Raw genomic sequence first — 57,671 nt, forward strand, 5'->3', positions numbered from 1 at the left:
TGTTAAAAGTGAGATTGTTGATGATGAATTCTCCTTACTTGTTTAATGTAGAAGCAACAGCTTTAGCATCGATTAGAGTGGAAAATACCATGCTCACTGTATTTAAAAAATTGTTTGATTTCATTTTGTTCATCATATGAATCCACTCCTTTTCGAATAGTTGTTGTTTCTTTCTGACTTAATTGTATGAAATATTGCAAGAAGTAACTATCGAATTAGCTTACAAGAAAATTACACTTTTGTAAGAATTGAAATGTACAATTAATACTCAATTTTATTACCAACTCCTAAAACTTAGTGTTATAATTGTTGTAAGAGAATGATTATAATTCGGATGTTCAGAAAGGAACGAAACAAATGTATAAACCAATTACATTTTTGTTGAAATATATATTTAAAACAGCTGGGAAAGTAGAAGTGCAAGGAAGAGAAAAGTTACCAGAAGGTGGCCCATATGTTGTTGCATGTACACATACAAGTTTTATGGATGTATTAATGTTAGCTACAGGGATGTATCCGACCCAAATTCATTACATGGCTAAAAAAGAATTATTTGAAGGGAAATTCAAAAACTGGTTCTTTAAAAATGTGAATGCATTCCCTGTAGATCGTGCGAATCCAGGACCGAGTACACTCAAAATTCCGTCACGCCTATTAAAAGAAGGGAAAGTAGTAGGGATTTTTCCGAGTGGGACACGATCAACAGAAGATGTTTCATTAAAAGCTGGGGCTGTTACGATTGCGCTACGTTCTAATGTCCCGTTAGTACCGGCAGCTTATGTTGGTCCATCGAGTGTAAAAGAATTAATAAAAGGGAAAAAGGCGCAATTGATTTTTGGAGACCCAATTCAAATTGATGCTGAAGAAAAAATAGATCGAAAAATAGCGATGAAAATGATGACAGATCAATTAAATGAGAAGTTTGATGAGCTAAAGGAAACTTTGCAATCAAATCAAAAATAAGAAAAGACGACCGGGCATAGACGGTCGTCTTTTCTATTACTATTTATAATAAAGGGGAAAGGGGACACGAAATTTATACAAGCGTAGCGGCGTAAATAAAAGCAGTAAGAAGAACTGATCCGCTAGCTAGTCCTAAAAAATCTAATTTGTTAAAAGTGATATTGTTCATAATGAATTCTCCTTACTTGTTTAATGTAAAAGCAACAGCTTTAGCATCGATTAGAGCAGAAAATATCATGCCCATTGTATTTAAAAAATTGTTTGATTTCATTTTGTTCATCATATGAATCTGCTCCTTTTCGAAGAGTTGTTGCCTTGTTTCTGACTTAATTGTATGAAATATTGCGGGGAGTCACTATCGAATTAGCTTACAGGAAAATTACACTTTTGTAAGAAAAACGAATGAAGGTGTAATGATAAGAAGATTTGACATATGTTTATAGGATTTATTAAGTTAAAAGTAGAGGTGAGTGTATGGCTAATATTAAAGATATTGCAAAGATGGCGGGAGTTTCAGTTACGACTGTTTCGAGAGTATTGAATGATCATCCATATGTAAGTGAAGAAAAAAGGAAAGCGGTTATAGAGATAGTTGAGAAGTTGAATTACTCGCAAAACGCAAATGCTGTTCATTTATCAAAAGGGAAGACGAATATTGTTGGTGTGATTTTACCGTATATTAATCATCCGTGTTTTGATGCGATGGTGGGCGGGATGATGGAGGTGGCGTTAGCTCATAATTACAGAGTGCTACTTTGCCAAACGAATTATAATAAAAAAGAAGAAATGAAAAGTTTACATATGTTAAAAACAAAACAATTGGATGGTCTCATTATTTGTTCTCGTGCGAATGATTGGGAAACGATAGAGCCATATGCTTCCTATGGGGCAATTGTTGCTTGTGAAGATAATGATATTTCAAATATCTCGAGTGTATATACGAATCATTCAGCAGCTTTTCAATTAGGAATGGATTATTTGATTGAGAAAAGTTATAAAAAAATTGGTTATTGCACGGGAAGGAAATTAGGACCGAGTAGTCAAAAGCGTTTTGATGTTTACAAACAGCAATTGCAATCTATAGATGAAGAAGTTAATGAAGAATGGATTTTCACAGAATGTTTTACATTAGAAGATGGTGTGAGAGTGGCTCATAAACTAAAGGGGATGCAGCACCTTCCTGAAGCATTAATAGTAGCAGGAGATGAAGTTGCGATTGGGGTGATGACAGAAGCTGAAAAATTAGGTATTCAAGTTCCTAAGGATTTAGCGATTATTGGCTTTGATAATCAACCTATTTCGCAAGTATTACAACTTACAACCATTGATCAAAATTTAAAGGAAATAGGTAAAAAGGCCTTTGAAATGTTTTATAGACAAATAAGTGATGAAAGTTCTAAACAAGAAAAGGTGGAAATTCCATACGAACTTGTGGAACGCTCTACTGTTTAGTTTTAATCCGTTATGTGTAACTTGCATAACGGATTATTTTTTTTGAAATATCTTTGACAGGAAACGCGTTTCATACTTTATAAAGGAGTTAAACCGGTCTGTAATAATCCATGGATTCTTTTCGAGAATAGTATTTGGAGGGATATGCATGAATGAACTTTTATTGAGTATGAAAAAGCATATAGAGGATGATGAAAAAATTTTGGCTTTTGTAGTAGGAATATTTGAGAAGGATAATTTTACACTATCGTATCAACAAGGGATTTTTGCTGCTACTACTAGACGTCTCCTCTTTTACGGAAAATTTCCATACTATCCTGCAACATTTAAAGAGTATTCATATTTGCATATAGATAGCATAGATTTTCGTCCGCATTTCGAATGTACTTGTAATCATGAAACCATTCGAGCTAAGTATATTCAGAAGGGGAATGTGGAGCGATTTGTCCGTACAGTTAGAGCGAATATGAATAATTAATCACCCCTTTGTTTAAACATAATATCTCGATCTTTAAGACTAAAAATGCGCAATAAAAACAACTTCTAAACCTCTGGGAGATAGTGATACAATGTCAAATGGGGGGAGGTATGAACTATGGTTAATCAACGTATAAAGGAAATAACACTAATTACAATTGGTTCATTATTATTCGCAATTGGTATTAATTACTTTGCAATTCCAAACCGTTTATCGGAAGGTGGAATTATTGGTGTAACGGTTGTTACGTACTATTTATTTGATTGGTCGCCGGGGATTGTAAACTTTGCTATAAATGCAATCTTACTAGCTATTGGTTATAAATTTTTTGATAAGAAAACGATGGTTTATACAATTTTAGGGATTGTAGAAACATCCTTGTTTTTATATGTTACGGAACATATTGAGTATCATGTAAATAGTGATACGTTATTAGCGGCTCTATTCGCTGGCTTATTTGTCGGTGTCGGATTAGGCTGTATGTTCAAAGCTGGAGGTACATCAGGAGGATCGGCAATTTTAGCTCAGTTAGCAAATCAATATTTAGGGTGGAGCGTTGGTAAAGGCGTACTTATTATTGATATTGTTGTAATTGCTGGCTCCGTATTTATAATAGGACAAGAAAAAGCAATGTACACACTTGTTGCAGTATTCATCGGAGCGAAAGTGATTGATTTCATTGTAGAAGGAATGGATACAAAAACAGCTGTTACAATCATTTCAAATCAACCAGATTTAATACGTGAAACTATTACGAAAAACATGACACGCGGTGTCACTGTATTAGAAGGACGCGGCGGATATACTGGTAAAAATAAAGAAGTTTTATATATTGTTATTAATAAACAAGAGCTTGTTAAGTTAAAGCAAGTTATTAGTCGAGTAGATGAAGATGCTTTCGTTGTTATCCATGATGTACGTGATGTACTTGGTGGTGGTTTTAAAGCGAGTTAAAAGGTGAACGAGTAAATTCGTTCGCCTTTTTTAATTCTTACAAAAATGTAAGTGTAATGTAATGAGATTCAATAGTAGATTTTATTCCTTCTTTTTAAAATGGATGTATATATATCCTGCAGAGGAGGAAAATTGATTATGAAGAAAAAAATGATCACTACTATAATAGCGATGATAGTGATAGTAGTAATGTTACTGCCTACGAAACTTGGACCGGTTATTGATAAATATAATCCACTTTATAAGACGAAAGAATATTATACGGTTGTGAATACAATTGGTCAGCCTATTGGTGATGAGTGGTATGAATATGAATTTATTGCATTTGACGAACGTGGAAGAGAACAAAAAATAAAGAAGACTGTTAAGCATATGTTAAAGAGAGATGAAGCATTAAAGGTGTACGCAAAAGGACGCTATGGCGAGGCGATTGAAGAAATTGAAGCTGTAAATATTCCTATTAATGCGAAGAGTAAACTTTTAGCGATGAGATAGATGATTATACCCCCACCTATTTTTTGTCGAAAATAAAAATACTAGGTAGGGGTATTTTGGAGTTCGTGAAAGAGCCTTAGACCATATGGGCTAAGGCTCTTTTTATTATATAAAGGGGAAGGGGGTACATTGTAGTAGCATGAGTGAAAGGTATAAGAAGAGTAGGCTACTAGCAATGTGATTTGGTTATGTGAGTGTTCTTCTTATTTGGCTTACTTTCTAACTTTATTGTACGAGATGTAGGTAAGAGAAACTATCGAATTACATTACACACAGCTTACAAACATGTAAGCCTTCTGTAATGTAATTCGATGGTTAAAAGCTAGTGAATTTCATATAGTGTAATTAGAAAGTCACTGTATTACTTTCTGTTTGTCATGTTAATGAAGAATGAAAAACCAACTACTTTTTAATAGCCCTCATCTGTATGTAGATGAGGCCCTTTTTTTAAACCTTACAACATTGTAAGGTTTACGTAAGTTAATTCGATAGTAAAATTGTCATATTTTTTGCATAATAGATACAAGTAGATAAAAATAATTAGGGATATAGTAAGAAGGGAGAAGAATGGGATGTTTAAAGAAGAAGTAGTGAAGTTTCCAATTAAAGATTTCTGTAGCTACTTTACTGTTGCCGTAGTATGTATTGGATTATTTGATATCATAACAAATTTAATTGTTAAATAATATAGATGATAAAACAAGAAGGGGATTCCTTTCTTGTTTTTTTTATGGAGGAATAAAGATGAAATGGATTGATAGTCATATACATGTGGATCAATATAAAGATGAAGAAAAAAATAGATTACTTAAAGATGTGGAAAATAGTAAAGAGATAAAGGGGCTTATTGCGGTATCTATGAATTATCAATCATGTAAAGAAACTTTATCTTTAGCAAAGCGATATCCTTTTGTACATCCAGCAATAGGTTTTCATCCGGAGCAACCGATTCATAAAGAAGAATGTGAGCAAATTTATAAATTAATTGAAGATCATGTAGAGGATATAGTAGCGATTGGTGAAGTAGGCTTGCCGTATTATTTAAGAAAAGAAGATGAGCGCATTGCTGTCGATTCATATATATCAGTGTTGCAACAGTTTGTCGAACTAGCTAGTCAATATGATTTACCAATTATATTGCATGCAGTGTATGAAGATGCGGATATTGTATGTGATTTACTGGAGAAATATAAAGTTTCACGTGCACATTTTCATTGGTTTAAAGGAAGTGAAACAACAATGAAACGGATGATGAGGAACGGTTATTATATTTCTATCACGCCAGATATTTTACATAAGGAGAAAATTAGAAAAATTGTTTCGTATTATCCACTTGAATATATGATGGTAGAAACAGATGGACCGTGGGAATTTCACGAGGATGTTATGACGCATCCGAGGATGATTCGAGAGGTATTAAAGGAAATTAGTGTTATAAAAAACATATCTATTGATAAGGTTGCAGAAACAATATATGAAAATACGATTCAATTTTACCCTGTATTAATGGGTGGTAAGACTTCCACTGATTAAAGTTTCACTTTATTTGAAAGGATAGGAGAGTTACTCTTATCCTTTTCGTTATGGATATTTTTTTCTAATATTTTCTATAATTTATGATGTGTTTAATTTGATGAAGGAAGTTATGAAAATAATCAATGGGTTATTAATAACATGCCACGTTTTGGTTTAAGTTAAAAAAACCACCAAGCATTTTGCTTGGTGGTTTTATATTAGGATTCTAATTTTTTCGCACGTCTTAATAACAATAGAAACACAATGATGAAGAAGCCAAGTATAAGGAAGAATCCATATTGTTTTACATAATCCATTACGTCGCTTGCGCTTGTTGGTTTTTTAACGTGAATACCGTCTTTATTAGTAGTAATATGAATATCTTTCATTTTCACTTCATTTGTTTCTTTTTGTAAATCAATCCATTCTATATTTGGAATGCTTTCTAGATCCTTTAATACTTCTTTTAATGGTTTCACACCTAAGTAAGGATGATAGAATGCACCAATAACTCCATCGGATAATTTAGCAACAGATACAGCACGTTCTTTCATTTTAGCAATAGCATGTGGCTTATCTTCTTCAATAAAACCGACTGTTTCAGGCATTAATTTCATCCCGTGTAAAAATGATGGGGTACTTGTATAAAATGGTGAGTGCATCGATTTCCAAGTTGTATCACTTAACTGTAGTTGTCCTACATAAGTTGAAAAGTACCTTGATAATATTTCATACCCTTTTTGAGACATCGTGTAATGAGGTGCTTCAAATGCGACAGGATATAGTTTGGCATCTACAAGTTCTTGAATGCCCTTTTCAATATGCTCAGTTGTATATTTTTCTTCAAATTCTTCCCCTTTTTTTACGTATGCATTATATGCTTCTATATTAGGAAAGTCATCTTTTGTTTTTGGTTGTTCATGATTCGGTTGACGAATCGGTTGATTTGTTTTTACGTCCCAAAATTCAAAACCTTCCCCAGTTTCACTGTCATAAAATTGGTGCGTATAACCATGCATAATAATTGCTGCGCCATCATCTTGCATAGAGCGTAAAAGGTCGACTAGTTCAGGTTTATCTTTTAAATGTACTGTTTTTCCTGTATCCGGATCTTTATATACCGGGATGACCGTAATCATGTAAGGGATTTTTTTCTCTTTTAGTAATTCAGCAATTTCTTTTAATTGATTTGTATCTGCGGCTGGATGAACGTCCTCAAGACGTAAATAAGCTTCTACTTTATTTGTCGTTGGCTTTTGTCCGAAGTAAGAAAATAACATTTCACCGACGTAATGAGACATCCAGTCAAAGAGATTTGGCGTTGCAACGTAGTAAGATGTTTCATGCTGAACGATTAGTGGGTTCGTGTTATTTGAGCTTAAAGCGTTAGCAAGAACAGTTCCGTTTGTATCAAAAGATTGAATCAATCGTTCCTCTTCTAAAGTGTTTTTTAGTTTATGACTTGGATATTCGATTTTATTAACTCGTATATCATCAGCCTTTAGGGTAATGAAAGAAAAGCGATTAGATAATTGTTCAACATTTTGTCCTAAAACTAATATTGGGCCTGAGAAATTTTCTAGAAGTTTCTTTGTTTCAATAGGAAACTCTTCTTTTTGTTCACCGATATAAACAATATGTGTATAAGAAGATGAATTAGTAATTTCATTAGCCTTTTTTAAACTTTTCGTAGTTATATCGTTTGTAAAATGTCCTAATTGGGTATTAAGGATTTGAATATTATTTGTAATTTGATCGTCTTGTGTACTGTATAAAACAAGTACTTTTGGTTTTGATGATGTTTGTGCAGAGGTGTGGATAGGGATAAGTAGTAAAATGCTGAACAAGAGTATTATGCACTTTTTCATTTGGTCTGCTCCTATTCTAATATGTAGAGTTCAATTTACAATTATATACAAGAAATACGTTGTAGTCTATGAAAGTTACATTTTTGTACGTATTTACCAGCTGTTTTTTCACAAAATCGGTCTAAAGCATGATGATAATATATATAGTTATTTGCTATGATAAAAGGGTAAGAGAATGATAGAATGTGGGTAATTGTAAAGGGAAGAAGGCTGAAAGGGGACAAATTTCAGCGGAGAAAGAGGTAGTGGTAGTGAAGAAATTCTTTGTAGGATTTTTAGTTGTTCTTGGGGTGTACTTATATTTCCAAGGAAAGTCTGAAGGAATGGGCAAGTTAGTGAATGAGACAAGCTATGTTGACTCAGAAGAAGCAAAACAAATGAAACAAATTATTATAGAGGAAGCAAAGAAAGTCAATCTTCCGGAATGGATACCTCTTACAATTGCCGAACATGAAAGCCGGTTAAATCCAAGAAGTGTTGGAGATAACGGAACTTCATTCGGATTGTTTCAATTGCACCGTGGCGGTGGGCTTGCACCAGATCATTTAACTGATGAAGAGTTGAAAGATCCGCGCACAAATGCGCAAATTGCAATGCCGCATTTAATGAAAGGGTATAAGCGCGGGGTGCAAAAAGGTTTGACGGATTTTGCATTACTAAAATATGTAGCAAATACATCTGGATGGCCAGGTAATCTGGGGCCAGAGTGGACGGATAATAACATGAAGTATAACGTCGGATTAGAAGATGTGTACTATCGAAATAAAGGTGTAATAAAAGAGTAGGTTTTTGATACCTACTCTATTTTTTGTGGTTAATCGCGTCGTCTTGTTTTGTGAAATACGCCGCTAGTTGTATTTTCACGTCTTCTAGTTTTGTAGAAACTTGCGGTATTTTATATCCTACATATAATGGTGAAACGACAAACCTAGGAACAACTTTACAAATGATTTTTCCGTTTAAGTGATAGAAAAATAAGTTATAACTACTACATCCTTTATGGAAATCTGTCAGTATGTAACGTACAGTTTGTTGAATATAATTTGCCAGTTCATCTATGCATCTAACATCTTCAATAATGATATTAAATTCAGTAAAACCGATAATAGGACGATCTGAAATGTTGAGTTCAATGTGTTCGTTTTTTTGTACAATGACCCCTTGGAAGTTCTCCGTTTCTACGTTATCGAGATAGTCTACATATTTCATTCCGATAATCTGCATGTGTGCATGATGCAAACTCCCGCCTGAGAATGGACCGTGATTTTTGTATAAAATCACAGATGTAAATTCTTCATTTTTCTGTAAGTCTAACCAAGATTTAATGGAGAAACGAATTAGCGATTTCATATGTTCTTCTGTATATGTCGCAATATGGTCTTCACAATTATCTGTTTCGATTAGCACCGTTTGAAATGTATCTTTTAATGTAGGGAATTTGTTTTTTAGCCAAATAATTGAGCCCTCAGTTGCTAAAATATCCGTTAAATTTTCTCTGTCACAAAAAGGACATGTGGCGCTTCTATTCCGAATGCTTTCTGGTTTTTGTTTGCCAATATCGTTTAAAAAGTATAGTTGTTGTGTATCCATTTGTATGTATGCCCCTTTAAAATATGTGTAAAAATCCCGCTTAATACATTCGGGAAAGAGAGAGGGAAATCCTTTAAAAGGAATAGGAAAAATAAAAGACAAGATATCCTCATTACAACAGGGTACCTTGTCTTTTATTTTTTCTTTAATAATGTGTATGGATAATATAAATCATTTTTATTATGTTTCTTTTTTCTATTTTTTATTGTGTATAAGGCAATTGCTGTACTTGCGATTATAATAATGGCTTTCTTCATATTCATTTACCCCTTTTTTATTGTTGGTTTAATTCTTGGCTAACCGCTTTTGCGTCAACTAGAGCATGTAAAATCATTTTTACCATATTCATCATGTTCCTTCACTCCTTTTTATAGTTCGTTTAGTTTTTTTACAACTGCTTGTCCGTTCACTAATACTTCAAAGATTGCTTTTACGATTTCTTTCATCATGATTGTTTCCTCCTTTTGTTGTCTCTCTTGTTTACATCTTTATTGTATAGGGAGGCATCTTTTCGTACTATCGCTTTCCATTACGTGAACATAACAGTCTTGTAAGATTTGATGTCACTTATTGAAATGTTTAGTCTATCTTCATTATTTTCAGAAAAATGACTATTCAAACATGAAATGGGAAAGTATAATAAAGAAGTAAGTATTAAATTCCGTACGAAAGAGGTGAATGAGATGAAACGTTCTTTAGCTGCACGTGCCAAATTTTTAGAATATATCTATTTTTGTCGTGCGATTTTTCATGATGTAGTTGTTAACGGGATACGTCTGTCCTTTTTTAACAATTGCATAGTAGCTATTGAACGATAGAAATCTCTTCACCCATTTTTAATAAACGTGTGAAAAGGGAGCTATTTAGCTTCCTTTTTCTATGTCGAAAACCATGGGGAATGTTTCTTTCCCATGGTTTTTTATATTGAAAGGAGTACGGAAAATGACAATTTGTAGTGTAAATAATATAACGAAATCTTTTGGTGGAAACATCATATTTGAAAATATATCGCTTGAAATAAAGAACGGTGAACGTGTTGGATTAGTTGGTCGTAACGGTAGTGGGAAGACAACAATCTTTCAGCTTCTAACTGGAATGGAAAGTTTGGATGCAGGAGCCATTCATATGAAGAAAGGTACACGTATTGGTCATGTGGCACAAATTCCGAAATTTGATGAGGGTATGACTGTATATAATGTATTGAGTTCTGCTTTTAAAGCAGAAAAGGAATTAGAAAGAGAAATGCATACTTTAGAAAAAAATATGGCGGAAGAACGAGAACCGTCTGCTTTACAAAAATTAATGGAGAGATACGGAGTAATCCAAGAAAAGTTTGCGTTCCTTGGTGGTTATGAAATTGAAGCGAATTTGATGAAGGTAGCAAATGGTCTACAGGTGACAGAACTATTCCCTCGATCCTTTCTGGAGTTAAGTGGTGGGGAGCAAACAAAAGTAAGCCTTGCATACATGCTATTGCAGAAACCAGATTTACTTTTATTAGATGAACCGACAAATCATTTGGATTTATTTGCAGTCGAATGGTTAGAGCAATTTTTAAAAGAATACAATGGAACGGTTATGGTCATTTCACATGATCGCTATTTCCTTGATGAAGTTGTAACGAAGATTTTTGATTTAGAGGATGGAGAGATTCACGTGTATCATACAAACTATTCTCAGTTTGTTGAGGAAAAGGAAGAACGTTTGCTTCAGGAGTTCCAGGCTTATCAAGAACAGCAAAAGAAAATAAAGAAAATGAAAGAAGCAATTAAGCGACTGCGTGAATGGGCAAATCAGGCGAATCCTCCGAATGAAGGATTGCATAAGAGAGCGAGAAGTATGGAACGTGCACTGGAACGTATGGAGAAATTAAAGAAACCTATTTTAGAACGAAAACAAATGGGACTTCAGTTTGAAGGGCAAGAGAGAAGTGGGAAAGATGTTGTTGTAATGAAAGAAGTGAGTAAAGGATTTGCTGGCCATCCTTTATTTAACGAAGCGAATTTACATGTTCGTTTTCAAGAGCGTGCGGCTATCGTCGGTCGTAATGGTACAGGAAAGACAACGTTACTAAAGCTATTATTAGAAGAAATAGAACCAGACGCTGGTGAAATTCGGATTGGTAGTAGTGTGAAAATCGGTTATTTATCACAGCATGCGTACGGAAATATGAAGAATAATGTATTAGAGGCTTTCAGGGAATATGTAGCTGTAACAGAGGGAGAAGCGAGACATATATTAGCTAAGTTTTTATTTTATGGTCCAGCGGTGTTTAAGAAAGTAACACAACTGAGCGGTGGAGAAAAAATGAGGTTAAGACTTGCGCAACTTATGTATCAAGACATCAATTTTTTAATTTTAGATGAGCCGACAAACCATCTCGACATTGAATCAAGGGAAGTTTTAGAAGAAGCACTTGAGCAATATAATGGGACGATTTTAGCTGTTTCACATGATCGTTATTTTTTAAATAAGTTATTTGAAAAGACGTATTGGATTGATGATCGTAAATTATTTGAGTTTGCAGGGAACTATGCATGGGCTCGTCAAAAGTGGGAAGAAAAACTTGAGACACAAGTAATAAAGCAGCAACGCCAAGGAAGAAAAAGGCTTGAAACAGCCCCTGTAAAAAAGAAAGAGGCTAGGAATGTTGAGGAGATTGAAACCGAGTTAATGCATGTAGAAGAAGATATATATACGCTTGAGTGTAAAATGGAACATGTAGTTGATGTTGAAATGCTTGAACAATTGTATGAAGAAAAAGCGAAGAAAGAGCTGTTACGAGCGGAGTTATATAATGAGTTAGAGAATATCGTGGAGTAAAAAGTAGCAAGCGAATTCCTTTCAGTTTTGCTGAAGGGAATTCGCTTTTTTATACTGATATTTTACTTTAAGAGAAAAATAAAAATTGTGTTTCACGTGAAACAGTAAATTTGATAAATCTTTGTTCCGTAATTTGCATAGATTGTAAAACATAAATGGTATTAGGAGATTTTTGGATTGATTAATTATTTCCCGAGACATAAGTATGTGAAACGGCGATTTAAGATTGAAAATAAAAAAACAGAGTTACAGCTTTACACGCTGAACTCTGTTTTCTTTTTGTGTCGTATCTTCTCTTGTTGAAATGATAATAGCGATCCCGAGCATAATAAAAAAAGCTAAAAAGAGGACGAACTTTGGGAAGAATGGGAATAGTAATAGAGCCCCGACTATCATAATTGTTAATAATACGTAGTGCAGGACGTATTGGAATAGGTTGTCCATGTTTTCGCCCCCTTTTTGGTAATTGGTTATTAATATTCTATGTTTCATACGGAACAAATAGAAGTGGATTTTTAATTTTTTTCATACGAAATAAAAGGGAATGATTGACATGTTTAAAGGAAAGGAATAATCTTGAAATTAATTCATACTATTTTTATAGGAAAAATAAAGATAATTACAGAGAGGGGGTCCATGTTTCTACATTATTAAACATTAGGAGAGCAAAGGTGATTGAACGATGAAAAATGCTTTTAAAGGAGTACTTGCTACGTTTTTTAGTGTTTCAGTATTACTAGCCGGATGTGGTCAAGAGGAAGCAAGTACAAATGAAGCCGGGAACGTACCAAAAGTAAAAGATGAATTTATTAAAGCAAGCGACAAAGCAAAAAGTCCTACAAAAGTAAAAGAAAGAAAAGATACTTTCGTAGTTGGCATGCCGAGTCCTGGAGGGATATTCCTTCCGCACTTTATGGAGAATGGATGGGATGGTAATATAACGCAAGCGATCTTTGCACCTCTTGTTGGACTTGATAAGGAAGGAAAACCAATTCCAATTTTGGCGAAGAAATGGGATATTTCGGCGGATCAGCTTACATATACGTTCCATTTGAAAGATGATGTAAAGTTTAGTGATGGTTCACCGTTAACGGCAGATGATGTAGCATTTACATTAACGTTATTACACGATCCAACTTATAGTGGTGCGACTGATATAAGCCAAACTGCAATAAAAGGTGGGCAAGCATATAAAGAAGGAAAGGCAACCTCTATTGAAGGAATTCAAGTCATTGATCCGAAAACAATTACGATTACGACTGAAAAGGTAAATGCTCAAACACTATCATTAATCGGTGGAGAAGTTATATCTAAAGCTTATTATGGGAAAGAGTATAAGCAAGGACACCTGGAGTATTTAAAAGAATTGTATGGGAAGCCGCTGGGAGCAGGAGCTTATAAATTGGATAAATATATTCCTGGTCAAGAAGTTCGATTTGTAGCAAATGAAAATTATTTTGAAGGAAAGCCGAAGATTGAGCATTTTATTTATAAAATTACAAAAGGTGATACGAAGCTACAACAATTTCAAGCCGGGGAAGTAGATTATGATGGTTTTACGACAAACGCGGAGACGATTGAACAGCTAAAGGATTTAGGTTTTGCTAATATTAATGTATATACAGGAAGCTCTTACGGCTACATTAAAATGAATTATAAGAAGCCATACTTTAAAGATAAACGTGTCCGCCAGGCATTTATTTACGGATTAGAGCGTCAAAAGGTTATTGATACGTATTTCCAAGGATATGCGTCACTCGTTAATGTACCGATTACGCCAGTTTCTTGGGCGTATACAGAAGAGGGCATTAATAAATATGAGTATAATTTAGAGAAGGCGAAGAAATTACTGGATGAGGCTGGATGGAAAGCTGGTTCGGATGGAATTCGTGAAAAGGACGGACAAAAACTGAAAATAAGTTATTTTGCTTCTTCTGCAAGTAAAATAAATGATGTGATGATTCCAGTAATGAAAGAGGATTATAAAAAGCTTGGTGTAGAGTTTAACCCAGAATATATGGACTTTAATACGATGATTTCAAAAGTGATAAAAGGTGATTATGATTTGGCGATGGTGTCTACGCCAATGATTGATGATCCGAGTGGAACGATTGAGGAGTTTGTTTCAACAAGTAAACGAAATTATGATGGATACTATAATCCAAAAGTAGATGAATTAGCTAAGCAAGCATTAGAAACGTTGGATATTGAAAAGCGAAAAGACATTTATAAAAAGTTATATCAAGAGTTAAGCGAAGACCCGCCTGTAATCTTCTTGAATAATAGCAAAGTTGTGTCCGCACATAATGCGCGAATTCAAGGGTTACAAGAAGATAACTATAACGGTATTTTATTAAGTTTACCTAAATTAAAGATAGAACAATAATTTCGAAAAAATTATCAAAATATTTATTTAGAAAGAATTGACAAAATATAACTGACGATATAAGCTAATAACCATAAAGTCTACCGGAAAGGTCGGAATAGGATTGTTACCCCTCAAAAACATCTATTTTTTTACGATTAAAACCGACTTTTCCGATTGGCTATAAATATGCTGTGGGAGGCATACATAAGCTAGTAAGTTCAAAGGGTATAACTATTAAACAGTTAGGGTGGGGACAATGAAGACAAAGACAAAAAAATGGGCTGGTGTATTTTCGGTATTACTGAGTAGTTCGCTTGTGTTATCTGCTTGTGGGGGACAGGAAGAGACGGCTTCTACAGAACCGGTAAAAAAACAGGATTTAAAAGACTCTAAGATTGAATCAATTCCAGCTACAGATAAAAAGAAAAGTCCAGAGAAAGCAAATCAGCGAAAAGATACTTTTATTACGGCTATTTCTAAGCCAGGGGGAGTTTTCCTTCCGTATTTCCAAGATAATGGTTGGGATGGAAATGTAACGTCTGTTATCTTTGCGTCACTAGTAACAACAGACAAACAAAGTAAACCTGTTCCGGATCTTGCAGAAAAATGGGATATTTCTGCTGACCAGTTAACATATACATTCCACTTACGTAAAAATTTAAAATTTAGTGATGGGTCGCCTTTAACAGCGGATGACGTAGCATTTACACTAACACTACTTCATGATAAAGCGTATGAAGGTGGATTGGATATTGCTCAGTATGCTGTTAAAGGTGGGAAAGAATATAAAGAAGGAAAAGCAACTTCTATTGAGGGAATTCAAGTTGTTGATCCACAGACAATTAAAATTACAACTGAAAAAGTTAATTCACAGGCGCTAACTAATTTAGGTGGCCCAGTGCTATCAAAAGCTTATTATGGAAAAGATTATAAACAAAATACAAGCTTAGACTATTTAAAAGCATTATATGGGCAACCAATTGCAGCGGGTCCATATAAATTTGAAAAATATGTTCCAGGTCAAGAAGTACGCTTTGTTGCTAACGAAAATTATTATGCAGGTAAACCAAAAATTAAAAACTTTATTTATAAAATCACATCAGGTGATACAGGATTCCAATTATTCCAAACAGGTGAACTGGACTATAGTGGATTTAGAGCGAACCCTGAAAATATAGACCAATTAAAAGGATTAGAGTTTGCAAATATTAATCTTGAATCATCAAGTGATATTGCTTATATCTATGTAAATAATAAGAAGTCGTATTTGAAAGATAAAAAGGTACGCCAAGCACTTACTTACGGATTAGACCGTAAGAAGTATGTGGATACAGCTTTACAAGGATATGGCTCTGTTGCTAATGTACCAATTGCTCCAGTTTCATGGGCATATACAGAAGAAGGTATTAATAAATATCCGCACGACGTAGAAAAGGCTAAAAAATTATTGGATGAGGCTGGTTGGAAAGTAGGTTCTGACGGGGTTCGTGAAAAAGATGGTCAAAAATTAAAATTAACATACTACGCATCAAATACAGGTAAAACAAATGATATCTTTATTCCGATTGCAAAAGAAAGTTACAAAGAAATTGGTGTTGAATTAAATCCAGAGTTGATGGACTTTAATACGATGCTTTCAAAAGTAGGAAAAGGTGACTACGATTTAGCAGCAGTTTCAACACCAGGAATTAGTGATCCAAGTGAAGTTGTAAGTGAGTACTTATCAACTAATCCAAAAAGTGATACGGGTTATAATAATCCGAAAGTAGATGATTTGATTGTAAAAGGTATAGGAACGACAGATATTGAAAAACGTAAAGCGATTTATAAAGAGTTGTATAAAGAGCTAAGTGATGATCCACCAGTTATTTTATTAAACTATCGTAAACTACTTTATGCTCATAATGCACGTATAAAAGGAATTGATCCAGAAAAGTACGATAGTATCAGTTCCAACTTACCAGTGTTATCTATTGAACAATAAGGATTGACCTAAATAATAGAAGACGTTTTTTCACACAGCAAAGGAATAGTAGCTGTTTTGAAAAAATGCTCTTCTATTTTTAAGTAAATAGGATTGGGGAGACAAAAGGTGAAAACATATATCATTCGTAGGTTCCTTCAAATGATCCCTACATTGTTTGGTACATCTATTATTATTTTTTTCTTATTTGCACTTTTGCCGGGAGATTATATTGATTCAAATCCGAAGTTAACACCAGAGAGAGCTCAAGAGCTAAGGGAATTATACGGCTTAAATAAACCAATTATTGAAAGGTATTTTCACTGGCTAGCTAATGCTTTACATGGTGATTTTGGATTTTCTTTACAGTACCAAGAACCGGTAACTTCATTACTTAATAAATTTATTTGGAATACATTTATCGTTGCTGTTGCAGCTTTATTTTTCACTTGGATTATTGCTCTTATTATTGGGGTTATTTCTGCAACAAAGCAGCACTCTTGGTTTGATAGATTGGTGACAATTGGTGTATTTGCAGCAATGTCATTTCCATCATTCTTTATCGGATTATTTTTGATTAAATTATTAGCGGTTGATTTAAAATTATTACCCATTGGTGGCATGATTGATATTGGAAGTAACTCAACAGGGGTAGCGTACATATTAGAAGTATTACGTCATATGATTCTACCTGTGTTTATTTTAACGCTTCTTGGTGTAGGATCATTAACACGATATTTTAGAACGGGCATGTTGGATGTTATTAGGCAAGATTATATTCGTACTGCTCGTGCAAAAGGCTTAAAAGAAAGAACCGTTATTTATAAACATGCATTGAAAAATGCAATTTTACCAGCAATTACATTACTCGCTTTTGAATTACCGGGTTTATTTTCAGGAGCTATTATTATTGAACAAATTTTTAACTGGCCAGGAATCGGGAGCATTCAATTAGAAGCATTAAACTTCCGTGATTATACGGTATTAATGGCCTTTACAATGTTTCTTTCGTGTTTAACAATTATGGCTAATTTCTTAGCAGACATTGTATATGCGTTTGTTGATCCAAGAATTCGATTGAAGTAAGGGGGGGAAAGATATGGAGACTGTTACACCAATAATAGAGAAAAAGGAAGAACGGAAAAAGAGAAACGAATCATCACCATGGCGCCAAGCGTATAAAAAAATTAAGAAAAATAAGATGGCATTGTATGGTTTATACGTTTTAATATTTATGTTTTTATTTAGTTTTATCGGTCCAATCCTTTCGCCATATGCCGATGGAAAAGTACAAGTAACACAAATTAATAAACCACCTAGCTTGTCACATTGGCTTGGAACAGACCAGTTGGGACGAGATATTTTAACTAGACTTATGCAAGCAGGACGTATTTCATTAACAATTGGTTTAGCGTCGATGCTACTATCCGTTATACTAGGTGCTTTATTAGGAGCAATTGCTGGTTTTTATCGAGGGGTGGTTGATCATTTAATTATGCGTGTTGCGGATGTGTTAATGTCCATTCCGGGATTACCGCTACTTATTATAATGGGAGCAATTTTATCAGAATGGAAATTGCCATCCGAATACCGTTTATATGTTGTAATGATTATTTTAAGTTTAGTAGGATGGCCAGGACTTGCACGTCTTGTAAGGGGACAAATTTTAACACTCAGGGAGCAAGCCTTTATGCAAGCGGCAGATGTATTAGGATTAAAGGATTCTCGGAAAATTATTCATCATCTAATTCCGAACGTCCTTCCGTTGCTTATTGTTGTAGCAACTTTGGGTGTGGCAGGGTCTATTTTAAGTGAATCCGCACTAAGTTATCTAGGGCTTGGCGTCGTTCCACCTACACCATCATGGGGGAATATGATTAGCGCAGCTAACTCATTACTTGATTTCCAAAAGCGTCCGTGGTTATGGATTCCGCCTGGTTTTGCAATTTTTATAACAGTTGTATCCATTAATTTACTTGGTGATGCACTTCGTGATGCGTTAGATCCAAAGATGAGACGGTAGGTGAGAAGGTATGAGTAAAGCGGTAGTAGAGCTGAAAGACTTACAAACACACTTTCAGACAGAAGAAGGGACAGTCAAGGCTGTCAATCATGTTAGTTTTGCTGTTCGAGAAGGTGAAACGGTTTGTGTAGTAGGTGAATCGGGTTGCGGGAAAAGTGTAACAGCTTTATCTATTATGGGGCTTATTGCTGAATCAGGTAGTGTAGTAGGTGGAGATATTTTATATGAAGGAAAAAGTCTTTTAGGAATGAAAGAGAAAGAACTTCGTAGTTTACGAGGGAATGATATTGCGATGATTTTCCAAGAACCGATGACATCGCTGAATCCGGTCTTCACTGTAGGAGAGCAAATTGTAGAAACGTTAAGGGAACATGAATTACTTAGTAAGAATGAAGCGTATAAGAAGGCAATTGAATTAATTCGTAAAGTCGGCATTGCTCGTGCGGATGAAATTGTCCATTCTTATCCGCACGAACTGAGCGGTGGCATGTTACAACGTATTATGATTGCTGTTGCACTTAGTTGTAATCCTAAGTTATTAATTGCTGATGAACCGACAACGGCTCTTGATGTTACAATTCAAGCTCAAATATTAGACTTATTAAGGCAAATAAAAGAAGAATTTAAAACATCTATTTTATTAATTACACATGATTTAGGTGTTGTAGCAGAAATGGCTGATTACGTTGTCGTTATGTATGGCGGGAAGGTTATTGAAGAAGCACCGGTACTAGAAATATTCCAAAATCCGAAACACCCGTATACGAAAGGGTTGTTGAAATCAAAACCAGTGATGGGAAAACGAATAGACAAACTATATTCTATTCCAGGTCAAGTTCCTAATTTAGTCGGTTTGGATGAATTTTGCTACTTTAGCGGTCGTTGTGAGCATTGTATGGAAATATGTAAAGAAGAAGCACCGAATCTAAATGTACATGATGAGAATCATAAAGTAGCTTGCTGGTTATATGAGGAGCGTGCGGAACAATGAGTGAACCATTATTAGAAGTAAAAAACTTAAAAACATATTTTCCGATTAAAGGTGGCATATTTAGTAGAACGGTTGGACATGTAAAAGCAGTTGATGGAGTAAGTTTTACTATTAATAAAGGCGAAGTGTTCGGTCTCGTTGGTGAATCAGGAAGCGGAAAAACGACGATAGGAAAAACAATTTTACGTCTCGTTCAAAAAACGGAGGGAGAAGTGAAGTTTAAAGGACACGATGTTCATTCTCTATCAAAAGAGGAATTGAGAAAACATCGTCCTAATATGCAGCTTGTGTTTCAAGACCCATTTAGCTCATTAAATCCGAGAATGAGAATTGGAGAAGCACTTGGCGAGCCAATGTTGGCTCACGGACTAGCGACGAAAGAAAATGTTCGTGAAAAAGTGATAGAAGTATTAGAGTTATGTGGCTTAGCCCCATATCATATTGACCGGTACCCTCATGAGTTTTCTGGTGGACAACGTCAGCGTATCGTTATCGCAAGAGCTATGGTATTAAATCCGGAATTTATTGTAGCTGACGAACCTGTTGCAGCACTAGATGTATCTATTCAAGCACAGATCATTAATTTATTTAGTGAGTTACAGGAGAAAAAGGGACTATCTTATTTGTTCATTTCACATGATTTAAGCGTAGTCGAACATTTATGTACGAAAATCGGGATTATGTATTTAGGAACGATCGTGGAAACAGCGCCGCGTGATGAGTTATTTACGAACCCACTGCATCCGTATACAAAAGCATTGTTATCAGCTGTGCCAATACCAGATCCAACAGTGAAGCGAGAGCGGATTATACTAGAGGGTGATATTCCAAGTCCAGTAAATCCACCTTCGGGTTGTCGCTTTCATACACGTTGCCCGTTTGCAACAGATATTTGTAAACAAACGGTACCAGAATTTCGTAATGTTGGTGAAGAGCATTTTGTTGCTTGTCATCATGTATAAAAGAAAAGGACCCTTTCAAATCGAAAGAGTCCTTTTTTTATTTACTAGATGAAGTTTGTTTCAATACAAATTTCTCGATTGCGTGAGCAACACCATGCTCATTATTTGTTAATGTTACGACATCACATAGTTTTTTTACATCTTCTTCAGCATTTCCCATTGCAACTGATAAGCCAGCTACTTGTAACATTGGCACATCATTAAAGTTGTCCCCGATCGCAATAGTATCTTCAATTGGTATATTGAAATAAGCAGCCATTTCTTGTAGACCGTTCCCTTTATGACCATGCTTATCCATAATTTCTACATTAGTAGGAGCTGATGCCGTAACTGAAATATCAGTGTCTTCTTGTAACATGCTTAATAGCTGTGCACGATGCGCTGCATTAAATGTCAAAATGAAGAATTTAGATATTTCTAATTCTGGATTATTTACAACATCTTCGATTTTTTGGAAATCAGTAATTAAGTTTGATTTCTTTTGTTTTTCTGTAATTCTTTCAAGTTCTTCAAGTGTAACATCTAGTGCATGCTTGTTTTCTTCGAACGCTTGCATGACTTGATCTTGCCATGTATATGGAGAATAAACTCCTTTATTCGTATATAGCTTATAAGGAAAACCTTCAGATTCTAGTAATTTTGCAAGCTTGTATACTTTATCGTTTTGTAAACAACGCGAGTTAATTACTTTTCCATCCACATAAACAATTGCCCCATTGCTCGCTCCAACTGGAAGAGATAGTTTATATTCTTCCAATAATTTTAAAGCATCCTCTTTTGCGCGACCAGAACAAATCATGACAATATGACCAGCCTCTTTTGCAGTTTGGATAGCTTGTAAGTTCTCTTTGGAGATCTCAAGATTAGAAGATAGTAGTGTACCATCCATATCTAATGCGATTAATTTCAAAATGACCACCTCTTTGCTTTTATTATACATAGTTATATAGAGGAAACATATAAACTTATCTTGGAAAGATTGTATTTTACCTCGCGTGAACCGTCAGTAAAAATTTGATAGGCGCCATCTTATTACTTTGAATATGCACTTTAATTTGTAACAAAAATAGAGGTAGGTATGAGGGTGTTTCGTTATATGACTGTAATATTACAATAACATTACAAGCGTCAACTTAGTAGAAAGTGCATTAAAACAGGGTTTTTAAGGGTGTTTATAAAAAAACGTAAAAAAAGTGTAATAAAATTTACGTAATTATATTGCAACGTAACAATAGTTATGTTACATTAATGTTACAAACGTTACGTTAATAACTTTAATGTAACGCTAACATAAAAACTATGAAATAAACATTTCTTAGAAATTACATATAGATAACTTATTAAAAAGGAGGATACATAAAATGAAAGAGCAAGTATTACAAGTAACAAAAGGTGACTTCGTAGGATCAGCAAGTGGGGCGGTAGTATTAACAGCATTAATCGTATTTCTATCAAGCGTATTAGTATAATAGAAGTTTTGTAACAAAAGAAAATAGAAGGGAGAATGAAAGATATGAAAGAGCAAGTATTACAAGTAACAAAAGGTGACTTCGTAGGATCAGCAAGTGGAGCAGTAGTATTAACGGCATTAATCGTATTTCTATCAAGCGTATTAGTATAATAGAAGTTTTGTAATAAAAGAAAAAAGAGAGGAGAATGCAAAATGAAAGAGCAAGTATTACAAGTAACAAAAGGTGACTTCGTAGGATCAGCAAGTGGAGCAGTAGTATTAACAGCATTAATCGTATTTCTATCAAGCGTATTAGTATAATAGAAGTTTTGTAATAAAAGAAAAAGAGAGGAGAATGCAAAATGAAAGAGCAAGTATTACAAGTAACAAAAGGTGACTTCGTAGGATCAGCAAGTGGAGCAGTAGTATTAACAGCATTAATCGTATTTCTATCAAGCGTATTAGTATAATAGAAGTTTTGTAATAAAAGAAAAAGAGAGGAGAATGCAAAATGAAAGAGCAAGTATTACAAGTAACAAAAGGTGACTTCGTAGGATCAGCAAGTGGAGCAGTAGTATTAACGGCATTAATCGTATTTCTATCAAGTGTATTAGTATAATAGAAGTTTTAAATCATACAAAATGAAAGGAGAATGAGGAATATGAACAGTGAACAAGTGTTACAAGTAACAAAAACAGATTTATTAGGATCATTAGGTGGAGCGGTAGTATTAACATCATTTATTTTATTCCTTGCAAATGTATTAGTATGAGACATATAAATACAATCATTCAAAAAAAATAAAGACTCTAGCATATTAGTAAGTAGTTAATATGTTGGGGTCTTTTTTGTTTTCCTCTCCTATATACCTTCAAGTATTAATATTCCCTCCGTAATGTAAAGAGAAAAAAGTCGAATTTTATATGTAAGAAAAAAAGAGGAATTTGACAGAAAAGATAGAAAATTTTAAAAGTCAGGAATTGTTAGCTTGCTAACTAATTTCTATTAATTGATGTTGGAAGCGTTTTCGGTTGGTTTTAAGTATGGACCATTTAATCTATTTACAGGGGGATGAGGATTTTATGAAACAAAAATCTATGGATACGCTAGCTGCACAAATGGAGGACTTTTTTCCGGTACGTGATGTAGATCATTTGGAATTTTACGTAGGAAATGCAAAGCAATCAAGTTATTACCTTGCGAGAGCATTCGGTTTCAAAATTGTGGCTTACTCTGGATTAGAAACTGGTAACCGTGAAAAGGTATCTTATGTTCTTGTGCAAAAAAATATGCGTTTTGTTGTGTCTGGAGCTTTAAGTAGCGATAATCGTATCGCAGAATTTGTAAAGACACATGGTGATGGTGTAAAAGATGTTGCTTTACTTGTTGACGATGTTGATAAAGCATACTCGGAAGCTGTGAAACGTGGTGCCGTCGCGATTGCTCCACCTGTGGAATTGACAGACGAGAACGGTACACTGAAAAAAGCGGTTATTGGTACGTATGGTGATACAATTCACACGCTTGTAGAGCGTAAAAATTATAAAGGAACATTTATGCCAGGATTCCAACAGGTGGAGTTTAATATTCCATTTGAAGAGTCAGGTTTAATTGCTGTAGACCACGTAGTTGGTAATGTTGAAAAGATGGAAGAGTGGGTTAGTTATTACGAGAACGTTATGGGCTTTAAACAAATGATCCATTTTGATGATGACGATATTAGTACAGAGTATTCTGCATTAATGTCGAAAGTTATGACAAATGGAAGTCGTATTAAGTTCCCTATTAATGAGCCAGCAGATGGAAAGAGAAAATCGCAAATTCAAGAATATCTAGAATTCTATAATGGAGCAGGTGTACAACATCTTGCTTTATTAACAAGCGATATCGTTAAAACAGTGGAAGCGCTTCGTGAAAATGGCGTGGAGTTTTTAGATACACCTGATACTTATTATGATGAGTTAAGTGCACGAGTTGGAAAAATTGATGAGGAAATTGATAGGCTAAAAGAATTAAAGATTTTAGTAGATCGCGATGAGGAAGGATACTTACTACAAATCTTTACGAAACCAATTGTAGATCGTCCAACTTTATTTATTGAAATCATTCAACGTAAAGGTTCTCGCGGATTTGGAGAAGGGAACTTTAAAGCATTATTTGAATCAATTGAAAGAGAACAGGAACGTCGCGGAAACTTATAAGATTTGTATCCACCAGCAAAAGTCTCTTTGCTGGTGGAAATTTCATTTTTATAGGGAGGAATCATGATGAAATTTGTTACATTTCGTCTTCCTTCGAAAGAAATGCGAGCTGGATGGCTTGAAGGTGACAAAGTAATTGATATGAATCTTGCTAGTGATGGGGAATTACCTTCTTCTATGTTCGCCTTTTTAGAGAAAGCGGATGAGTATGTAGAAGTATTGCGTAATATGGAAAGTCCGGAAAAGGGTATATATTCCTTAGAGGAAGTGCAATTAGCGGCAGCAATTCCTAATCCGAGTAGTATTCGGGATTTTTACGCGTTTGAACAGCATGTAAAAACGGCCCGCGGCCGGAGAGGGCTAGAAGTTGTACCTGAATGGTACGATATCCCGGTTTTTTATTTTACGAACCATCGTGCTGTAATTGGTCCAGGTGATTTTGTAATTGGTCCGAAGAAATCTAAAAAGCTTGATTATGAGTTAGAAATCGCTTGTGTAATTGGGAAAGAAGGAAGAAATATTTCTCGTGAGCAAGCAGAGGAATACATTTTTGGTTATTGTATTATGAACGACTGGAGTGCAAGGGACCTACAAGCAACAGAAATGAAGGTAGGACTTGGTCCAGCAAAAGGAAAAGATTTTGCAACTTCATTAGGAGCGCACCTTGTTACGAAAGATGAATTAGATGTTTATCGTAACGGTGACCGTTATGAGTTAGAGATGACTGCTCATGTAAATGGAAAGCTACTATCAAAGGGGAACTTCCAAGATATTTACTATACATTTGCTGAAATGATTGAACGTGCTTCGGAAGACGTTACGTTATATCCAGGCGATGTGATTGGTTCTGGGACAGTAGGGACAGGTTGTGTTTTAGAGCTGGGTACGGAAGAGTGGCTGCAAGATGGGGATGTTGTAGAACTTACGATTACTGGTTTAGGTACGTTACGTAATACGGTCAAAAAAGAAATGGAAGCAGGTGATGGGCATGTTTTATCGTCACATGGGGGAGCTACCTCATAAACGACATGTACAATTCCGTAAAAAAGATGGTTCGCTTTATCGCGAACAGGTAATGGGAACAAAAGGTTTTTCGGGTACGCAATCTATTTTGTACCATCATTATATGCCAACGGAAGTAGGTCATGCGGCATTATCTCATTCTTGTCAGTTGCAGTATGAAGAAGATGTTGCTCTTGCTCATCGTCATTTTCGCACAAAAGAAAATAAAAAAACTGGTGATGCAGTAAGCGGAAGGAATTTTATGCTTGGGAATGAGGATTTATTAATTGGAGTAGTGGCTCCAACAGAAAAAATGGACTATTTCTACCGTAATGGTGATGGTGATGAAATGTTATTTGTTCATTACGGAACAGGGAAAATTGAAACGATGTTTGGAACGATTCACTATCGAAAAGGTGATTATGTAACAATCCCAATTGGAACGATTTATCGTGTTATTCCAGATGAAGGAGAGACTAAATTTCTTGTTGTAGAGGCAAATAGTCAAATCACAACGCCGCATCGCTATCGGAATGAATATGGACAATTGTTAGAGCATAGTCCGTTTTGTGAGAGAGATATTCGTGGTCCTGAAAAATTAGAGACGTATGATGAAAAAGGTGAGTTTGTCGTAATGACAAAGTCACGAGGGTATATGCACAAACATGTTTTAGGGCACCATCCGTTAGATGTTGTTGGTTGGGATGGCTATTTATATCCGTGGGTCTTTAATGTAGAGGACTTTGAACCAATCACAGGTCGTATTCATCAGCCACCTCCAGTACATCAAACGTTCGAAGGTCACAATTTTGTTATTTGCTCTTTCGTACCACGTTTATACGACTATCATCCAGAATCTATTCCGGCACCATATTATCATAGTAACGTGAATAGTGATGAAGTACTGTACTATGTAGAAGGAAACTTTATGAGCCGGAAAGGTGTGGAAGAAGGTTCTATTACACTTCATCCGAGCGGAATTCCTCATGGGCCGCATCCTGGGAAAACAGAGGGAAGTATAGGGAAGAAAGAAACACTTGAACTAGCTGTTATGATAGACACATTCCGTCCGCTTCGTATTGTAAAGCAAGCACATGAAACAGAAGATGAAAAATATATGTATAGCTGGATTGAAGAAGGTTCACATACTGTGAAATAGGTAAAAAGAGGCATGCTCAATAAGGGAGCATGCCTCTTTTATGGAATCGACATGTATAATAATACCAAAAAAAAATACGGAAAGATATATATAAACAACGATAAGGATATTGTATGTTCCGAAAGATTTCTACTTATTTCGACAAAAGTATTGACTAGGAAAAGTGCAATGAGTAAAATAAAAAAGCGAATTAAAAATTTTCAGAAAATTTAAAACTTGGAGGAGCATGCTATGAAGCAAATTTTTCAAAAGAAGCCTATTGCAAAGTTGATGCAAGAGAGTAAGCAAAAGACGTTAGCCAGAACATTGGGCGCACTGGATTTAACTATGCTTGGAATCGGGGCAATTGTTGGAACAGGTATTTTTGTTCTAACGGGCGTGGTAGCAGCAAAACATTCTGGACCAGCTATTATATTATCATTTGCGATAGCCGCGTTAGCCTGTGCCTTTGCTGCATTTTGTTATGCTGAATTCGCTTCTTCAGTTCCTGTCTCAGGCAGTGTGTATACGTACACATATGCGACGATGGGAGAGGTATTCGCATTTTTAATTGGATGGGACTTAATGCTTGAGTATTTACTCGCTACATCTGCTGTAGCAAACGGTTGGTCCGCTTATTTTCAATCTTTATTAAAGGGATTTGGGATCCATATTCCTACCATTCTCTCCTCGGCCCCTGGTACAGGAAAGGGTGGAATAATTGATTTGCCTGCGGTTCTAATTATTTTAGTGATGACAGTTCTTTTATCTAGAGGTGTTCGTGAAAGTGCACGAATAAACAACATTATGGTGTTTATTAAATTAGCGGTTGTTCTCATATTTATTTTTGCTGGTTTTAATTATGTAAAACCTGAAAATTGGACACCTTTTATGCCGTTTGGCTTAGATGGTGTAATGGCTGGAGCTGCTACAGTGTTTTTTGCATTCATAGGATTTGATGCGGTTTCAACGGCAGCAGAAGAAGTGAAACGTCCACAACGTGATTTACCAATTGGCATTATTGCATCTTTATTAATTTGTACGGTTCTTTATATTGTTGTTTCACTTATTTTGACAGGAATTGTTCCATACGGACAGTTAAATATATCAGATCCAGTTGCTTTTGCACTTCAATTTATTGGACAAGATAGTTTAGCGGGAGTAATTTCAGTAGGAGCAATTACAGGAATCACAACAGTAATGTTAGTTATGATGTATGGGCAAGTACGTGTTTCGTATGCAATGAGTAGAGATGGATTATTGCCGAAGCGCCTTGCTAAAGTCCATCCAAAATTTAAAACACCATTTTTAAATACATGGACAACAGGAATTATTGCGGCACTTATTTCAGGATTAATAGATTTAAATGTGTTAGCGCATCTTGTAAATATGGGGACTTTATCAGCCTTTGCACTTGTAGCTGTTGCTGTTATTGTAATGAGAAGAACTCATCCTGATTTACCAAGAGCATTTAAGGCACCGCTTGTACCATTTTTACCAGCATTAACGGTGATTTTTTGTTTATATTTAATGCTTCAGTTATCCGGAACTGCTTGGATTAGTTTTGGAGTGTGGATGGTTATCGGTATTGCGGTTTACTTCTTATATAGCCGAAAACATAGTGCTTTAAATAATAGTAAAGACGAAGAAGATGCAGCAAATTTATAAGTCGAAAAATCCATTCTAATTTTGTTAGGATGGATTTTTTAATCTGAAAATTTACATTTTTCTGATTCTATATATAATATAATTGTTGGGTAACTGAGGGGGGGAATGTATGAAAAATACGTGGCGTGAGTTAAGGGCGATGGACCGAAACATATGGATTCGGTTTATTGGCGAAACGTTAAATGGAATTGCAATGATGATGTTGATGCCTTTTTTTGCACTATATTTAAAAGATAAGGTGGATTCGTTATTGGAAGTAGGGGTTATTATGGCACTTTCTCCAATTGCCGCAAGTTTCGGTTCGCTTCTTGGTGGGAGGATTGCTGATATATATGGAAGAAAGCCGATAATGATCTTTTCAATGGTGAGTAATGCTTTGTTCATGCTAGGTTTTTTATTTATAGAAGGATTTATTTCTTATGCTATTTTATCTATTTTTTTAGGGCTCAGTAATTCATTATTCCATCCCGCTGCATCAGCAATGGTTGCGGATGTAACAGCACCGGAAAAAAGAACCGAGGCATACGGTTTATTGCGGATGGGATATAATATTGGCGCCGCGATTGGGCCGATAATGGGGGCAGCGGTAGTGGTGCTTTCAAAAAATATTGTGTTTATTATTGCTTCATCTACAATGCTGTTTTATGCGCTAATTGTGTTATTTCTTATTCAAGAAACGATGCCGAAAGTGACGGATGAAAATCCAGAGAATAAAGGTGAAAAAACAGTAGCAATTTGGAAAATTGTATTTCGAGACAAAGTGTTAATGATTTATTTATTAGCAGGTATCATTATTTCGATGGGATTTTCTCAAACAGAAGGCATGTTGCCGCTGCACTTTGATAATGAAATGAAAGGCATTTTTGGAACTAACAATCCATATCCATATTTAATGGCTTTAAATGGACTATTAGTTGTGTTGTTCCAATTTCCAATTTCAAAATGGGCCACAGATAAACCTGTCGGAAAGACGATGTTATATGGTGCATGTTTGTTCGGGATTGGTTTGTTCTTTATCGGATGGTTACCGAAGTGGTTTGGAGATTTTGATGCAAATGCCACGATTATTTTAATAACGTTGCTGTTCGTTTATGCCATATATACGCTAGGTGAGATGATTATGTCGCCTGTACAGATGACGTTTGTAGCGAATTTGGTTCCTGAGCATTTGAGAGGGACTTATATGGGAGCTGCAAGTTTGCAGTGGATTACAGGAGGTGCACTAGGTCCACTTCTTGGAGGTTTTTTATTAGATCGATTACTTGGCCACTTTTTATTTACAATTTTAGCAGTAGGATGTGTAGTTGCAGGTATTGTATATGTTTCTTTAGATCGTCTCGTTGAACAAAGGCAAAAGGGCACGCTGACCAAACAATCTTCTTAATAAGTAGATGACATACACAAAAAGGGGATTTCTACATATTTTAGGTACATAACTAGATTGGGTTGCAATTTTATCCCGCTATTTGTGAACAGTAAGACTTCCACCTTAAAATTCGGCGGAGATAACTGTCAGATTGGTGCGGGCTGATAATTAGTGGGGGTGGCCTCTCGTTAATTAAAGTTTCACTTTATTTTAGAATTTAATTTTGTATATTTATGAAGAAAGTTAAGTAGAAAAAGTATAGAAAACCAATAAGTGGTGTCATTTAATTATTTGTGGAAGTTACATTTTATTTCAAATAGGAACTACCTATTTTTATAAAAAGTGCTAAAATAGAAAAATGAAAACAATTGGTTAGGGTGATTTCAGTGACAAAAATTAAATTAGGTTTATTATATGGTGGAAAATCAGCTGAGCATCAAGTTTCGCTACAAACGGCTCTTGCTGCTATTAAAGCATTAAATCAAGATAAATTCGAGATTCATCCAATTTATATTACAGAACAAGGTCAATGGGTGCGCGGTGAGCGTATTGAAGGTGAAGTAACAGATGTTGAAGTTCTAAAAATGAGCGGCGCAGAAAATGCGATTTCTCCGTTATCATTAAGCACAGAAATCATTCCATCTGCAGCTTCTGAGGAAAATGCTATCGACGTTATTTTCCCATTATTACATGGACCAAATGGTGAAGATGGAACGGTTCAAGGATTATTAGAATTAATGAACATTCCTTATGTAGGAAATGGTGTTCTAGCATCAGCTGCTGGTATGGATAAAGTTGTTATGAAAAACATCTTTGCAGAAGCTGGATTGAAACAAGCGAAATATGCATCGTTTATTCGTAGTGTATGGGAAAAAGATCGTGAGACAGCATATGAAAAAGTAGAAGAAGTTTTAGGATATCCTTGCTTCGTAAAACCAGCAAACCTTGGTTCAAGTGTTGGTATTAATAAGTGTAAAAATCGTGAAGAACTTGAGAATGCATTTGAAGAGGCATTCCAATTTGACCGTAAAATTATTGTAGAAGAAAATATCGTTGGACGTGAAGTAGAAGTTGGTGTACTAGGTAATGATGAACCGAAATGTTCAGTTGTAGGTGAAATTGTACCGAAAAAGGACTTCTATGATTATAAGTCGAAATATATCGATGGTGATACAGCGTTAATTATTCCAGCTGAAATGACAGAAGAAGAGTCTAATGTTATTAAGCGAGATGCGATTATTGCATTCCAATCATTAGATGGTGCCGGCTTAACAAGAGCTGATTTCTTCTTAACGAAAGATGGAGAAGTATATATTAACGAAGTGAATACGATGCCAGGATTTACGCCGTTTAGTATGTTCCCTCTATTATGGCAACATACTGAATTACCGTATCCAGAATTAATTGAAGAGCTAATTCGTTTAGCGATTGAGCGTCACGAAGAAAAACAAAAAATTAAATATACAATCTAACAAAAAAGGAGGAGGCACTATTCGCAGGAATAGTGCTTCCTCTATGTAAGGAGTGTTTTCATGATAAATCGACCGTTAAAACAAGTAGAACAGATGGTAAATGGTACGGGATTAGCAGAGCAATATGAGGGAATTACTATACAAGGTGTGTCTATTGATACGAGAAAAATTGAAAAGGGAAACTTATATGTTCCGATTCAAGGTGAACGTTTCGATGGACATGCTTTTGTAGATAAAGCCGTTGAAAATGGAGCTGTGGCGACATTATGGATGAAAGATGTAGCAAATCCACCTGAGAATCTTCCCGTTATTTTTGTAGAAGACACGCTATCGGCATTACAAATGTTAGCGAAAAACTATCGCGATCAATTGGATGTGAAAGTTATTGGTGTGACAGGTAGTAACGGTAAAACATCTACAAAAGATATTGTAACAAGTCTTCTTGCAACTAAATTCAAAGTTCAAAAAACAGAAGGTAACTTTAATAACCATATCGGGTTACCTCTTACTATTTTAAACTTAGAAGAAAATACAGAAGTAGCTGTATTAGAAATGGGTATGTCAAGTCGAGGGGAAATTGAATTCTTATCTAAGTTAGCACGTCCAAATGCAGCTATCATTACGAACATTGGCGAGGCGCATTTAATGGACTTAGGCTCTCGTGAGGCAATTGCTGAAGCGAAATTAGAAATTGTGACAGGATTACAAGAAGGTGGAGTATTCGTATATAACGGAGATGAGCCATTATTAACAAATCGTGTTCCTGAAATGAATTTAATAGCTGAAACAGTTACGTTTGGTGATGCTAGAGCAAATGATTACTATCCAACGACTGTAACACTACAGGCAACTGGAACACATTTTAAAATGAATAGAGAAGAAAATATTTCATTCTACTTACCAGTATTAGGAAAACACAATGTGTACAATACGCTTGCTTCAATGGCAATTGCGAAACATTTTGGTGTAACGTGGGAAGAGATGAAAGAAGGTTTAGTAACACTTCAAATGACAGGCATGCGTATGGAAATTGTAAAAACAAATAGTGGATTAACAATTATCAATGATGCTTATAATGCAAGTCCGACAGCTATGGAAGCAGCATTCCACTTAATGAACGGTTTAGATGGATTTGCTAAGAAGATTGTTGTACTCGGTGATATGTTAGAGCTTGGAAGTCAAGAAGTACAGTTTCATTATGAAGTCGGTAAATTAATCGATCCAGCAAAAATCGCATATGTGTTCACATATGGTAGATTAGGGGCTCAAATTGCTGAAGGAGCAAAAATTAATTTCCCTAATGAACGTGTAAAGGCGTATGATAATAAAGAAGAGTTAATAAACGAGTTGCAAGCAGTAGTCGATGTGAAAGATGTTGTATTAGTAAAAGCATCTCGCGGCATGAAATTGGAAGAAGTAATTACGATGTTGAAATAATTGGTGTATATAAATAGGGATGATAGATGCGAAAATAGAAGAAACTTATAATAAGCGCTTACAGTAAATATAAAAAAATAAAAGTGAAGAAAAAAACTCTGAATATGAAAATAAGGTAACAGTTGGGTTTGCTTTTTACACATACAAAACTTATAATTGATAAAGTGTAATAACGTTTAGAAGTATTTTCGCGAAGAATATACGCCCGTTTATATACGTGAGCATTCAGGAAAAGGGCTTTTCCGCAAATTCGGAAAACGCCTTTTTTTAAATGATAAGTATAGGATAGAAAAGGAGAAGTAACATTGACAACATTTCGAGAATTAGGATTAAGTGAGTCTTTACTACAATCTGTTGAAAGTATGGGCTTTGAAGAGGCTACGCCGATTCAAGCTGAAACAATTCCACATGCATTGCAAGGTAAGGATATTATTGGGCAAGCGCAAACAGGTACAGGGAAAACAGCAGCATTCGGATTACCACTATTAGATAAAGTGGATACAAATAAAGAAGCAGTTCAAGGTATTGTTATCGCGCCAACGCGTGAATTAGCAATTCAAGTTGGAGAAGAGCTGTACAAAATTGGTAAACATAAACGTGTTCGTATTTTACCAATTTATGGTGGTCAAGATATTAACCGCCAAATTCGTGCTCTAAAAAAACACCCACACATTATTGTTGGTACGCCGGGTCGTATTTTAGATCATATTAACCGTAAAACACTTCGCTTACAAAACGTAGAGACAGTTGTTCTTGACGAAGCGGATGAAATGTTAAACATGGGCTTCATTGAAGATATTGAAGCGATTTTAACAGATGTGCCAGAAACACATCAAACATTACTATTCTCAGCGACAATGCCAGATCCAATCCGTCGTATTGCTGAGCGTTTCATGACTGAGCCTCAACACATTAAAGTGAAAGCAAAAGAAGTAACAATGCCAAACATTCAGCAGTTCTATTTAGAAGTGCAAGAAAAGAAAAAGTTTGACGTGTTAACACGCTTACTAGATATTCAATCTCCAGAGCTTGCAATCGTATTCGGTCGTACAAAGCGTCGTGTTGATGAATTATCAGAAGCATTAAACTTACGTGGTTATGCAGCAGAAGGTATTCACGGTGACTTAACACAAGCGAAGCGTATGTCTGTATTACGTAAATTTAAAGAAGGTGCTATTGAAGTTCTTGTTGCAACAGACGTTGCTGCACGTGGTCTTGATATTTCAGGCGTAACACATGTATACAACTTCGATATCCCACAAGATCCAGAATCATACGTTCACCGTATCGGTCGTACTGGCCGTGCAGGTAAAAAAGGTATTGCAATGTTATTTGTAACACCACGTGAATCAGGACAATTAAAAAATATCGAGCGTACAACAAAACGTAAAGTTGATCGTATGGAAGCTCCGACACTTGACGAGGCATTAGAAGGTCAACAACGTTTAATCGCTGAAAAACTTCAAAGCACAATTGAAAATGATAATTTATCATACTACAAGCGTATTGCAGAAGAAATGTTAGAAGAGAATGATTCTGTAACAGTAGTAGCTGCTGCTTTAAAAATGATGACTAAAGAGCCAGATACAACTCCAATCGCTTTAACATCAGAACCACCAGTTGTTTCAAGAGGTGGCGGTTCTAAAAAACGCGGCGGTAACGGAGGCGGATACCGTGATGGTAACCGTAATCGTAGTCGTGACGGACGCGGCGGTGGCGATGGTCGTAACCGTGATCGCAATCGTGATGGACGCGGTGGTGGCGATGGCCGTAACCGTGATCGCAATCGTGATGCTAGTAACCGTGATCGTAATCGTGATGGTGGTAGCCGTGGTCGTAAAGGTGAAGGTCAAGGTCGTCCTGGATCTTCAAATGGACGTGGCGAAAGAAAGCATCATAGCCGTCCACAAGCTTAATAAAAAAAAGAGAATGCCTTTTGCTGGCATTCTCTTTTTTTATTTCTGTAATTGTACATACTACATAATAACTTGTGTAGAAAAGAGGTGCTACATGCTTGTAAGGCTTGGGTATGTTGCGATGAGTGTGCATTTGAAGAACGCATCTCCATCTCAAACGATGACATATGCACAGTTTCAACGAATTGATGATCGAGAGGCTGCGATTCGTAAACTCGAAAGAATCGCTAATTCGAATTTGGAAAATTGCTTGCGGTTATTAAAGCATAATAAGGGACATGATATATCTTTCTTTCGACTTAGTTCTAAGCTTATTCCTTTAGCGAATCATGAGGAGTTGTTAGAGTGGAACTATATTCGTCCATTAAAAGAAAGTTTAAAAGTGCTAGGTGAATACGCAATTCGTATGAATATGCGTATTGATTTCCATCCGGATCACTTTGTTGTATTAAATTCACCGGAGGAAAGTATTTTTAAACAGTCAGTAAAAACTTTGCAGATGCACAAAAAATTGTTAAAAGGTATGGGAATTGAACATAAGCAACGATGTGTATTACATGTTGGCGGAGGATATAAAGATAAAGAGCTTGCATTAGAGCGCTTTATAGAAAATTGGTCTAACGTTCCAAGGGGTATTCAAGAAATGATCATGTTAGAAAATGATGATACAACCTTTACGCTAGAGGAAACATTGTATTTAGGAGAAAAATTAGACATTCCGGTCGTGTTTGATTTGCATCATCATATGATGAACAATGAACGAGAAGATTGGCATGAAGATTGGGCGCGTGTTGTTCATACGTGGGAAACATCTTTGTTACCAGTTAAAATGCATATCTCCAGTCCTAGAGATGAGAAAGACCCGAGGGCACACGCAGATTTTATTGATGTTGATGCATTCTTATCTTTTTTAAGAAGGATAAAGGGAAGTGTTGGGCAAATTAATTGTATGATTGAGGCGAAGAAGAAGGATGAGTCTTTATTTCAACTCATGAGAGACTTAAGCAAACAAATAGATGTGGAAATTATCGATGGTGCGAGCTTTTACATTAAATAAGCTCAGCACCATCGAATTTTTTTGTTAATAAAGGAGTACAAATACCACCAATGATCAATCCTGTTAAATGGCTTATAGGATTAGCGGAGGGATTGAAGAAAGTGAATAGTAGTAATATACATATCATGATTGAAAAAATAGCAATGTCTCTTGGATTGGAAGAACGATATCGACTATACAATAGAAATAATTGTGCACCTAGCAATCCGAAAATACCACCAGATGCCCCGGCATGAATATATTCAAGGGGCATAATGAGATAAGAAGAAATATTTCCAAGAATGCCAGAAAGGAAAAAAATAATGATGAAAGAAAAGTGCCCTAGTTGTTTTTCAATAGAAGAGCCAAGTACAAATAAACAAATACTATTAGAAAGGAAATGTTGTAAGTCTACATGTACAAGTAAGGAAGTTATGAGACGCCACCATTCTCCTTTAGCGATATATTCATTGTAGGATGCCATGGGAAAGAGAAAAAAGTCGCCTAACATAATCATGACTAATTGTATGAGAAGTAAAGTGATGACGATTGGTTGTAAGGAAATGCGGACAGAAGGTATTAGCATGTTTTGAGTATCACTCCTTTTGCATCAGAAAGATTCTCTGTTATTCTTACAATATGAAAAAAGAAAGCTAAATAGAAGAAGGGGATTTTGAAATGATTGTAGGGATTGGAATCGATATTATTGAATTGAATCGAATTGAAAAAATGCTAGATGGAAAACTTAAATTTATGGAGCGTATTTTAACTGAAAGTGAACGTAATGTTGCTAAGGAGCTGAAGGGAAGTCGCCTTACAGAGTTTGTAGCTGGAAGATTTGCAGCGAAAGAGGCGTATTCAAAAGCGGTAGGAACTGGTATTGGAAAAGAAGTAAGTTTTTTAGATATTGAAGTAAGGAATGATGATAGAGGTAAGCCGATTCTCGTTACAAGTACAGAGCATATTGTTCATTTATCAATTAGTCATAGTAAGGAATTTGCTGTTGCTCAAGTTGTTTTAGAAAGCTCGTCACGCTAGTCTGCATATTTTATATCTTTGTCTCATATATTTGAGGTAGCGATAAGGAAGGTACATCTTCCATTCATTTATAGGGGCAAAGGGGCTGAAGTGATGAAAAGGCGTCTGTTTTTAGTTCTTGTCGGTTTATTAACCGTTTTTGTGTTGGCGGGTTGTATGGAAAAGAAACAAGATGATGTTGTGAGAGATTTAGAGGCGAAAGTCAAAGGGATGAAAAGTTATCAAGCTGAAGCAAAATTATCTATTAAAACAGGGAATGAGCCTCAGGAGTATAAGGTAGAAATATGGCATAAGGAACCTTCTTTTTATCGTGTGAATTTGCAGAATGCGAAAAAAGATCAAAGTCAAATTATATTAAGAAATGAAGAAGGGGTATTTGTATTAACGCCAGCGCTTAATAAAAGTTTCCGTTTCCAAAGTGATTGGCCGCAAAATAGTAGCCAGGCTTATTTATATGAATCCCTTGTGAGAGATATTTTACAGGATAAGAAAAACCTTACTTTTGAAAAAACAGATAAGTATTATATTTTTAAAACAAAAACAAACTATCAACATCAAAACATGTTGCCGAAACAAGAGATTACATTGAAGAAAAGTGATTTAACGCCCGTTTCGGTGAAGTTAATGGATAATGATCAAAATGTTCTTGTGAAAGTAGATTTCTCAAAAGTGAAATTTGATGCGAAATTTGATAAAGGTGCATTTGATACGAAACAAAATATGTCTAGAGCGCAAGTAGATGTTCAAACAACAGCGAAAGAAGACAAACCATTTGCTATTTTGTATCCGCGTGATACGCCGCAAGGTATGGTTTTGAAAGATGAAAAAGAGTTGAAGACAGACAGTGGCAAGCGTGCGATACTCACATACACTGGAAGTAAGAAATCCTTTACTTTGATACAAGAAAAGGCAAAAGTTGCAGAGGCTTCGTCAGCGATAAGTGTGAGCGGAGAATTGGTTGATCTTGGCTTTACAATTGGGGCATTGACGAAAGATTCTTTAACGTGGTCGCATAACGGAGTAGAATATATGCTCGTGTCTAAAGGTTTAGAGCCGAAGGAGCTGTTAATGGTTGCTCGTTCAGTTACAGAGAAGCAAGTGAAGTAAACTTCTTAGACGTGGTGATATATGTGCACCACGTCTTTTCTTAGTTTGAAGGGTGGATTTCATAAAAGAAGCATATAAAAGAATAAGCTTCGCATATCGTGTATAAGGAAGTGTATTTATGGAAGAAGCACCATTTTACCGTGACACTTGGGTGGAAGTGGATTTAGATGCGATCTATAACAATATTACACACATTAAAGATTTCATTCCAAGTGATGTAGAGATTTTTGCTGTAGTTAAAGCGAATGCATATGGACACGATTATGTACCGGTAGCTAAAACGGCATTAGAAGCAGGGGCGACAAGGTTAGCGGTTGCCTTTTTAGATGAAGCTCTAGTGCTTCGAAGGGCTGGTATTACTGTACCGATTTTAGTGTTAGGTCCTTCCCCGCCTCGTGATGTCAATGTAGCTGCTGAAAATGATGTAGCGTTAACTGTTTTTCAAAAAGAGTGGGTGGATGAAGCAATCAAACTTTGGGATGGTTCATCTACAATGAAATACCATATTAATTTCGATAGTGGCATGGGGAGAATTGGAATACGCGAACGAAAAGAATTAAAAGGATTTTTAAAGAGTTTAGAAGGTGCACCATTTTTAGAATTAGAAGGAGTTTATACACATTTTGCAACAGCGGATGAGGTGGAGACTTCTTACTTTGATAAGCAATATAACACATTTTTGCAGCAGTTAAGTTGGTTGAAAGAGTTCGGAGTGGATCCTAAGTTTGTCCATACAGCTAATAGTGCTGCAACGCTACGTTTTCAAGGGATTACATTTAATGCAGTACGAATTGGTATTGCGATGTATGGGTTATCTCCGTCTGTAGAAATACGTCCTTTTTTACCGTTTAAATTAGAACCAGCGCTGTCACTGCATACGAAAGTTGCTCATATTAAACAGGTGATTAAAGGGGATGGGATTAGTTATAACGTCACTTACCGAACGAAAACGGAAGAATGGATTGCAACTGTTGCGATTGGATATGCAGATGGATGGCTTAGAAGATTACAAGGGTTCGAAGTGCTTATAAATGGTAAAAGGGTACCGATTGTAGGTCGAGTAACAATGGATCAATTCATGATACACCTTCCTTGTGCAGTGCCGCTTGGTACGAAAGTTACACTCATTGGAAAACAAGGTGATGAGTATATTAGTGCTACTGAGGTTGCTGAATATTCTGGGACTATTAATTATGAAATTATTGCAACGATAAGCTTCCGTGTGCCGAGAATATTCATACGGCACGGCAAGGTTGTAGAAGTAATCAATTATTTGAACAATATATAGAAGGTAGTATGATTTGCTTCTTGTCATTTGAGAGGACTGTTCATTGGTTAAGAATAAGCTCATTTTTGATGAGAGGCTTTTTACTTATCATTACTTTTAACATAATGTAACGTGAATTTTGCGGGGAAACTCTTTTGTTTCTTGTTTGTAATAAGATAAAAATAAAAGAATATGAATGTTTTGTTTGTGAATTGGAAAACATAAGCAAGGAATAAGGAAGTCTTTGCAACAGGCTCCATACAATGGTATTATTACAATAGGTGTCATATATATATTTGGGTGTGTAGTTGACGGTGGAGGTGTATTTTTGTGTCCGAATCAAGTGTAACTACTGAAATCGTGGTTCGGTTGCCAAAGCAAATGGTAACGGAATTGGACGGAATTGGAAAACAAGAGAATAAGAATCGCCATGAACTAATTTGCCAGGCAACACAACTGTTATTGCGTCAACATAAGACGAAGAAACGCTACCAACATGAATCAATGCGACGTGGGTACATTGAAATGGGAAAAATTAATCTTGGTATTGCATCTGAAGCTTTCTTAGCAGAGTATGAAGCAGCTCATACAGTAGAACGCTTAGTTAGCGGGGGGTAATATTTTGATTGTAAAACGCGGCGACGTGTATTTTGCAGACCTTTCCCCAGTTGTTGGTTCTGAGCAAGGAGGCGTTCGTCCGGTTCTTGTCATTCAAAATGACATCGGAAATCGTTTTAGTCCAACGGTGATTGTAGCGGCTATTACTGCACAGATTCAAAAAGCTAAATTACCCACTCATGTGGAAATTGATGCGAAAAAGTACGGTTTTGAGAGAGATTCTGTTATTTTACTTGAGCAGATTCGAACAATCGATAAGCAGCGCTTAACGGATAAAATCACTCACTTAGATGAAGTGATGATGATTCGTGTAGATGAAGCGCTACAAATTAGTTTAGGACTAATAGATTTTTAAATCGGCAGTTTAAGTTGCTCTCTTTACAGGGCAACTTTTTTTTATTATAGAGGAGGTTACGGTTGTATATGGAAATGGTAGATAATCGACAAGCGTTAATGAAAATGTTAGTGAAGGAATTAGGCTTTACCGAAAAGCAAGTTCGTCATGTTATTCAATTAACAGAAGAAGGTAACACAGTTCCATTTATTGCTCGTTACCGAAAAGAATGGACAGGCTCTTTAGATGAAGTGCAAATTCGTACAATTTTAGAGAGATGGCAATATATGATGCAGCTTGAAGGTAGGAAAGAAGAGGTTCTTCGTCTTATTGATGAGAAGGGGAAACTGACTGGAGAGTTACGTCAGCAAATTGTTAAAGCTGTAAAGTTGCAAGAAGTAGAAGATTTATATCGTCCATATAAAGAGAAAAGAAGAACGAAAGCAACGATTGCAAAAGAAAAAGGACTAGAGCCGTTAGCTGAATGGTTATTGTTATATAAGAAAGAAGATCCAAATCAGAAGGCAGTGGAGTTTATTAACACAGAGAAAGAAGTGCAATCTGCAGAAGAAGCATTACAAGGTGCCCAAGACATTATTGCAGAAATCGTTTCAGATGAAGCAGCTTATCGTAGTTGGATTCGGAATGTTACTTTTAGAAAAGGTGTTATGTCTTCGTCCGTAAAAGATGAAGAGAAAGATGAAAAGAATATATATGAAATGTATTACAGTTATGAAGAACCGTTGCAGAAAGTAGTACCGCATCGTGTATTAGCGATGAATCGCGGTGAGAAAGAAGATATATTGAGAGTGTCTGTTGTTCCACCAGTAGATGAGATAGTAACTTTCTTATATAAGAGAGTAATTCGTGATAACGATTCTAAAAGTGCACATTATGTAAAGTTAGCAATTGAGGATGGTTATAAACGATTAATTCAATCCTCCATTGAAAGAGAGATTCGAAAAGAATTAACAGAAACAGCTGAGGAACAAGCCATACATATTTTCTCTGAGAACTTACGTAATTTGTTATTACAACCTCCAATGAAAGGAAAGGTTGTGTTAGCGGTAGACCCTGCATATAGAACTGGTTGTAAATTAGCTGTTGTAGATGATACGGGGAAGGTTCTATATATTGATGTTATTTATCCGCATCCACCTGTTCGTAAATATGAAGATGCAAAAACGAAAGTTCTTTCTATTATAGATAAATATCAAGTTGAAATGATTGCGATTGGGAATGGTACAGCTTCTAGGGAATCGGAAGAATTTATAGTTGATGTATTACAAAATGTGAAACAAGAAGTCTTCTATATTATTGTGAACGAAGCTGGTGCGAGTGTGTATTCGGCCTCTGATTTAGCTCGTGAGGAATTTCCGAATTTACAGGTTGAAGAAAGAAGTGCTGTTTCTATTGGGAGACGTCTGCAAGATCCACTTGCTGAACTTGTGAAGATTGATCCTAAATCAGTTGGGGTTGGACAATACCAACATGATGTATCTCAAAAGAGGCTGAATGAATCATTAACATTTGTAGTAGAGACGGCAGTTAACCAAGTCGGTGTGAATGTAAATACAGCTTCAGTTGCGTTACTGCAATATGTTTCGGGTTTATCGAAAACTGTTGCGAAAAATATTGTGGCAAAGCGTGAAGAAGAAGGGAAATTTACAAAACGAACAGACTTGAAGAAAATACCGCGTCTAGGTGCGAAGACATATGAACAATGTATAGGTTTTTTACGTATATTAGAAGGGGCAAATCCGTTAGATCGAACGGGTATTCATCCAGAGCAATATAAAAATGTTGAATTGTTATTGAAGAGTCTAGGATTATCGAAAGGCGACGTAGGGCAATTGCAATTACAAAAGAGCTTAGAAGAAGTGGAGATTTCTAAGTTGTCGCAAGAAACGGGAGTTGGGGAGCCAACATTAATTGATATTATAGATGCGCTTATTAGTCCAGAGCGAGACATGAGGGATGAGTTGCCTAAACCGCTTCTGAAAAAAGGGATTTTGAAATTAGAAGATTTAAAACGTGGTATGGAACTGGAAGGAACAGTTCGTAACGTTGTTGATTTTGGTGCTTTTGTTGATGTAGGTGTAAAACAAGATGGTTTAGTGCATATTTCTAAACTAAGCAAACAGTATGTGAAGCATCCGTTAGATATTGTATCTGTCGGACAAATCGTCAAGGTATGGGTAGATGATATTGATACGAAAAAAGGTCGCGTTGCACTATCCATGTTGCCGATTGAATAGTAAGAGAAGAGAGCAGATGAAACTGCTCTTTTTTTATGGGATAAAACGTGTAATGGATTATGAGCTTTGATGTATTTTGCTATAATAAAACCAGCATTCATTTAGTAATTTAATTTGATACCGGTTTTTTTCAAAATATGCGCGTTGCATTTGTTTTTTTAGCCACGTAGGCATAGGAATCCCTCCTTGTTTAATCCCACTCTCAAAAATCTAAGGTACTATTGATGAGAGGTTGGTGAGTGGATTTCTATTCATGCTATATTTTTAGAAACCACGCTTCTTGAATGAGGATGGGTATATGTACTATTTAATATATGTATAAGGGAGGAGAAAAGTGTAAAAATATTTTTTAGTTTAGGAGGAATGAGAGTGGATGAGCAAGAAATACAGCGTCTGGTGGAAGAAGTATCACTACAATACTTCGGAATGCCATTTTCCCATAAAGCTATGTTCAATAGTAGGTTGCGTACAACTGGTGGACGTTATCTATTGAATACACACAATATTGAACTGAATTATCGATATTACGAAATGTATGGGAAAAAAGAGTTAGTTGGAATCATTAAGCATGAGCTTTGTCATTATCACTTACATATTACAGGAAGGGGCTATAAGCACCGGGATAGAGATTTTCGTGAATTGTTAAAAGAAGTTGATGCGCCCCGTTTTTGTAAACGAATAATTAATGAAGAGAAGGAGAAAAAGGTTTATACGTATGAATGTATGGGCTGTTCGCTTCAATATGTAAGAAGACGTCAAATAAATACAAAAAGATATGTCTGCGGAAAGTGTAAAGGGAAATTGAACCTGATAAAGAAAACATCTTGACAGTGAAAACGCAATCCAGTATATTATAAACATGTCACGTTTGTACAAGGTGTTGTGAAAAAACATCTTGACTTACGATAAGAAATTTTATAAGATACAAATTGTCTTTATTATTCCGCAGTAGCTCAGTGGTAGAGCTATCGGCTGTTAACCGATCGGTCGTAGGTTCGAGTCCTACCTGCGGAGCCATACAGAGAAGTACCCAAGTGGCTCAAGGGGCTCCCCTGCTAAGGGAGTAGATCGCTAACGCGGTGCGAGGGTTCGAATCCCTTCTTCTCTGCCATACATACTGGCCCGTTGGTCAAGTGGTTAAGACACCGCCCTTTCACGGCGGTAACACGGGTTCGAATCCCGTACGGGTCACCACTTCGGAGGATTAGCTCAGCTGGGAGAGCACCTGCCTTACAAGCAGGGGGTCGGCGGTTCGATCCCGTCATCCTCCACCATATAAATTATATAAATAGTATCATCGCGGGGTGGAGCAGCACGGTAGCTCGTCGGGCTCATAACCCGAAGGTCGCAGGTTCAAATCCTGTCCCCGCAACCAAATGGTCCCGTGGTGTAGTGGTTAACATGCCTGCCTGTCACGCAGGAGATCGCCGGTTCGACCCCGGTCGGGACCGCCATTTTAACTTCTGCTATTTGGCAGTTGTTTTTTATTGGACATTATGTTACAATAACATTTGTCTTTGAAAAGAAGATAAACATTTCGATGGGCTATAGCCAAGCGGTAAGGCAACGGACTTTGACTCCGTCATGCGCTGGTTCGAATCCAGCTAGCCCAGCCATTTACGAGCCATTAGCTCAGTTGGTAGAGCATCTGACTTTTAATCAGAGGGTCGAAGGTTCGAATCCTTCATGGCTCACTTTTGTTTTTTCCGCGCGGTCGTGGCGGAACGGCAGACGCGCTAGGTTGAGGGCCTAGTGGGGGAAACCCCGTGGAGGTTCAAGTCCTCTCGGCCGCATCAAAAAATCTTTTTAAAAAGTACTTGCATTTGAAAATGTAGTATGATAAGATAATTGAGTCGCCAAAATACAACGACGAAAAAACATCATGAATAAGCGCCCGTAGCTCAATTGGATAGAGCGTTTGACTACGGATCAAGAGGTTAGGGGTTCGACTCCTCTCGGGCGCGCCATAACGGGAAGTGGCTCAGCTTGGTAGAGCACCTGGTTTGGGACCAGGGGGTCGCAGGTTCAAATCCTGTCTTCCCGACCACGCGGGTGTAGTTTAGTGGTAAAACAAGAGCCTTCCAAGCTCTGGTCGAGAGTTCGATTCTCTTCACCCGCTTTTAGTTCTTTGAAAACTGAACGAAACAAACAACGTGAAACGTCAATTTTTATTTTTAGATGCTAGACAAACTAACTTTATTGGAGAGTTTGATCCTGGCTCAGGATGAACGCTGGCGGCGTGCCTAATACATGCAAGTCGAGCGAATGGATTAAGAGCTTGCTCTTATGAAGTTAGCGGCGGACGGGTGAGTAACACGTGGGTAACCTGCCCATAAGACTGGGATAACTCCGGGAAACCGGGGCTAATACCGGATAATATTTTGAACTGCATGGTTCGAAATTGAAAGGCGGCTTCGGCTGTCACTTATGGATGGACCCGCGTCGCATTAGCTAGTTGGTGAGGTAACGGCTCACCAAGGCAACGATGCGTAGCCGACCTGAGAGGGTGATCGGCCACACTGGGACTGAGACACGGCCCAGACTCCTACGGGAGGCAGCAGTAGGGAATCTTCCGCAATGGACGAAAGTCTGACGGAGCAACGCCGCGTGAGTGATGAAGGCTTTCGGGTCGTAAAACTCTGTTGTTAGGGAAGAACAAGTGCTAGTTGAATAAGCTGGCACCTTGACGGTACCTAACCAGAAAGCCACGGCTAACTACGTGCCAGCAGCCGCGGTAATACGTAGGTGGCAAGCGTTATCCGGAATTATTGGGCGTAAAGCGCGCGCAGGTGGTTTCTTAAGTCTGATGTGAAAGCCCACGGCTCAACCGTGGAGGGTCATTGGAAACTGGGAGACTTGAGTGCAGAAGAGGAAAGTGGAATTCCATGTGTAGCGGTGAAATGCGTAGAGATATGGAGGAACACCAGTGGCGAAGGCGACTTTCTGGTCTGTAACTGACACTGAGGCGCGAAAGCGTGGGGAGCAAACAGGATTAGATACCCTGGTAGTCCACGCCGTAAACGATGAGTGCTAAGTGTTAGAGGGTTTCCGCCCTTTAGTGCTGAAGTTAACGCATTAAGCACTCCGCCTGGGGAGTACGGCCGCAAGGCTGAAACTCAAAGGAATTGACGGGGGCCCGCACAAGCGGTGGAGCATGTGGTTTAATTCGAAGCAACGCGAAGAACCTTACCAGGTCTTGACATCCTCTGAAAACCCTAGAGATAGGGCTTCTCCTTCGGGAGCAGAGTGACAGGTGGTGCATGGTTGTCGTCAGCTCGTGTCGTGAGATGTTGGGTTAAGTCCCGCAACGAGCGCAACCCTTGATCTTAGTTGCCATCATTAAGTTGGGCACTCTAAGGTGACTGCCGGTGACAAACCGGAGGAAGGTGGGGATGACGTCAAATCATCATGCCCCTTATGACCTGGGCTACACACGTGCTACAATGGACGGTACAAAGAGCTGCAAGACCGCGAGGTGGAGCTAATCTCATAAAACCGTTCTCAGTTCGGATTGTAGGCTGCAACTCGCCTACATGAAGCTGGAATCGCTAGTAATCGCGGATCAGCATGCCGCGGTGAATACGTTCCCGGGCCTTGTACACACCGCCCGTCACACCACGAGAGTTTGTAACACCCGAAGTCGGTGGGGTAACCTTTATGGAGCCAGCCGCCTAAGGTGGGACAGATGATTGGGGTGAAGTCGTAACAAGGTAGCCGTATCGGAAGGTGCGGCTGGATCACCTCCTTTCTATGGAGAATTGATGAACGCTGTTCATCAATATAAGTTTCCGTGTTTCGTTTTGTTCAGTTTTGAGAGAACTATCTCTCATATATAAATGTATGTTCTTTGAAAACTAGATAACAGTGTAGCTCATATTTTTTTAATTTTAGTTTGGTTAAGTTAGAAAGGGCGCACGGTGGATGCCTTGACACTAGGAGTCGATGAAGGACGGGACTAACGCCGATATGCTTCGGGGAGCTGTAAGTAAGCTTTGATCCGAAGATTTCCGAATGGGGAAACCCACCATACGTAATGGTATGGTATCCTTACCTGAATACATAGGGTAAGGAAGACAGACCCAGGGAACTGAAACATCTAAGTACCTGGAGGAAGAGAAAGCAAATGCGATTTCCTGAGTAGCGGCGAGCGAAACGGAACATAGCCCAAACCAAGAGGCTTGCCTCTTGGGGTTGTAGGACATTCTATACGGAGTTACAAAGGAACGAGGTAGACGAAGCGACCTGGAAAGGTCCGTCGTAGAGGGTAACAACCCCGTAGTCGAAACTTCGTTCTCTCTTGAATGTATCCTGAGTACGGCGGAACACGTGAAATTCCGTCGGAATCTGGGAGGACCATCTCCCAAGGCTAAATACTCCCTAGTGATCGATAGTGAACCAGTACCGTGAGGGAAAGGTGAAAAGCACCCCGGAAGGGGAGTGAAAGAGATCCTGAAACCGTGTGCCTACAAATAGTCAGAGCCCGTTAATGGGTGATGGCGTGCCTTTTGTAGAATGAACCGGCGAGTTACGATCCCGTGCGAGGTTAAGCTGAAGAGGCGGAGCCGCAGCGAAAGCGAGTCTGAATAGGGCGTTTAGTACGTGGTCGTAGACCCGAAACCAGGTGATCTACCCATGTCCAGGGTGAAGTTCAGGTAACACTGAATGGAGGCCCGAACCCACGCACGTTGAAAAGTGCGGGGATGAGGTGTGGGTAGCGGAGAAATTCCAATCGAACCTGGAGATAGCTGGTTCTCCCCGAAATAGCTTTAGGGCTAGCCTTAAGTGTAAGAGTCTTGGAGGTAGAGCACTGATTGAACTAGGGGTCCTCATCGGATTACCGAATTCAGTCAAACTCCGAATGCCAATGACTTATCCTTAGGAGTCAGACTGCGAGTGATAAGATCCGTAGTCAAGAGGGAAACAGCCCAGATCGCCAGCTAAGGTCCCAAAGTGTGTATTAAGTGGAAAAGGATGTGGAGTTGCTTAGACAACTAGGATGTTGGCTTAGAAGCAGCCACCATTTAAAGAGTGCGTAATAGCTCACTAGTCGAGTGACTCTGCGCCGAAAATGTACCGGGGCTAAATACACCACCGAAGCTGCGAATTGATACCAATGGTATCAGTGGTAGGGGAGCGTTCTAAGTGCAGTGAAGTCAGACCGGAAGGACTGGTGGAGCGCTTAGAAGTGAGAATGCCGGTATGAGTAGCGAAAGACGGGTGAGAATCCCGTCCACCGAATGCCTAAGGTTTCCTGAGGAAGGCTCGTCCGCTCAGGGTTAGTCAGGACCTAAGCCGAGGCCGACAGGCGTAGGCGATGGACAACAGGTTGATATTCCTGTACCACCTCTTTATCGTTTGAGCAATGGAGGGACGCAGAAGGATAGAAGAAGCGTGCGATTGGTTGTGCACGTCCAAGCAGTTAGGCTGATAAGTAGGCAAATCCGCTTATCGTGAAGGCTGAGCTGTGATGGGGAAGCTCCTTATGGAGCGAAGTCTTTGATTCCCCGCTGCCAAGAAAAGCTTCTAGCGAGATAAAAGGTGCCTGTACCGCAAACCGACACAGGTAGGCGAGGAGAGAATCCTAAGGTGTGCGAGAGAACTCTGGTTAAGGAACTCGGCAAAATGACCCCGTAACTTCGGGAGAAGGGGTGCTTTCTTAACGGAAAGCCGCAGTGAATAGGCCCAAGCGACTGTTTAGCAAAAACACAGGTCTCTGCGAAGCCGTAAGGCGAAGTATAGGGGCTGACACCTGCCCGGTGCTGGAAGGTTAAGGAGAGGGGTTAGCGTAAGCGAAGCTCTGAACTGAAGCCCCAGTAAACGGCGGCCGTAACTATAACGGTCCTAAGGTAGCGAAATTCCTTGTCGGGTAAGTTCCGACCCGCACGAAAGGTGTAACGATTTGGGCACTGTCTCAACCAGAGACTCGGTGAAATTATAGTACCTGTGAAGATGCAGGTTACCCGCGACAGGACGGAAAGACCCCGTGGAGCTTTACTGTAGCCTGATATTGAATTTTGGTACAGTTTGTACAGGATAGGCGGGAGCCATTGAAACCGGAGCGCTAGCTTCGGTGGAGGCGCTGGTGGGATACCGCCCTGACTGTATTGAAATTCTAACCTACGGGTCTTATCGACCCGGGAGACAGTGTCAGGTGGGCAGTTTGACTGGGGCGGTCGCCTCCTAAAGTGTAACGGAGGCGCCCAAAGGTTCCCTCAGAATGGTTGGAAATCATTCGTAGAGTGCAAAGGCATAAGGGAGCTTGACTGCGAGACCTACAAGTCGAGCAGGGACGAAAGTCGGGCTTAGTGATCCGGTGGTTCCGCATGGAAGGGCCATCGCTCAACGGATAAAAGCTACCCCGGGGATAACAGGCTTATCTCCCCCAAGAGTCCACATCGACGGGGAGGTTTGGCACCTCGATGTCGGCTCATCGCATCCTGGGGCTGTAGTCGGTCCCAAGGGTTGGGCTGTTCGCCCATTAAAGCGGTACGCGAGCTGGGTTCAGAACGTCGTGAGACAGTTCGGTCCCTATCCGTCGTGGGCGTAGGAAATTTGAGAGGAGCTGTCCTTAGTACGAGAGGACCGGGATGGACGCACCGCTGGTGTACCAGTTGTTCTGCCAAGGGCATAGCTGGGTAGCTATGTGCGGAAGGGATAAGTGCTGAAAGCATCTAAGCATGAAGCCCCCCTCAAGATGAGATTTCCCATAGCGTAAGCTAGTAAGATCCCTGAAAGATGATCAGGTTGATAGGTTCGAGGTGGAAGCATGGTGACATGTGGAGCTGACGAATACTAATAGATCGAGGACTTAACCATATAATATGAAGCAATGTTATCTAGTTTTGAAGGAATATACCTTCAATAGTCTGGTAATGATGGCAGAGAGGTCACACCCGTTCCCATACCGAACACGGAAGTTAAGCTCTCTAGCGCCGATGGTAGTTGGGACCTTGTCCCTGTGAGAGTAGGACGTTGCCAGGCTATTTATATCATCGCGGGGTGGAGCAGCACGGTAGCTCGTCGGGCTCATAACCCGAAGGTCGCAGGTTCAAATCCTGTCCCCGCAACCAAATGGTCCCGTGGTGTAGTGGTTAACATGCCTGCCTGTCACGCAGGAGATCGCCGGTTCGACCCCGGTCGGGACCGCCATTTTATATAAAGAAAAGAACGAAACATGTTGTTTCGTATTTTTTTATTTGTTTTAACAAAAAACTAATAAAGACAGTCAAACTATCCTTAGGAAAACTCCTAAGGACTTTTTTATATATTTAAAACCTGTATAATAAAGAGCAGAGAACATTGTGAGTAAAGTAGGTGAAGTCTGTGAGTAAATATGAAATAACAACAAAATCTTCTGAGGAAACACAAAGATTATCAGAAAAACTAGGTGGACTTGTCGGAGCGCAAGATGTAATTATTTTAGAAGGAGATCTAGGGGCTGGTAAGACAACTTTTACAAAAGGACTAGCAAAAGGTCTTGGAGTGAAAAGAGTTGTAAATAGTCCTACCTTTAATATTATTAAAGAATATAAAGGGAGATTGCCGCTATATCATATGGACGTGTATCGCTTAGCAGAAAGTGAAGAGGACTTGGGTTTTGATGAATATTTCTACGGTGAAGGAATTACCGTAGTAGAATGGGCTCATTTAATAGAAGCATTTTTACCAAATGAGAAGTTACAAATTAGTTTATTCCATGCTGGAGATGATACAAGGAAAATTGTACTCGAGCCAATTGGAGATCGATATATTAGATTATGTGAGGAGCTATTACAAGATGAAAGTACTAGCAATTGATACTTCAAATTACGTAATGGGTGTATCCCTTATTGAGGAAGGAAACGTAATTGGGGAAATCATTACAAACTTAACAAAAAATCATTCTGTACGTCTTATGCCAGCTGTAGCAAAATTGTTAAAAGAATGTGGTGTAAAACCGAAAGAATTAACTAAAATCGTTGTAGCTGCTGGACCTGGGTCATATACAGGTGTTCGCATAGGTGTGACAGCTGCAAAAACATTAGCTTGGTCACTTCAAATACCAATTGTAGGTGTATCAAGTTTAGAAGTAGTTGCTGCCAACGGTGCTAATTTTAATGGATTGATCTGTCCTTTATTTGATGGAAGACGTGGACAAATTTATACTGGGTTATATACATATGAAGGAGAGCATTTAACTTCTATAGAAGAAGACCGAATCATCCTTATTGTAGACTGGTTGCAAATGTTAAAGGATAAAGGGAAGCCGATTTTATTTATTGGTAACGATGTTAAACTGCACAAAGAAACAATAATAGAACATTTAGGCGATCAAGCTGTATTTGCTCCTTTTACTAAAAATAACCCTAGACCAAGTGAACTGGCGTTCTTAGGATTACAAAAAGAAGAACAAGATGTACATTCATTTGTTCCTAGTTATCTTCGTTTAGCTGAAGCTGAAACAAAGTGGTTAGAAAGTCAAAATAAGTAGGAGCTTGCAGAAGATGGATATGATATTTAGAAAGATGGAACTCGATGATATCGCTCAAATTGTAGCTATTGAAGAAGCATCTTTTTCAACGCCTTGGACTGCAGATGCCTTTCACCGTGAGTTAACGATGAATGAACATGCACATTATGTTGTGCTAGAAAAAGATGGTCGTGTAATTGGGTATTGTGGATTGTGGATAATTATTGATGAATCACATATAACAAATATAGCTATTTTGCCAGAATACAGAGGTCAAAAGCTAGGAGATGCTTTATTGAAAGAAGTTATTTCTGAAGCGAAAGATCTAGGGGTAAAAACGATAACACTTGAAGTACGTGTATCAAATGAAGTAGCAAAGCAGTTATACAAAAAATACGGATTTCAAAATGGTGGAATTCGTAAACGATACTATGCAGACAATCAGGAAGATGGTCTCGTAATGTGGGTGAATATATAATGGAAAAAAATACGATTATACTTGGTATTGAAACAAGTTGTGATGAAACAGCAGTAGCAGTTGTTAAAAATGGAACGGAAATTATTGCGAATGTTGTTGCATCACAAATTGAAAGTCATAAACGTTTTGGCGGAGTTGTACCAGAGATTGCATCTCGTCATCATGTAGAAGAAATTACAGTTGTGTTAGAAGAGGCTTTAAAAGAAGCAAATATCACATTTGATGATATTGATGCAATTGCTGTAACAGAAGGACCTGGTTTAGTAGGAGCGCTTCTAATAGGCGTAAATGCAGCGAAAGCAGTGGCTTTTGCACATGATATTCCTCTAGTGGGTGTTCATCATATCGCCGGGCACATTTATGCGAACCGTTTAGTAAAAGAAGTTCAATTCCCACTACTATCACTTGTTGTATCTGGTGGACATACGGAGCTTGTTTATATGAAAGAACATGGTTCATTCGAAGTGATTGGTGAAACAAGAGATGATGCAGCTGGAGAGGCATATGATAAAGTAGCTCGTACGTTATCTATGCCATATCCAGGTGGCCCTCATATTGATCGCCTTGCACATGAAGGGGAACCAACAATCGTTCTGCCTCGTGCATGGCTAGAACCTGATTCGTATGATTTCAGTTTTAGTGGATTGAAATCAGCAGTTATCAACACTGTGCATAACGCAAAACAACGCGGGATAGAAATTGCACCAGAAGATTTAGCAGCAAGTTTCCAAGAGAGTGTAATAGATGTACTTGTAACGAAAGCATCTCGTGCAGCGGAAGCGTATAACGTAAAGCAACTGCTTCTTGCTGGTGGAGTAGCTGCGAATAAAGGACTTCGCGCACGTTTGGAAGCGGAATTTGCGGCAAAAGAAAATATTGAGCTAATTATTCCTCCATTATCTTTATGTACCGATAATGCAGCAATGATTGCAGCGGCAGGTACAATTGCATATGAACAAGGAAAACGTGCTACATTAGCTTTAAATGCAAATCCAGGATTAGATATTGAAGCATAGTTATGCACAAAATTAACCACAGCTTGTGGATAAAACCCATATTATCTGTTGATAATGTGGGTTTTATTGTGTATATAAAATGTTGATAACTTTTTTGTTAATTGTGGATAATGTGGAAAAGTTGTTTTGGGGTTTATTTTACAAAGGTGGATATGTGTATAAACTTGTGGATAAATCAGATGAAGTCTGACCTTTAAATGTATTCTTTTTCGGGAAATAAATAACAAGAAGATATCTCTAAAAAACATTTTGAAATGCGCTCTTATGATAGGAGTTATTAACAATGTCAAACTTTGTCGGTAAATCGATATGTCGTGTCGAATTGTTTATACAATATGACGTTCATCCCAACTAAAAGACAAAAAGGATGTCGCATAGTCAAAAATCCTGACTTATGAGACATCCTTCTTATTCATACTTTTATAAATGTAATTCTTCCCATTCTGCCATACATGCATCAAGTTGCTCTTGTAGTGTTTGCTTTTTCGTTGTAATTTCACTAGCCTTTTCATAATCTGCATATATTTCTGGTAAGCAAAGTTGATCTTCTAACGTAGCAATTTCTTCTTCAAATTCTACAATATTTTGTTCTAGCTCCTCAATTTTTCGAGTGCGTTGACGTTCTAATTGTTTACGCTCTTTTTCTTCGAGATAATTTAATTTTTCTTGAGCTACAGTTTTTTGAACAGGTGCTTGGTTTTCTTGCTGTTCTTGTTGTTCAAATGCTGCGCGTTCAATCATTTCATTTTTCTTTTCAACGTAGTAATCATAGTCCCCTAAATATTCCTGTGCACCTTCTGTTGATAACTCAACAACGGTCGTCGTTACACGATTAATAAAGTAGCGGTCATGTGAGACAAATAGAAGGGTGCCTGGATAATCAATTAAAGCATTCTCCAAAATCTCTTTACTATTTAAATCAAGATGGTTCGTAGGTTCATCTAGAATTAATAAATTCGATTTTTGCATCATAAGTTTTGCAAGAGCTAATCGAGCTTTTTGTCCACCACTAAGGGAAGATACTGGTTTCAGTACATCATCTCCTGTGAATAAAAAATTCCCAAGTATAGTACGGATTTCTTTTTCGGGCTGCAATGGATATTCATCCCATAACTCATTTAAAACTCGCTTAGAAGATGTTAAGTTCGCTTGTTCTTGATCATAATAACCAACAGATACATTGGATCCAAAAGAAACATTACCATTTAATAGTGGTAACTTATTCACAAGTGATTTTAATAATGTGGATTTCCCAATTCCGTTTGGACCAACTAAAGCAACGCTATCCCCGCGAGTTAAGCGCATAGTTACATGTTCAATAATAGGATCCTCATCATAGCCGATAGTTGCATCCTTTACTTGTAAAACATCATTTCCACTTTGTTTTTCGATATCGAAGTGGAAGGATGCTGACTTAGAATCACCTAATGGTCTAGTCAATAATTCCATTCTATCTAATTGTTTACGACGGCTTTGCGCACGTTTTGTCGTAGATGCGCGAGCTATATTTTTTTGAACGAAATCCTCAAGCTTAGCGATTTCATCTTGTTGTTTTTCATAACGTTTCATGTCTTGCTCGTATAATGCTGATTTTAAGTCTAAATATTTACTGTAGTTACCAACAAATCGTCTGCTTTCTTTATTCGAAATTTCATATACTTGTGTAACGAGTTTATCTAAGAAATAACGGTCATGAGAAACGATTAGTATTGCGCCAGGATAGCCTTGTAAATATTGTTCAAGCCATGTCAATGTTTCGATGTCTAAATGGTTTGTAGGCTCGTCCAAAATAAGTAGGTCTGGTTTCGTTAATAATAATTTACCGAGAGCTAATCTTGTTTTTTGTCCACCGCTTAATGTAGAAATCGTCGTCTGGTGCGTTTCAACTGGGAAGCCAAGACCACTTAAAATCGAGCGAATATCTGCTTCGTACTGATATCCACCTTGATCTTTATAATCTAATTGTAATTGGTCATAGTCAGCTAATAATCTTTCATATGTAGCCTCGTTTGAAAAGTTTTCTTCTTTTCCCATCTCTTGCTCTAGCCTTCGAAGTTTTGTCTCCATTTGTTGCAAGTGTGTAAAGACGGTTAACATTTCATCCCAAATTGTTAAAGACGTTTCTAACCCGGTATTCTGAGCTAAATATCCGATTGAGACATCTTTCGGTTTTATAATTTCGCCACCATCATGGGATAGCTCACCAGCTATTATTTTTAATAATGTAGATTTTCCGGCTCCATTTCGTCCGACTAATGCGATACGATCTTTCGTTTGAACTTCTAATTTTATGTTTGCAAGAATCGTTTCTGCACCGTATAATTTCGTAAGCGCGTTTACTTGTAATAAAATCAATGTTTTCACCTCAAATAATTTCTTAACTTTGCCATGTTTATATTTCTCAATCATACTAAAAATAGTGTATAGTTTAAAATAAAGAGAGAATACTGCTTCTCTTTATTATACAGGGAAATTCATGAGTGCTAAACTTCTGTATTTGATTCAAGTATATGAATAAAGATAGGAAGAGAGGAGAGGTTATATGGATCAGCAAAAAATTCCACAGGCCACTGCCAAACGATTGCCTCTATACTATCGATTTATCCAAAACTTATCTCTTTCTGGTAAGCAACGTGTTTCATCAGCCGAATTGAGCGAAGCGGTAAAAGTTGATTCCGCAACGATTCGAAGAGATTTTTCATATTTTGGAGCGTTAGGGAAAAAAGGTTATGGATATAACGTAAATTATTTATTATCATTTTTCCGTGAAACACTCGACCAAGATGATATAACACGTGTAGCGCTTATTGGAGTAGGTAATTTAGGGACCGCTTTCTTACATTATAATTTCACGAAAAATAATAATACAAAAATTGAAATGGCGTTTGATGTTAGTGAAGAGAAAGTCGGGACAGAAATCGGGGGCATTCCTGTATATCATTTAGATGAATTAGAAGAACGTTTATCAACTGATATACAAGTGGCAATATTAACAGTACCCGCTACAGTAGCACAATCTGTAGCAGATAGATTGGCAGAAACGAATGTGCATGGTATTTTAAATTTCACACCAGCACGCTTAAATGTGTCAGACAATATAAGAATTCATCATATTGATTTAGCAGTAGAGCTACAAACACTGGTTTACTTTTTGAAGAATTATCCACAATAAAACGCAGAGGAAGCAACCTCTGCGTTTTATTATTGTTTTTTCTTTGTGAATTTAACTAAGATAAGGCGAAGTGCCAAATTAAAATCAATTGTTGCCATAACTGCGAATAGTATTGTCCACATATTCCAGATTGTATCTGTTACGTTCGTAATGGCGAAGCGTGTAAAGATACATCCTAGAAGGAAGTACAATGCAGCCATGAACAATGGTGAGTTTCTCATACTAAAAATCCTCCGATAAAGCCTTGCATTTTTTCAGCTTCTTTAATCATTTCTTGAATTTGTTCATTGCTCATTAAAACTTGAGCAACTGCAACTAATGTATTCATTGCGACATGAGCTGCGATAGGGACGATAATACGCTTCGTTTTTACATATAAAAAGGCGAATACGAGTCCCATAGAAGTGTATACCAATAAGTGAGTGAAATCAAAATGAATTGCTGCGAATACAAGAGAACTAATGATAGCAGCAATAAAGAAGTTAAACTTCTTATAAAGTGTACCAAATAAAATTTTTCTAAATACGATTTCTTCTAAAATAGGTCCGATTATAGATATGACGATAAGGAACCAAGGTGTCGTTCTTGCGATGTCCATAAGTCTTTCTGTATTTTCAGAGCCAGGTGTAATCCCTAATAACCGCATTTCGATCATACCGGCAATACTTTGTGAAAATAGTGCTAAGAAAAATCCGATGAAAATCCATCCAACTGTAGCTGGAACAGTAGAGCGCATTTTATCTAAATGCCTGTCACGAATATCTGTTCTAAGTAACCAAAGTACGATACATAATGCAATAAAGAAGCTAATGATTGCCCAGTGGCCAGTTATGAGTTGAAATTTCTCTTCTCTAGTAAATCCCCTGTTATCATAAAGTCCAGTTTTCAGCAGAAGTGGTAATCCAGCAATGGATGATAACTGCATTAAAATGTATGTAACGATAACCCACCAATATTGTTTTTTCAAATGGTTTAACCATCCTTTCTAACTCTAGTGTATGAGATAAGGTAGGATAACATGTAAGTATGCTACCTACGATATAAACCTCACTTAAATTATGTTTTTTTCGTAAATCCTTATTTGAAATTATAATAGAAGACAGGAGAAAGTTGTGTGTGTAGCGAAAACAACTTAGGGTGTCCTTTCATATTGTAACATACGAGTAGTGGAAACAACGATTCATATAGTAAAGGTAGAAGAAGAGGGACTCTATATAGAAAAGTGTATAGCTTAATTTGCGAAAAAATTATGATTTTTTTACTTGCAAAAGAAATTGAGATTATTTATTATTATAAGTGTGTTAGCACTCGAGTGACTTGAGTGCTAATAAATAAAATTTACATAACAAAATGAGGAGGTTATTGTTCATGCTAAAGCCATTAGGTGATCGCGTTGTAATTGAGCTTGTTCAAGCAGAAGAAAAAACAGCAAGTGGTATTGTATTACCAGACACTGCAAAAGAAAAACCACAAGAGGGTAAAGTTATTGCAGTAGGTACTGGTCGAGTGCTTGAAAATGGTGAGCGTGTTGCTTTAGAGGTAGCAGCAGGTGATCTTATCATCTTCTCAAAATATGCAGGTACTGAAGTGAAATACGAAGGTACTGACTACTTGATTTTACGTGAAAGTGACATTTTAGCAGTTATCGGTTAATTATATAAATCTTAAAAAATTCAAGGGGGTCAATTATTATGGCAAAAGATATTAAATTTAGTGAAGAAGCACGTCGTTCGATGCTTCGCGGTGTCGACACTCTTGCAAACGCAGTTAAAGTAACGCTTGGACCAAAAGGTCGTAACGTTGTACTTGAGAAAAAATTCGGTTCACCACTTATTACAAATGACGGTGTAACAATCGCAAAAGAAATCGAATTAGAAGATGCATTCGAAAACATGGGTGCAAAATTAGTAGCAGAAGTTGCTAGCAAAACAAATGATGTAGCTGGTGACGGAACAACAACTGCAACTGTATTAGCACAAGCTATGATTCGTGAAGGTCTTAAAAACGTAACAGCTGGTGCGAACCCAATGGGTCTTCGTAAAGGTATCGAAAAAGCTGTTACTGCTGCAATTGCAGAATTAAAAGAGATTTCTAAACCAATCGAAGGTAAATCTTCTATCGCACAAGTAGCTGCTATTTCTGCGGCTGACGAAGAAGTTGGTCAATTAATCGCTGAAGCAATGGAGCGCGTTGGTAACGACGGTGTTATTACTTTAGAAGAGTCTAAAGGATTCACAACAGAATTAGACGTAGTAGAAGGTATGCAATTTGATCGTGGATATGCATCTCCTTACATGATTACTGATTCTGACAAAATGGAAGCAGTTCTTGATAACCCATACATCTTAATTACTGATAAGAAGATTTCTAACATCCAAGAAATCTTACCAGTATTAGAGCAAGTGGTACAACAAGGTAAACCACTTCTTATCATCGCTGAAGACGTAGAAGGCGAAGCTTTAGCTACATTAGTAGTGAACAAACTTCGTGGTACATTCAATGTAGTAGCTGTTAAAGCTCCTGGATTTGGTGACCGTCGTAAAGCAATGCTAGAAGATATCGCAATCTTAACTGGTGGCGAAGTAATCACTGAAGAATTAGGTCGTGACTTAAAATCTGCTACAATTGAATCTTTAGGACGCGCTGGTAAAGTTGTTGTAACGAAAGAAAACACAACTGTAGTTGAAGGTATCGGAAATTCACAACAAATCGAAGCTCGCATTGGCCAAATCCGTGCGCAATTAGAAGAAACTACTTCTGAATTCGATCGTGAAAAATTACAAGAGCGTCTTGCAAAACTTGC

The 57,671-nt window shown here is 37.4% G+C and carries 56 protein-coding genes, 14 tRNA genes and 3 rRNA genes (2 of these 73 cut by a window edge); 61 read left to right on the forward strand and 12 right to left on the reverse strand.

Going from position 1 to position 57,671, the window contains the following annotated elements; translation table 11 throughout:
* Positions 1-22: the 5' end (the start) of a DUF3948 family protein gene (locus KZZ19_RS01175; protein ID WP_001061782.1), read on the reverse strand. It extends 74 nt beyond the left edge of the window; 22 of the gene's 96 nt are visible here — the first part of the coding sequence; the start codon lies at positions 20-22; the stop codon falls past the left edge of the window.
* A gap of 335 nt (positions 23-357) precedes the next feature.
* Here KZZ19_RS01175 and KZZ19_RS01180 point away from each other — a divergent pair, with 335 nt between their 5' ends.
* Positions 358-963 carry a lysophospholipid acyltransferase family protein gene (locus KZZ19_RS01180; protein ID WP_088094829.1) on the forward strand — a complete coding sequence of 202 codons (606 nt, stop codon included), beginning with the start codon at positions 358-360 and terminating at the stop codon, positions 961-963.
* A 73-nt stretch (positions 964-1,036) separates the two neighbouring features.
* Here the strand turns inward: KZZ19_RS01180 and KZZ19_RS01185 are convergent, their stop codons facing one another.
* Positions 1,037-1,132, reverse strand: a complete 96-nt coding sequence (locus KZZ19_RS01185; protein WP_001060010.1) for a DUF3948 family protein — start codon at positions 1,130-1,132, stop codon at positions 1,037-1,039.
* Positions 1,133-1,437: 305 nt separating this feature from the next.
* On the opposite strand from KZZ19_RS01185, the gene KZZ19_RS01190 reads away from it, so the two are divergent.
* From KZZ19_RS01190 to KZZ19_RS01210, 5 genes are all read left to right on the forward strand, one after another.
* On the forward strand, positions 1,438-2,415 hold the full coding sequence (locus tag KZZ19_RS01190; RefSeq protein WP_088094828.1) for a LacI family DNA-binding transcriptional regulator: 978 nt from the start codon (positions 1,438-1,440) through the stop codon (positions 2,413-2,415).
* 148 nt (positions 2,416-2,563) lie between these two features.
* Complete coding sequence (locus KZZ19_RS01195) at positions 2,564-2,893, forward strand: PH domain-containing protein (RefSeq protein WP_088094827.1); 330 nt, start codon at positions 2,564-2,566, stop codon at positions 2,891-2,893.
* A gap of 117 nt (positions 2,894-3,010) precedes the next feature.
* A complete protein-coding gene (locus KZZ19_RS01200) occupies positions 3,011-3,847 on the forward strand; it encodes a YitT family protein (protein WP_097819868.1) in 837 nt (278 codons plus the stop codon).
* A gap of 138 nt (positions 3,848-3,985) precedes the next feature.
* Positions 3,986-4,342 (forward strand): YxeA family protein, encoded by a 357-nt coding sequence (locus KZZ19_RS01205; protein ID WP_088094826.1) that lies wholly within the window; start codon positions 3,986-3,988, stop codon positions 4,340-4,342.
* 744 nt (positions 4,343-5,086) lie between these two features.
* A complete protein-coding gene (locus KZZ19_RS01210) occupies positions 5,087-5,875 on the forward strand; it encodes a TatD family hydrolase (RefSeq protein ID WP_237982323.1) in 789 nt (262 codons plus the stop codon).
* Between the two features lie 200 nt (positions 5,876-6,075).
* On the opposite strand, the gene KZZ19_RS01215 is transcribed toward KZZ19_RS01210, so the two are convergent.
* Positions 6,076-7,725 (reverse strand): DUF2334 domain-containing protein, encoded by a 1,650-nt coding sequence (locus tag KZZ19_RS01215; RefSeq protein ID WP_237982324.1) that lies wholly within the window; start codon positions 7,723-7,725, stop codon positions 6,076-6,078.
* Between the two features lie 251 nt (positions 7,726-7,976).
* Here KZZ19_RS01215 and KZZ19_RS01220 point away from each other — a divergent pair, with 251 nt between their 5' ends.
* Positions 7,977-8,510 (forward strand): transglycosylase SLT domain-containing protein, encoded by a 534-nt coding sequence (locus KZZ19_RS01220; protein WP_088094892.1) that lies wholly within the window; start codon positions 7,977-7,979, stop codon positions 8,508-8,510.
* A 16-nt stretch (positions 8,511-8,526) separates the two neighbouring features.
* Here KZZ19_RS01220 and KZZ19_RS01225 read toward each other — a convergent pair whose 3' ends face one another.
* Both KZZ19_RS01225 and KZZ19_RS01230 read right to left on the reverse strand, forming a co-directional pair.
* Positions 8,527-9,315, reverse strand: coding sequence for a DUF4931 domain-containing protein (locus tag KZZ19_RS01225; protein ID WP_237982325.1), 789 nt, complete (start codon positions 9,313-9,315; stop codon positions 8,527-8,529).
* A gap of 134 nt (positions 9,316-9,449) precedes the next feature.
* Entirely contained in the window at positions 9,450-9,578 is a 129-nt protein-coding gene (locus tag KZZ19_RS01230; protein ID WP_140392309.1) for a spore coat protein B, read from the reverse strand.
* 420 nt (positions 9,579-9,998) lie between these two features.
* On the opposite strand from KZZ19_RS01230, the gene KZZ19_RS01235 reads away from it, so the two are divergent.
* A complete protein-coding gene (locus KZZ19_RS01235) occupies positions 9,999-10,133 on the forward strand; it encodes an RAxF-45 family protein (RefSeq protein WP_283162007.1) in 135 nt (44 codons plus the stop codon).
* Positions 10,134-10,257: 124 nt separating this feature from the next.
* A complete protein-coding gene (abc-f, locus tag KZZ19_RS01240; protein ID WP_237982326.1) occupies positions 10,258-12,138 on the forward strand; it encodes a ribosomal protection-like ABC-F family protein in 1,881 nt (626 codons plus the stop codon).
* Between the two features lie 246 nt (positions 12,139-12,384).
* Here the strand turns inward: abc-f and KZZ19_RS01245 are convergent, their stop codons facing one another.
* Positions 12,385-12,582, reverse strand: a complete 198-nt coding sequence (locus KZZ19_RS01245; RefSeq protein WP_000369258.1) for a hypothetical protein — start codon at positions 12,580-12,582, stop codon at positions 12,385-12,387.
* Between the two features lie 238 nt (positions 12,583-12,820).
* On the opposite strand from KZZ19_RS01245, the gene KZZ19_RS01250 reads away from it, so the two are divergent.
* The 6 genes from KZZ19_RS01250 (at position 12,821) to KZZ19_RS01275 (ending at position 20,445) form a co-directional block, all read left to right on the forward strand.
* Positions 12,821-14,524, forward strand: coding sequence for an ABC transporter substrate-binding protein (locus KZZ19_RS01250; RefSeq protein ID WP_237982327.1), 1,704 nt, complete (start codon positions 12,821-12,823; stop codon positions 14,522-14,524).
* A 238-nt stretch (positions 14,525-14,762) separates the two neighbouring features.
* Entirely contained in the window at positions 14,763-16,490 is a 1,728-nt protein-coding gene (locus KZZ19_RS01255) for an ABC transporter substrate-binding protein (protein ID WP_237982328.1), read from the forward strand.
* A gap of 108 nt (positions 16,491-16,598) precedes the next feature.
* On the forward strand, positions 16,599-17,555 hold the full coding sequence (locus KZZ19_RS01260) for an ABC transporter permease (RefSeq protein WP_140392307.1): 957 nt from the start codon (positions 16,599-16,601) through the stop codon (positions 17,553-17,555).
* A 13-nt stretch (positions 17,556-17,568) separates the two neighbouring features.
* A complete protein-coding gene (gene opp4C, locus KZZ19_RS01265) occupies positions 17,569-18,492 on the forward strand; it encodes an oligopeptide ABC transporter permease (protein ID WP_237982329.1) in 924 nt (307 codons plus the stop codon).
* A 10-nt stretch (positions 18,493-18,502) separates the two neighbouring features.
* Positions 18,503-19,483, forward strand: a complete 981-nt coding sequence (locus tag KZZ19_RS01270) for an ABC transporter ATP-binding protein (RefSeq protein ID WP_000030773.1) — start codon at positions 18,503-18,505, stop codon at positions 19,481-19,483.
* Positions 19,480-20,445 carry an ABC transporter ATP-binding protein gene (locus tag KZZ19_RS01275; RefSeq protein ID WP_237982330.1) on the forward strand — a complete coding sequence of 322 codons (966 nt, stop codon included), beginning with the start codon at positions 19,480-19,482 and terminating at the stop codon, positions 20,443-20,445. The genes KZZ19_RS01270 and KZZ19_RS01275 overlap by 4 nt, the downstream gene beginning before the upstream one ends.
* Before the next feature lie 37 nt (positions 20,446-20,482).
* Here KZZ19_RS01275 and KZZ19_RS01280 read toward each other — a convergent pair whose 3' ends face one another.
* Complete coding sequence (locus tag KZZ19_RS01280) at positions 20,483-21,355, reverse strand: Cof-type HAD-IIB family hydrolase (protein WP_000766409.1); 873 nt, start codon at positions 21,353-21,355, stop codon at positions 20,483-20,485.
* 451 nt (positions 21,356-21,806) lie between these two features.
* On the opposite strand from KZZ19_RS01280, the gene KZZ19_RS01285 reads away from it, so the two are divergent.
* The 15 genes from KZZ19_RS01285 to uvsE all read left to right on the forward strand — a co-directional run bounded on the left by KZZ19_RS01285 (position 21,807) and on the right by uvsE (position 35,152).
* Positions 21,807-21,914, forward strand: coding sequence for a DUF3948 family protein (locus tag KZZ19_RS01285; RefSeq protein ID WP_000664237.1), 108 nt, complete (start codon positions 21,807-21,809; stop codon positions 21,912-21,914).
* 35 nt (positions 21,915-21,949) lie between these two features.
* Complete coding sequence (locus tag KZZ19_RS01290; RefSeq protein ID WP_000654250.1) at positions 21,950-22,066, forward strand: DUF3948 family protein; 117 nt, start codon at positions 21,950-21,952, stop codon at positions 22,064-22,066.
* Positions 22,067-22,108: 42 nt separating this feature from the next.
* Positions 22,109-22,216 carry a DUF3948 family protein gene (locus tag KZZ19_RS01295; RefSeq protein ID WP_000664237.1) on the forward strand — a complete coding sequence of 36 codons (108 nt, stop codon included), beginning with the start codon at positions 22,109-22,111 and terminating at the stop codon, positions 22,214-22,216.
* Between the two features lie 41 nt (positions 22,217-22,257).
* Positions 22,258-22,365 carry a DUF3948 family protein gene (locus KZZ19_RS01300; protein WP_000664237.1) on the forward strand — a complete coding sequence of 36 codons (108 nt, stop codon included), beginning with the start codon at positions 22,258-22,260 and terminating at the stop codon, positions 22,363-22,365.
* A gap of 41 nt (positions 22,366-22,406) precedes the next feature.
* Complete coding sequence (locus KZZ19_RS01305; RefSeq protein ID WP_000664237.1) at positions 22,407-22,514, forward strand: DUF3948 family protein; 108 nt, start codon at positions 22,407-22,409, stop codon at positions 22,512-22,514.
* 42 nt (positions 22,515-22,556) lie between these two features.
* Complete coding sequence (locus KZZ19_RS01310; protein ID WP_001083700.1) at positions 22,557-22,667, forward strand: DUF3948 family protein; 111 nt, start codon at positions 22,557-22,559, stop codon at positions 22,665-22,667.
* 310 nt (positions 22,668-22,977) lie between these two features.
* On the forward strand, positions 22,978-24,096 hold the full coding sequence (hppD, locus tag KZZ19_RS01315; RefSeq protein ID WP_000810916.1) for a 4-hydroxyphenylpyruvate dioxygenase: 1,119 nt from the start codon (positions 22,978-22,980) through the stop codon (positions 24,094-24,096).
* Positions 24,097-24,162: 66 nt separating this feature from the next.
* Complete coding sequence (locus KZZ19_RS01320; RefSeq protein WP_237982332.1) at positions 24,163-25,119, forward strand: fumarylacetoacetate hydrolase family protein; 957 nt, start codon at positions 24,163-24,165, stop codon at positions 25,117-25,119.
* The gene (locus tag KZZ19_RS01325) at positions 25,085-26,257 is read left to right on the forward strand and encodes a homogentisate 1,2-dioxygenase (protein ID WP_237982333.1); all 1,173 of its coding nucleotides are present in this window, start codon (positions 25,085-25,087) and stop codon (positions 26,255-26,257) included. Before KZZ19_RS01320 ends, KZZ19_RS01325 begins: the two co-directional genes overlap by 35 nt.
* Positions 26,258-26,488: 231 nt before the next feature.
* On the forward strand, positions 26,489-27,904 hold the full coding sequence (locus tag KZZ19_RS01330; protein WP_000809356.1) for an amino acid permease: 1,416 nt from the start codon (positions 26,489-26,491) through the stop codon (positions 27,902-27,904).
* 109 nt (positions 27,905-28,013) lie between these two features.
* Positions 28,014-29,288, forward strand: coding sequence for an MDR family MFS transporter (locus tag KZZ19_RS01335; RefSeq protein ID WP_237982334.1), 1,275 nt, complete (start codon positions 28,014-28,016; stop codon positions 29,286-29,288).
* Between the two features lie 368 nt (positions 29,289-29,656).
* Positions 29,657-30,742 carry a D-alanine--D-alanine ligase gene (locus KZZ19_RS01340; RefSeq protein ID WP_237982335.1) on the forward strand — a complete coding sequence of 362 codons (1,086 nt, stop codon included), beginning with the start codon at positions 29,657-29,659 and terminating at the stop codon, positions 30,740-30,742.
* A gap of 60 nt (positions 30,743-30,802) precedes the next feature.
* Positions 30,803-32,179 carry a UDP-N-acetylmuramoyl-tripeptide--D-alanyl-D-alanine ligase gene (gene murF, locus KZZ19_RS01345; protein WP_237982336.1) on the forward strand — a complete coding sequence of 459 codons (1,377 nt, stop codon included), beginning with the start codon at positions 30,803-30,805 and terminating at the stop codon, positions 32,177-32,179.
* Positions 32,180-32,484: 305 nt separating this feature from the next.
* Positions 32,485-34,095: a DEAD/DEAH box helicase gene (locus KZZ19_RS01350; RefSeq protein ID WP_151635532.1), complete on the forward strand. Its 1,611-nt coding sequence runs from the start codon at positions 32,485-32,487 to the stop codon at positions 34,093-34,095.
* 94 nt (positions 34,096-34,189) lie between these two features.
* A complete protein-coding gene (gene uvsE, locus KZZ19_RS01355) occupies positions 34,190-35,152 on the forward strand; it encodes a UV DNA damage repair endonuclease UvsE (protein WP_088094883.1) in 963 nt (320 codons plus the stop codon).
* Here uvsE and KZZ19_RS01360 read toward each other — a convergent pair.
* Positions 35,145-35,717: a rhomboid family intramembrane serine protease gene (locus tag KZZ19_RS01360; RefSeq protein WP_088094882.1), complete on the reverse strand. Its 573-nt coding sequence runs from the start codon at positions 35,715-35,717 to the stop codon at positions 35,145-35,147. The genes uvsE and KZZ19_RS01360 overlap by 8 nt on opposite strands.
* 92 nt (positions 35,718-35,809) lie before the next feature.
* On the opposite strand from KZZ19_RS01360, the gene acpS reads away from it, so the two are divergent.
* The 6 genes from acpS to KZZ19_RS01390 all read left to right on the forward strand — a co-directional run bounded on the left by acpS (position 35,810) and on the right by KZZ19_RS01390 (position 41,753).
* Positions 35,810-36,169, forward strand: a complete 360-nt coding sequence (gene acpS, locus KZZ19_RS01365; protein WP_000635044.1) for a holo-ACP synthase — start codon at positions 35,810-35,812, stop codon at positions 36,167-36,169.
* A 156-nt stretch (positions 36,170-36,325) separates the two neighbouring features.
* Positions 36,326-37,276, forward strand: a complete 951-nt coding sequence (locus tag KZZ19_RS01370) for a LolA family protein (protein WP_002096914.1) — start codon at positions 36,326-36,328, stop codon at positions 37,274-37,276.
* Between the two features lie 118 nt (positions 37,277-37,394).
* Positions 37,395-38,564 (forward strand): alanine racemase, encoded by a 1,170-nt coding sequence (gene alr / locus KZZ19_RS01375; RefSeq protein ID WP_237982337.1) that lies wholly within the window; start codon positions 37,395-37,397, stop codon positions 38,562-38,564.
* A 309-nt stretch (positions 38,565-38,873) separates the two neighbouring features.
* A complete protein-coding gene (locus tag KZZ19_RS01380; RefSeq protein WP_000004570.1) occupies positions 38,874-39,161 on the forward strand; it encodes an antitoxin EndoAI in 288 nt (95 codons plus the stop codon).
* A 4-nt stretch (positions 39,162-39,165) separates the two neighbouring features.
* A complete protein-coding gene (gene ndoA / locus KZZ19_RS01385; RefSeq protein WP_000635963.1) occupies positions 39,166-39,516 on the forward strand; it encodes a type II toxin-antitoxin system endoribonuclease NdoA in 351 nt (116 codons plus the stop codon).
* A gap of 68 nt (positions 39,517-39,584) precedes the next feature.
* On the forward strand, positions 39,585-41,753 hold the full coding sequence (locus tag KZZ19_RS01390) for a Tex family protein (RefSeq protein ID WP_237982338.1): 2,169 nt from the start codon (positions 39,585-39,587) through the stop codon (positions 41,751-41,753).
* A gap of 57 nt (positions 41,754-41,810) precedes the next feature.
* Here KZZ19_RS01390 and cmpA read toward each other — a convergent pair whose 3' ends face one another.
* Positions 41,811-41,927 (reverse strand): cortex morphogenetic protein CmpA, encoded by a 117-nt coding sequence (cmpA, locus tag KZZ19_RS01395; RefSeq protein ID WP_001143642.1) that lies wholly within the window; start codon positions 41,925-41,927, stop codon positions 41,811-41,813.
* 189 nt (positions 41,928-42,116) lie between these two features.
* On the opposite strand from cmpA, the gene KZZ19_RS01400 reads away from it, so the two are divergent.
* The 22 genes from KZZ19_RS01400 (at position 42,117) to tsaD (ending at position 51,696) form a co-directional block, all read left to right on the forward strand.
* A complete protein-coding gene (locus KZZ19_RS01400) occupies positions 42,117-42,581 on the forward strand; it encodes a SprT family protein (RefSeq protein ID WP_237982339.1) in 465 nt (154 codons plus the stop codon).
* Between the two features lie 114 nt (positions 42,582-42,695).
* A tRNA-Asn gene (locus tag KZZ19_RS01405) sits at positions 42,696-42,770 on the forward strand.
* A gap of 3 nt (positions 42,771-42,773) precedes the next feature.
* A tRNA-Ser gene (locus KZZ19_RS01410) sits at positions 42,774-42,864 on the forward strand.
* Positions 42,865-42,872: 8 nt separating this feature from the next.
* Positions 42,873-42,947 (forward strand) — tRNA-Glu (locus KZZ19_RS01415).
* A 4-nt stretch (positions 42,948-42,951) separates the two neighbouring features.
* Positions 42,952-43,027, forward strand: a tRNA-Val gene (locus KZZ19_RS01420).
* Positions 43,028-43,051: 24 nt separating this feature from the next.
* A tRNA-Met gene (locus tag KZZ19_RS01425) sits at positions 43,052-43,128 on the forward strand.
* Positions 43,129-43,131: 3 nt separating this feature from the next.
* A tRNA-Asp gene (locus KZZ19_RS01430) sits at positions 43,132-43,207 on the forward strand.
* Positions 43,208-43,294: 87 nt separating this feature from the next.
* Positions 43,295-43,369: transfer RNA gene (locus KZZ19_RS01435), tRNA-Gln, on the forward strand.
* A gap of 5 nt (positions 43,370-43,374) precedes the next feature.
* Positions 43,375-43,447: transfer RNA gene (locus KZZ19_RS01440), tRNA-Lys, on the forward strand.
* Positions 43,448-43,463: 16 nt separating this feature from the next.
* A tRNA-Leu gene (locus tag KZZ19_RS01445) sits at positions 43,464-43,546 on the forward strand.
* Between the two features lie 97 nt (positions 43,547-43,643).
* Positions 43,644-43,720 (forward strand) — tRNA-Arg (locus KZZ19_RS01450).
* A gap of 3 nt (positions 43,721-43,723) precedes the next feature.
* Positions 43,724-43,800: transfer RNA gene (locus KZZ19_RS01455), tRNA-Pro, on the forward strand.
* A 1-nt stretch (position 43,801) separates the two neighbouring features.
* Positions 43,802-43,872: transfer RNA gene (locus KZZ19_RS01460), tRNA-Gly, on the forward strand.
* Positions 43,873-43,949: 77 nt separating this feature from the next.
* Positions 43,950-45,501 (forward strand): 16S ribosomal RNA (locus KZZ19_RS01465).
* A gap of 146 nt (positions 45,502-45,647) precedes the next feature.
* Positions 45,648-48,569: ribosomal RNA gene (locus KZZ19_RS01470) — 23S ribosomal RNA — on the forward strand.
* 49 nt (positions 48,570-48,618) lie between these two features.
* Positions 48,619-48,734: ribosomal RNA gene (gene rrf / locus KZZ19_RS01475) — 5S ribosomal RNA — on the forward strand.
* Together the 16S, 23S and 5S rRNA genes with 14 tRNA genes alongside form the textbook arrangement of a ribosomal RNA operon.
* A gap of 12 nt (positions 48,735-48,746) precedes the next feature.
* Positions 48,747-48,823: transfer RNA gene (locus KZZ19_RS01480), tRNA-Met, on the forward strand.
* Between the two features lie 3 nt (positions 48,824-48,826).
* Positions 48,827-48,902, forward strand: a tRNA-Asp gene (locus KZZ19_RS01485).
* Positions 48,903-49,076: 174 nt separating this feature from the next.
* Entirely contained in the window at positions 49,077-49,550 is a 474-nt protein-coding gene (tsaE, locus tag KZZ19_RS01490; RefSeq protein ID WP_061679603.1) for a tRNA (adenosine(37)-N6)-threonylcarbamoyltransferase complex ATPase subunit type 1 TsaE, read from the forward strand.
* Complete coding sequence (gene tsaB / locus KZZ19_RS01495) at positions 49,531-50,223, forward strand: tRNA (adenosine(37)-N6)-threonylcarbamoyltransferase complex dimerization subunit type 1 TsaB (RefSeq protein ID WP_237982765.1); 693 nt, start codon at positions 49,531-49,533, stop codon at positions 50,221-50,223. The genes tsaE and tsaB overlap by 20 nt, the downstream gene beginning before the upstream one ends.
* A gap of 13 nt (positions 50,224-50,236) precedes the next feature.
* Entirely contained in the window at positions 50,237-50,680 is a 444-nt protein-coding gene (gene rimI / locus KZZ19_RS01500; protein WP_237982766.1) for a ribosomal protein S18-alanine N-acetyltransferase, read from the forward strand.
* Entirely contained in the window at positions 50,680-51,696 is a 1,017-nt protein-coding gene (tsaD, locus tag KZZ19_RS01505) for a tRNA (adenosine(37)-N6)-threonylcarbamoyltransferase complex transferase subunit TsaD (protein WP_088094895.1), read from the forward strand. The genes rimI and tsaD overlap by 1 nt, the downstream gene beginning before the upstream one ends.
* A gap of 420 nt (positions 51,697-52,116) precedes the next feature.
* On the opposite strand, the gene KZZ19_RS01510 is transcribed toward tsaD, so the two are convergent.
* Positions 52,117-54,051 (reverse strand): ABC-F family ATP-binding cassette domain-containing protein, encoded by a 1,935-nt coding sequence (locus tag KZZ19_RS01510; protein WP_212667742.1) that lies wholly within the window; start codon positions 54,049-54,051, stop codon positions 52,117-52,119.
* A gap of 187 nt (positions 54,052-54,238) precedes the next feature.
* On the opposite strand from KZZ19_RS01510, the gene KZZ19_RS01515 reads away from it, so the two are divergent.
* Entirely contained in the window at positions 54,239-54,868 is a 630-nt protein-coding gene (locus tag KZZ19_RS01515; protein ID WP_000372703.1) for a redox-sensing transcriptional repressor Rex, read from the forward strand.
* 29 nt (positions 54,869-54,897) lie between these two features.
* On the opposite strand, the gene KZZ19_RS01520 is transcribed toward KZZ19_RS01515, so the two are convergent.
* Positions 54,898-55,089: a YdiK family protein gene (locus tag KZZ19_RS01520; protein WP_001246201.1), complete on the reverse strand. Its 192-nt coding sequence runs from the start codon at positions 55,087-55,089 to the stop codon at positions 54,898-54,900.
* Positions 55,086-55,835, reverse strand: a complete 750-nt coding sequence (locus tag KZZ19_RS01525; RefSeq protein ID WP_237982767.1) for a CPBP family intramembrane glutamic endopeptidase — start codon at positions 55,833-55,835, stop codon at positions 55,086-55,088. Before KZZ19_RS01525 ends, KZZ19_RS01520 begins: the two co-directional genes overlap by 4 nt.
* 401 nt (positions 55,836-56,236) lie before the next feature.
* On the opposite strand from KZZ19_RS01525, the gene groES reads away from it, so the two are divergent.
* Positions 56,237-56,521, forward strand: coding sequence for a co-chaperone GroES (gene groES / locus KZZ19_RS01530; RefSeq protein WP_000917306.1), 285 nt, complete (start codon positions 56,237-56,239; stop codon positions 56,519-56,521).
* 38 nt (positions 56,522-56,559) lie between these two features.
* Positions 56,560-57,671 carry the 5' portion of a chaperonin GroEL gene (gene groL, locus KZZ19_RS01535; protein ID WP_001029984.1) on the forward strand. Its footprint extends 523 nt past the window's final position, so the window shows 1,112 of its 1,635 coding nt (coding positions 1-1,112); its start codon is at positions 56,560-56,562; the stop codon falls past the right edge of the window.

This window comes from Bacillus thuringiensis, from assembly GCF_022095615.2.
Lineage (GTDB): Bacteria > Bacillota > Bacilli > Bacillales > Bacillaceae_G > Bacillus_A > Bacillus_A cereus_AG.

Coding starts and splice junctions, on each gene's coding strand:
- KZZ19_RS01180 (WP_088094829.1), top strand. CDS start 358: ATGTATAAACCAATTACATTTTTGTTGAAATATATATTTAAAACAGCT.
- KZZ19_RS01185 (WP_001060010.1), bottom strand. CDS start 1,132: ATGAACAATATCACTTTTAACAAATTAGATTTTTTAGGACTAGCTAGC.
- KZZ19_RS01190 (WP_088094828.1), top strand. CDS start 1,438: ATGGCTAATATTAAAGATATTGCAAAGATGGCGGGAGTTTCAGTTACG.
- KZZ19_RS01195 (WP_088094827.1), top strand. CDS start 2,564: ATGAATGAACTTTTATTGAGTATGAAAAAGCATATAGAGGATGATGAA.
- KZZ19_RS01200 (WP_097819868.1), top strand. CDS start 3,011: ATGGTTAATCAACGTATAAAGGAAATAACACTAATTACAATTGGTTCA.
- KZZ19_RS01205 (WP_088094826.1), top strand. CDS start 3,986: ATGAAGAAAAAAATGATCACTACTATAATAGCGATGATAGTGATAGTA.
- KZZ19_RS01210 (WP_237982323.1), top strand. CDS start 5,087: ATGAAATGGATTGATAGTCATATACATGTGGATCAATATAAAGATGAA.
- KZZ19_RS01215 (WP_237982324.1), bottom strand. CDS start 7,725: ATGAAAAAGTGCATAATACTCTTGTTCAGCATTTTACTACTTATCCCT.
- KZZ19_RS01225 (WP_237982325.1), bottom strand. CDS start 9,315: ATGGATACACAACAACTATACTTTTTAAACGATATTGGCAAACAAAAA.
- KZZ19_RS01230 (WP_140392309.1), bottom strand. CDS start 9,578: ATGAATATGAAGAAAGCCATTATTATAATCGCAAGTACAGCAATTGCC.
- KZZ19_RS01235 (WP_283162007.1), top strand. CDS start 9,999: ATGAAACGTTCTTTAGCTGCACGTGCCAAATTTTTAGAATATATCTAT.
- abc-f (WP_237982326.1), top strand. CDS start 10,258: ATGACAATTTGTAGTGTAAATAATATAACGAAATCTTTTGGTGGAAAC.
- KZZ19_RS01245 (WP_000369258.1), bottom strand. CDS start 12,582: ATGGACAACCTATTCCAATACGTCCTGCACTACGTATTATTAACAATT.
- KZZ19_RS01250 (WP_237982327.1), top strand. CDS start 12,821: ATGAAAAATGCTTTTAAAGGAGTACTTGCTACGTTTTTTAGTGTTTCA.
- KZZ19_RS01255 (WP_237982328.1), top strand. CDS start 14,763: ATGAAGACAAAGACAAAAAAATGGGCTGGTGTATTTTCGGTATTACTG.
- opp4C (WP_237982329.1), top strand. CDS start 17,569: ATGGAGACTGTTACACCAATAATAGAGAAAAAGGAAGAACGGAAAAAG.
- KZZ19_RS01270 (WP_000030773.1), top strand. CDS start 18,503: ATGAGTAAAGCGGTAGTAGAGCTGAAAGACTTACAAACACACTTTCAG.
- KZZ19_RS01275 (WP_237982330.1), top strand. CDS start 19,480: ATGAGTGAACCATTATTAGAAGTAAAAAACTTAAAAACATATTTTCCG.
- KZZ19_RS01285 (WP_000664237.1), top strand. CDS start 21,807: ATGAAAGAGCAAGTATTACAAGTAACAAAAGGTGACTTCGTAGGATCA.
- KZZ19_RS01290 (WP_000654250.1), top strand. CDS start 21,950: ATGAAAGATATGAAAGAGCAAGTATTACAAGTAACAAAAGGTGACTTC.
- KZZ19_RS01295 (WP_000664237.1), top strand. CDS start 22,109: ATGAAAGAGCAAGTATTACAAGTAACAAAAGGTGACTTCGTAGGATCA.
- KZZ19_RS01300 (WP_000664237.1), top strand. CDS start 22,258: ATGAAAGAGCAAGTATTACAAGTAACAAAAGGTGACTTCGTAGGATCA.
- KZZ19_RS01305 (WP_000664237.1), top strand. CDS start 22,407: ATGAAAGAGCAAGTATTACAAGTAACAAAAGGTGACTTCGTAGGATCA.
- KZZ19_RS01310 (WP_001083700.1), top strand. CDS start 22,557: ATGAACAGTGAACAAGTGTTACAAGTAACAAAAACAGATTTATTAGGA.
- hppD (WP_000810916.1), top strand. CDS start 22,978: ATGAAACAAAAATCTATGGATACGCTAGCTGCACAAATGGAGGACTTT.
- KZZ19_RS01320 (WP_237982332.1), top strand. CDS start 24,163: ATGAAATTTGTTACATTTCGTCTTCCTTCGAAAGAAATGCGAGCTGGA.
- KZZ19_RS01325 (WP_237982333.1), top strand. CDS start 25,085: ATGTTTTATCGTCACATGGGGGAGCTACCTCATAAACGACATGTACAA.
- KZZ19_RS01330 (WP_000809356.1), top strand. CDS start 26,489: ATGAAGCAAATTTTTCAAAAGAAGCCTATTGCAAAGTTGATGCAAGAG.
- KZZ19_RS01335 (WP_237982334.1), top strand. CDS start 28,014: ATGAAAAATACGTGGCGTGAGTTAAGGGCGATGGACCGAAACATATGG.
- murF (WP_237982336.1), top strand. CDS start 30,803: ATGATAAATCGACCGTTAAAACAAGTAGAACAGATGGTAAATGGTACG.
- uvsE (WP_088094883.1), top strand. CDS start 34,190: ATGCTTGTAAGGCTTGGGTATGTTGCGATGAGTGTGCATTTGAAGAAC.
- KZZ19_RS01360 (WP_088094882.1), bottom strand. CDS start 35,717: ATGCTAATACCTTCTGTCCGCATTTCCTTACAACCAATCGTCATCACT.
- acpS (WP_000635044.1), top strand. CDS start 35,810: ATGATTGTAGGGATTGGAATCGATATTATTGAATTGAATCGAATTGAA.
- KZZ19_RS01370 (WP_002096914.1), top strand. CDS start 36,326: ATGGAAAAGAAACAAGATGATGTTGTGAGAGATTTAGAGGCGAAAGTC.
- alr (WP_237982337.1), top strand. CDS start 37,395: ATGGAAGAAGCACCATTTTACCGTGACACTTGGGTGGAAGTGGATTTA.
- KZZ19_RS01390 (WP_237982338.1), top strand. CDS start 39,585: ATGGAAATGGTAGATAATCGACAAGCGTTAATGAAAATGTTAGTGAAG.
- cmpA (WP_001143642.1), bottom strand. CDS start 41,927: ATGCCTACGTGGCTAAAAAAACAAATGCAACGCGCATATTTTGAAAAA.
- KZZ19_RS01400 (WP_237982339.1), top strand. CDS start 42,117: ATGAGAGTGGATGAGCAAGAAATACAGCGTCTGGTGGAAGAAGTATCA.
- tsaB (WP_237982765.1), top strand. CDS start 49,531: ATGAAAGTACTAGCAATTGATACTTCAAATTACGTAATGGGTGTATCC.
- rimI (WP_237982766.1), top strand. CDS start 50,237: ATGGATATGATATTTAGAAAGATGGAACTCGATGATATCGCTCAAATT.
- tsaD (WP_088094895.1), top strand. CDS start 50,680: ATGGAAAAAAATACGATTATACTTGGTATTGAAACAAGTTGTGATGAA.
- KZZ19_RS01515 (WP_000372703.1), top strand. CDS start 54,239: ATGGATCAGCAAAAAATTCCACAGGCCACTGCCAAACGATTGCCTCTA.
- KZZ19_RS01520 (WP_001246201.1), bottom strand. CDS start 55,089: ATGAGAAACTCACCATTGTTCATGGCTGCATTGTACTTCCTTCTAGGA.
- groES (WP_000917306.1), top strand. CDS start 56,237: ATGCTAAAGCCATTAGGTGATCGCGTTGTAATTGAGCTTGTTCAAGCA.